This is a genomic window from Algibacter miyuki, assembly GCF_030409805.1.
Lineage (GTDB): Bacteria > Bacteroidota > Bacteroidia > Flavobacteriales > Flavobacteriaceae > Algibacter > Algibacter miyuki.
In genome coordinates, this window is record NZ_JAUFQP010000001.1 from 519,042 (window position 1) to 576,712 (window position 57,671).

Genomic DNA, 57,671 nt, shown 5'->3' on the forward strand with positions numbered 1-57,671 from the left:
TACAAAAAAAAGCCAATCTCTTTATTTGAGATTGGCTTTTTTTATTCAAATTACTTTAAAACAATAGAATCAATTTCTAGTTTAAAATCTTCAGCAGTTTTGTTGCCTATTAAAAATGCGACTTCTTCAATGCTATTTGCGTCGAAGTTTGGAGTATCGAGTTTACGACCTCTAAACGCCGGATACATATCCGCTAGTGATATTTCGATCACTTCCCATGTTTTTGAAGTGCTGAAAAGCGCGATATAAGAGTGTTTGTCTGTTAGTTTAGATTTTACTCTAAATTGGTAATTTTTACCATCACCTTTAATTTTCAATATCACTTTTGAAAAGCCTTCGGTGCTAATGTCATTAAATCTGTATCTTAAAGAGGAAAAACCGCCGTTGTTTTCTAAAGATACATGTCCGGTGTAAATACCATGTCCTGTTTCATTTAAAGTGAATGCTCCAGACGATTTCCCGCCCATAACAGCATCGTTAACCACGGTCCAATTAGTAATATTCGATGTTTTTTCAAATTTAAATATAGTGTCTGTTTGCATAGTAATGGCTATTAAAAGTATTAAAATTAAAGGCTTCATAGTGTCTTAGTTTTAGAATAGAAAGTACTTTAATAGTTTTCATTTATTTTTTCTGCAACGTGTGCTGCAATATTTAACATCGTTCCAATTTTTCTCCCATTTTTTACGCCATGTAAATGGTCTGTTGCAAACCATACATATTTTTTCTGGCAGATTTTCCTTTTTCATTCGTTTGGGGTTCGGATAGGTTTTACCAATAGTTACGTTGTAAAAGCTTTGTTTCGTGGCTCTTATTTTTTAAGTTCCGCGTGTGTGTAGATTTAGAAACTTGCTAAGTTCTAGAATCCATATTTTCACAAATTAAATTTTTACTATATGCGGAGAGCCGTTTTTACTAACGCTTACTTATTTTATTTCCAGAAATTGCTTTTTGTCTAGAGCATTTAAAGCGAGTAATATCTGGGTTTCGTTTTTTTAAATGCTTTTTACTCACTCCGCTATTTACGCGTTTACGCCAACGTTTGAAGCTAGATTCTTTAAGGTTGCCACGCATGACTTTAATAACCTCTTTTTCAGGTAACTCAAATTGAAATAGAATAGCTTCAAAAGGCGTGCGATCTTCCCAGGCCATTTCAATAATGCGGTCTAATTCTCTTTCTGTTAATATTTTTGTTTCTGTCATGGTAAAATTATATTTTTTCCCAGGTTTGGTCTGCATTCAAATAAAAACTACCTAACGGATTAAAATCGCATTGTTCAGGTGCTATTATAGACAAAAACGATTCACCATTAGCTCTTTTATATAAATGATATACTTCGCCAATTACTGGTTTAAAAGTGAACTTCGCATCGAATATAAGTTTGTTGTATTCAAATTCTTGAATCATTTTTTCATATTCTGCTTTTAGTTCTAAATATTTAGCCTCAACCTTATGATTAATTTTTGCTATGCTTCTGTTTTTCCAAGCAATACTATCGGTTGGCGTAATTATAGGAGCGCCTACAGAAGTGGCATATGGCTTAATAGATGCATCATATCTTTTGGTTTCTGCATTATAAACAACCTGATCTGGTTTTTTTTCTTCACTCATGTATTAATTCAGCTTTTCTAGTTTTTTCATGACTTCTTCTGCTTCAAATACTTTTTGATCGCTCATTCTTCTATTTGAAGTGGAAAGGGCGTGGGCTTCATTCATCAGTTTTTCATATTGTTTTTGTAATATATTTTTTTCTGATTTAGTTTTGAATAGTCCAAACATATCTTATCTCGTTTTTGTTTATTTATAAATATTAACTGTATTAATATTTTATAAAGATACAATAATGTTTAATGATTTTATAAAAAGGTTAAACAAAATGTTTTTATATATAATATATTCAAACCTTAATTTTGAATATTTAGAGTTCATTATCTATGTAATAAACTTCGATTTTAGAAAGTGAATTAGAAGAGTAAAGTAAAATAGATAGGAAGCGTTAATCTTGAAAACTGATGGTAAAAGTTGTGCCTTCGTTAACCTTGCTAGTTACACTAATATGGCCACCAAGGCTAGTTACGTGGTTGTACACCAGATATAAACCAACACCTTTACTATCTTGGTTACCATGGAAACCTTGATTCAATTTAAAAATAAGATGGCCAACTTTTTCCATATCAAAGCCAAGACCATTATCGGAATATTGAAAAATAGATTTCCCTTTTTCTTTGGTTGTAATTATGGAAATAGACAAAGGGACATCGGGACGTGCGTATTTTATGGAGTTTGTAATAAAATTCAGGAAAATACTTTCCATATAAGACCTATTAAAAAGTACACTTTCTAAATTAGAAAAATTTAAATGGAAATTAGCACCCGATTTTTGTACTAATGAGTTTATCGAGTTATTTATTTTTTGAAAAATAAGGTTGAAATTAACAATTTCTAATGTTTCGTTGACTAGATTTTTATGTTGAAAAGATTCCACATAGGTGTTTAGGGAGGTATTTAATCCTTCCGCAGAAATTTTTATATAATTAAGCATTTTTGCGGTGTCCTCATCTGTTATTTTGTTTAAATCAATTAAATCGATTAGAGAAATTAAATTATTTACAGGCGATCTTAAATCATGAGAGGTGGTGTAATTAAGTTGTTTAAGTTTCTCATTGGTTTTATTAAGTGTACTTAATAGCACATTACGTTCATGCTCTAGTTCTTTTTTATGGGTAATATTTTTAGCTATGGCATATACCAATTGGGTTTTTTCAATAGGCATCGATGTCCAATGAAGCCAAATAATATCGCCTGATTTAGAAACATATCTATTTTCAAAATTGATAAGTGGTTTGTTCTTTTTTAAGTTCTGTCTATATGAAGCTGTACGTACTTTATCTTCATCATAAATAAAATCGGAAATTAATTTCGAGTATAATTCGTCTTCAGGATATCCTAATAGCTCCTTAAAAGCAGGGTTGATTTTAACGAAATAGCCATCAAAATTAGCAATACATAGACAATCCATTGATATTTCAAAGAAAGGATCTAGCTGGGGGTTCATTTGGTTTATAGGTTAGGGCCGTTAAAGACTAGGGGGAGGTCTCATAATTGACGAATTTAAAATTTGTTTTTTACAATAAAAATTAAATAATGCTATTTTTTAGAGTTAGCATTTATAATTTCAATTTATCCGAAATATGGTATAGAAAAATACATATTTTACATATTAAAATAGGTAAAAGTGTGAAAAAAGAGAGAAAATAACCTTATTTTTTACTCTTCCTCGGGAAAAGTAGTGTGTTGGTAGGCTCCAATGTCAGAAGTTGTTGTTCTGTTTTCACCTAAGATATCTGTAGGCAATTGTGCTGAAAACGTTAAATTGGCTTTGTTTATGGCTGCGGAATCGTCTCCAATGTTTAATTCATTTAAATCAGGATTTTTGAAATCAGGATCTTTATTAAAGATGTTATTTTCAAAATGATTGGTGTCGGTTAAGTCGTAAACTGCTTCAGAAAAAAAGTTATTATTATCTTCAAAACGCAATAAGCAATTGGTGAATTTGAAATTGAAAACAACCGATTCATCTTCAATTTCTTCTAATAGAAATTCAGGATTATCATTACCATAAATAATACAGTTGTTGAAGTTGGCTTCACCTAAATCGGCTACTGTAGCTGTGTTATCTTCATCTATAATAAAATTATTTAATAAAACAGATGGTAATTGTCGGAATCCATTATCCCAATAATTTACAATAGTAGAGTGGGTGAAGTTATATCTACCGCCAATGGTACCCGCGAAAGAAGATTGACCTGCATTATTAATTACAACATTTTCTCCAGTAATAGCGGTATTTCTACCCATAATACCAAAACTTCCCGAATTGTAAATTTGTGTGTTTGAAATGTTTAGTTTGTTGTTTGTATCATTTGGATTACCATCGCATAAAATACCAACATTAGCATTTTTAATGGTGGTGTAATTAATACTGTTATTAATACTGCCATCAAAAAGCCAAATGGCTGCCCATTGTCCTGGAGTTTCAGAAAAGCCTGGTTCTAGGCGGTCGCCTTCAAAAATAACTTCGTTTTCTAAAGCCTCACGATCATTACTATATGCGCCATTAATTTGTAGCGAAGCGCCTTCGGAAACTAAAAGTCCCGATTCTGAATGGAAATATACGCGAGCTCCGGCATCAATAGTTAATGTTTCGTTGTTTGGAACGGCTGCAAAGCCATAAATAACATAGGGTTTTGTGTTTGTAAAATGAAGTTCATCAAGCAATAATTCACGCCCTTGTAACTCGGTTTCTAAAATTTCGCCATCTACATTTAAACTGAGAGTTTCTACTATTTTTGTGGTATTATCGCGGTTTGGGTAAATAAATATAGCGTCTTGAATAAGTGTAACTAATTCTACCTTTTGAGCGTTGGTGCCAGTATCAAACTCAATAGCATCGGTGTATAGAAATTTGTTTTCTAAAGCGGCTTCGTTTTCAATATTTACGGTAGTTTCAATAAATATATATAGACTGTCTTTTGCTAAGAGTTCTACGTTTTCAAAAGATTTTCCAGAAATACCATCAACACTAAGACGATAATTTGAGGTTTCGCCAGCGGCCAATTTCACCGAAGGGATAAATATATCGTCATTACTTTTATTGTAAACTTTTAAGTTGTATGTGCTTGAGCCAATGTTACTAAAAACGGTATCTAGGTAGATGGTATCTCTAGAGAATTCTAAGCTTCCGGTGCTTGGTGAAAATTCAAAATCCTTACGGCATGAACTCCAAAGCATCAAAAAACCTAAAGTAAAAATGAAATAAAAGTAACGTGTCATTATGCTTGTTTATAAGAACGTTAAATATATAACATTCAGTTAAAATCTATCGTATTCAGTAATTATATTATGATGTTACTTCAAAATAAGACCGGTTTGAAAATGAAATGCTATTTGTTTTTTTGGTAAAGCGGTATGCGATAAGATAGGGAATAGCCAAAGCCTGCACCAAATTTACTGCTGTCGTTGGTTTTGTTGTAACCAGGAACATATATGCTTTGGAAATTATCAGGTTCAGTTTCTGAAACCAATATTTTAAGCTGAACGTTTAAACCGAGATACAGGTTGTTTAAAATTTGAGCTTTCATACCGAGGATGCCTTCTATCCAAACGGCGCTTAAATCGTTAAATTCTTGTAAAGTATCACTGCTGTATTGTGGCGCCCAATATTGATTGGTGTTGTACACTGTAAAGCTGTTTAACTCGTGGCTAAATGAGCTTACTCCTAATCGAAAACCGCCATATATCATGTTATCCATGTCTAACCAGTTGTCGTATAGGTTGTAATCTATACCGGCTTTTAGGTAGCTACCTTGTGTTGTAATATCTAAATAATCGGTTGTGGATGTTTTATTATCGAAACCTATTTCGGCAGCAAGATATAACCGTTTTTTCAACCTATAATCGGCTTCTATTTGAAAACCAGTGTAGTCATCTTCCGCAAAAGAACGCACCAATTTACTCAGGTCGCCGCCAATACGTAAACCGTATTTCTCTTTAATAATAATAGAATCGGAAGCCTTAGTTGCAATGCTATCGTTTTGTGCTTGTATGGTTACGCAAAACAAGAACAGTACTAAGCTATTAGTGAAATAAGTTAAAGTGTGTTTCTGTTTCATCTTCTACAGATTGATTTGCGTTTAAGGGGATTATAGATTTTATCCAATTGTCTTCGTCTGTTTCCAGTTGCACGGTAACATTTTTGAATACGGTTTTGTAACCACATGCGCGCGATACAAAAACTTCTTCGCGGCTGTAATTTATGGTAATAATGTCTTGGTTTCCTTCGGCAAAATCATCGGTATCATCATCAGGCGTGTCGTTGTCATTAATAGAATAATCTTGAATTATTCTATATTGCGTTGTGTTATCGGTGGTTTTTAATGGGAGTACTAAACTGCTACTTGATACAATAGAGTAGCCAGGTAGCACTTCTTCGTTATCCACACCAATTACTACAAGGCTAAAAATATTTTTGCTACTATCTTCGTTAGAATTGTCGAAAGCATCAATAAGTAAATTTGGCGTTGTAGATGTGCTTGCCGGACAAATATCATCCTTTTCACAACTTATAGTTATCCCCACAATTAATACCATTACGGGGATAAAAAGAATTTTTAAATATTTCATATTCAATTAAAATACAGACCTCTTTAAAGGAAAACTATTTATAACAATTACATGCCTAATATAGGCACTAGCGTCTCTCCAAAAGTACAACATTTTCCACGTGAAAAGTTTGTGGAAACATATCTACAGCTTGGGTTTTTACAACTTTATATTGTTCATCCATTAAAGCTAAATCTCTAGCTTGTGTGGCGCTATTACAGCTTACGTAAACTATTTTTTTAGGTGCAATGTTCAATATTTGTTGTACCACATCTTTATGCATACCATCACGTGGAGGATCGGTAATTATAATATCTGGCGTACCGTGGGCTTCAATAAATTGTGCATTAAAAACATGCTTCATATCACCTACAAAGAACTCAACGTTATTAATGTTATTAAATTGTGCATTTTCTTTAGCAGCAGTAATGGCATCGGGAACGGCTTCTACACCAATCACCTTTTTAGCTTGTTTTGCAACAAACTGAGCAATGGTTCCAGTACCTGTGTATAAATCGTATACCAATTCGGTACCTGATAATCCAGCAAAGTCTCTCGTTATTTTGTATAATTCGTAAGCTTGTTCCGAGTTGGTTTGATAAAATGATTTGGCATTGATTTTGAATTTCAAACCTTCCATTTCCTCAAAAATGTGATCGTCTCCTTTGTAGCAAATGACTTCTTGATCGTAAATAGTATCGTTTGCTTTTCCGTTAATAACGTATTGTAACGATGTGATTTCAGGAAACGTTTCACCTAAATAATCTAGAATTAATTCACGTTTTTCTTTGTCTTCTTTAAAGAATTGAATCATCACCATAATGTCTCCCGTGCTTGATGTTCTAATCATCATGGTACGTAATAATCCGGTTTGATTTCTTGTATTGAAAAACTCTAAATCGTTTTCGAGAGCGAAAGCTTTAACGGCATTTCTAATAGCATTAGAAGGATCGGCTTGTAAATGACATTTTTTAACATCTAGAATTTTGTCCCACATGCCTGGAATATGAAATCCTAGCGCATTTCTATCTCCTAAATCTTCATCCGATTGTACTTCTTCTAGCGTCAACCAACGGCTATCACTAAATGAAAATTCCATTTTATTTCTGTAGAAATACTGATTTTTAGCACCAAAAATAGGTGTAACTTCCGGTAATTCTATATGGCCAATACGGGTTAGGTTATTGGTAACTTCTTTCTGTTTATAAAATAATTGATGCTCGTAAGCCATGTCTTGCCATTTGCAACCACCACAAGTACCAAAATGATCGCAAGCGGGTGTGGTTCTTTTATCGGACAATTTATGAAATACGGTGGCCTTACCTTCATAATATGCTTTACGCTTTTTAAAGGTTTGCACATCTACCACATCACCAGGCACGGCGTTTGGTAAAAATATTACTTTTCCGTCGGGTGCTTTAGCTATAGTTTTTCCTTTAGCTCCGGCATCGATAACTTCGACGTTTTCAAAAACTTGTTTTCTTGATTTTCTTCTAGACATGTTGCAAAAATACTAATAGCCAGAAATAAAATTCGTATAAATTTCAATTTGTTTATTGGAATTTTAATTTGAATAAAAAAAAGCTGCTTAGTATAACACCAAGCAGCTTAAAATGAAGTAAAATTTGAGGTATTATTTTTTGTTGAATTTAGTAAGAATTTTATCCATTTGTTTGCCCGCAGCCTCACGACCACCAAGTCCGAAAGAAAGAATTATAGTTAAAGCTACCGTACCAAGTGATATACCGAAAGCTAGGTTTATAATTTCGTCGGCAAGTCCCATCGTTCTTAAACCAATGGCCAAGAATATCGCGATAATTGCAATTCTAATAATAGACGCCACAAAGGCGTTGTCGTCGTTTTTCGCGAAGTTATTTGCAGCGATATTGGCAATCCAGTTTCCGATAGCTAAAATGATTAATCCGAAAATTATTTTACCAGAATATGTGGTAATAGTAGATAGAACATCAGATAAATAATGGAATTCTAATTTATCTACCGCTGTGGTTAATCCGAATAAAATAATAAAGTAATATACTAAGTTTCCTATAATTTTTACCAAGTTGGTATTTCCTGTAATCGATCCTAGTCCGGCTTTGTTAAAGAAGTTGTTTAGATTCATACTGTTTAATAAGTCCTTAATAAGTTCGCTTAAAAAACGGCCTCCAACTACAAATAAGATAAGAATTAACGATGCTGAAATAACCTTCGGAATAGCGTTAAAAAAGTCGTTAAGCATAGCTGTTGCTGGTTGAGAAATCGCATCCATATTCAGAATATTAAAAGCCGATATTAATAACGGAATAAATATAAAGATGAAAACGATTTTTTTAATCACATTAACAATGTCGATGTTTTCTGGTAGTTTTAATTTTGGTACAAATTTTTGAATAGAACCGCCCGAAACTTCAACAAGTTCTGAAACAATGGTTGCTAGCATATAGCCAATATAACATACTAAACCTGCGCCAATAATGTTTGGTACAAAGCCAGCAAAATCGTTAAGCATATTTTTTAATGGGTCCAGAACATTGGTCATACCTAGTTTTTCTAGAGCTAGAGTGAAGACAAAAATCATGACTAAAAAATAAACCAGTTTACTGATGAATTTTGAAAGACTAATTTTTGAGTTTTTAAGTTTGTCGTCTACACCTGTTTTTTTGAAGATTTTTAAAATAATACGTTTTAGTAATCCCGCAATAAACCAACCGATGATTATAATAATTAATGCCGATAAAGCATTTGATAAATTACCTCCAATAGATTTAGTGAGAGTGTCTAATACATTTGATAAATAGTCCATAAATTGTTATTTTTTGATTAGGTTGTTACTCATTAGACACAAAATTTAACGAAAAGACACATTTTCTACTTTAATTGTATAAATTTGAAGTTCTTAGGGATGATTTCTCTCCCACGCTGAATTTTCGAAACCTCGAAAGGATAAAGGTAGAGAAGGAATGGTTATTTTAGATATCCATTTTTTTGGATACGAACGTTTAAATTTTATTTTAAAATGGCTGTTTTAGACCAATTAACTTCGCAACAAGCGATAGATTTAGAAAACAAGTATGGTGCACACAACTACCATCCACTACCCGTAGTATTGAGTAGAGGAGAAGGTGTGTATGTTTGGGATGTAGAGGGTAAGAAATATTACGATTTCTTGTCGGCTTACTCTGCGGTAAACCAAGGGCATTGTCACCCAAAAATTGTTGATGCCATGACAAAACAAGCGCAAACTTTAAGCTTAACGTCTCGAGCATTTTATAATGATGTGCTAGGTAAGTTTGAAAAATATGCGACTGAAACCTTTAATTACGATAAGTTATTACCCATGAATACTGGGGCTGAAGCTGTAGAAACGGCTTTAAAACTATGTAGAAAATGGGCTTATGAAGTAAAAGGTATTGATGAGAATGAAGCCGAAATTGTGGTTTGTGAAAATAATTTTCATGGACGTACCACAACTATTATTTCTTTTAGTAATGATCCTGTAGCTAGAAAAAACTTTGGTCCTTATACCAAAGGATTCATTAAAATTGAATACGATAATTTAAAAGCACTAGAAGATGTTTTAGTAAATAATAAAAATGTTGCTGGCTTTTTAGTAGAACCTATTCAGGGTGAAGCAGGTGTTTATGTGCCAAGCGAAGGATACTTGAGTTCTGCAAAAGCGCTTTGTGAAAAACATAATGTATTGTTTATTGCAGATGAAGTACAAACCGGTATTGCAAGAACGGGACGCATGTTGGCAATTGACCACGAAGATGTAAAAGCCGATATATTAATATTAGGTAAAGCTTTGTCTGGTGGTGCTTATCCGGTTTCTGCGGTATTAGCGAATGATGCGATAATGAATGTTATCCAACCCGGAAACCACGGGAGTACTTATGGCGGAAATCCTATAGCCGCCGCTGTTGGAATTGCAGCTTTAGAAGTGGTTAAGGATGAGAACTTAGCGCAAAATGCACAAGCCTTAGGTGAAGTATTTAGAGCTGAACTATCAAAATTTATCGAAACCAGTTCTATAGTAAACGACGTTAGAGGTAAAGGTTTGCTAAATGCCATTTTAATTAATGATACAGAAGATAGCGATACCGCCTGGAACATTTGTATTGCTTTACGCGATAATGGTTTGTTAGCCAAACCAACGCATGGTAATATTATTCGTTTTGCACCGCCATTGGTGATGACGAAAGCACAATTATTAGACTGTGTTTCCATAATAACAAAAACACTTACTCAATTTGAAAAGTAATAGTTTTAGTAATTAATGAAATAAAAAAAAGCGACCCACGGGTCGCTTTTTTTATGTCTAATAAATCAATAATTATTGTTGACTTTGATATTGTTCCATAATCTCTTGAGATTGTATCATAACTTGATCCCAACCAATTGTAGCAATTTGGTAAATAGAATATATTAAGTAAAGTATATTTATTATAAGTATAACCAATGCTACTGTTTTTGCAGTATTCATCGCTTTTACGCTTGCAGGGTCGTACTGTTCTGGGTTTGCTTTTGCTGCGTTTATTTTACTATTTGCTATAAAAAAGGCAATACCAGCTAATATAAATCCAGAACCGGCAATACAGCAGCATAAAAGACCTATAATTGATAATACGTAAACTAACGTTGCATTGAGTTTTTCTTGTTCCATGTGTTTGTTTTTTAATTGATTATTTTGATTAGATAACTAGTTATAATAGTAATTACGGTCATTATAGCGACTACAGTAATTACTTTATTAGATTGTTTAAATTTAAAGAAAGCATTAATTCCAATGTAAATAACAAGAATAAGCAACGGGTAAATAGCGGGGTACATTTTAAATGCAGCAACAAAATCGCCGTGTAATAATAACGAAAATGCTCTTTGAATACCACAGCCCATACATTCTACCCCAAAGAGTTTTTTGTTAAGGCAAGGCAGCATGTATTTTTCTAAAGATTGCATGGTGTTGTATTCTGAATGTGCTAAAATAACAAAAGCCAACTGACAAAAAAATCCTTTATCGAATTTTTATTAGTTGGCTTTCAGGTTTAATTGGTAGTAAAAGATTTACTCGGTAATCATAATTTTTTTGTTAAACACAATATTATTATCAAGTACAGCATTTAAAATATATACTCCAGTACTTAATTGTTTGGTAGATATACTGTGAGATAACTTTGTAGAACTAGGTTTATCTGTTAACACTTGTTTTCCGGTAACATCGTAAACCAAAATAGATTTGATGTTTAAAAGCGATGGGTTTGTTAGGGTCAAAGTGCTTGTTTTGTTATTCTGAAAGGCGTTGATTGTGTTTACATCTAGGAGCTCTGTACTTAATGTAGCTGCCTTAAATGTTACTTCAAATCGATCGGTATATTTTCCAGCATCTAGATTTACATTAAAACTTTGAGACTTTAAATTCACATATAAATTAGTTGTTTTATCATGAATGAAAATAGGTAAATCAGTATCGAAGTTTTGAACATCCGCAATTCTAATTCTTACAGGCATGTCATTATTTACTTCAATAGTTAAAGGTATTTTTAAATCTTCATCATAAACTAAAGCTTCAGCTAAATAACTTAAATCTCCAATAGGAAAATAAGCATCTGCCGATAAAATATCCCTTTCATGTAATCGAGATTCTAATCCGCGATCAAAACCTTCCGTAGCATTATTATTAAAAGTTTCTACTAACTGCCTGGTGTAAGTGTTGTTGAAATCAACATTTAATCTAAAACGTTTATATTCAGAATTCACGGTGGTAAATATACTATTAACTACTGGTTCCGTATTTTTGGAATTAGCCGATTTGAAAAAGACACTAGTAGTCATATTTTCTTTTTCATAAATGCGATGACTATTTTCTGCATTTACAGTGCTATTACTTGGAATTCCAGAAGCACCTTGAACCATGAAGCCTTGACCAATTGGAATATGTCTTCCTGGTTTTATTAATTTAGCGGTTGTTCCTGTACTTCCGTTTTCTGATCCATCATTATTAAAAGTTGTAAAAGTAGCTGATGTTATTGTTTCAGTAGTTCCATCTTCAGTAATTAAATAAGTAGTATAACCACCATCATAAGCATTTAAATTATGCGAATTTACATTAGGGTTTTGTTCCCAATAGTATAAAGTTCCAGTAATGCTTGTTTTATTATTCGTGTCCCAAATATAAGCATGAGCATCCATAGCAGAAGGGTAAGGGTTTCCTACTAAACTATAGGCGCCATTGGTAACAGAAACTTCAATGTGCCCGTTATTTGGTTTGCCTCTAAAATCATAATTTTGGTTACTGCCTGAACCTTGTGTACCTTTCATTGTAAAACCTTGACCTGGCTCAATAGTAGTTGCATTTCCAACATGAACCCAGCCAGTATAGTCTGTTTCTCCTATATATTTCCAAATCCAGTAAGGGTCTATTTTAAGATCTGTAGCCGAGCCGTTGCGGTTAGGTTGTGGGGTTACATCTGCCGGGGTAGAATTTATTACAGTATTAATATCATTAAGCAATGTAACCCCAAACGGGTTGTTTACTAAGGTGTCATCATGGTTTCCGGTAGGAGAACACCAAAAGTTATATTCATAAGCATCAACATTTCCGTCTTGGTAAACGCTTAATTCACCTTCTCCTGAATTTCCTGTAGTACCTGTGCCTTGAATTATTTGAGCTTCGTCTCTTAAATAAATGGTGCTTGCTGTTTCTTCAAGGTTTATATCGTCTTCAACAAAAACGATTTCATCTTTAATAAATATGGCTGCATTATTTCTAACGGAAAGCTGTGCTGTAGCTAATTGAGAGGAAACTAACCATACTAATAAGCCTAGATTCAATGGCATTAAAAGAGGTTTTTTGGGCAAAAAGGTGACGTTTTTCATAAAATGAAGTAATCAGTTATTCTTGTAAATGTACGAAAAATAAGAGTGAAACGTTTTAAATTAAAGTGTTTTTACAGATAAACTTTATTTTACGCATTTTAACCGATGTAAAATATCGTTTTTATGTTACAGTTTTGTGTAAATTTGCAAGATGAAGTACTTAAATTATATTTTAATCCTGATGGGCGCTGCCGTGGCTATGTATGCCAAGGTTGGGGCAAATCAAAATCAATATTTATTAACTATAGGGATTGTATTTTTGATGATGGGAGTTTATAGAGTTTCCCGAACTATACCAAGTAAGGTGGATGAAGACGCGGATATTAATGAGGATATTTAAACCTGTTTGAAATGGATTTTAAGGTAAATGATTCGGTTTTAGTTTTAGATGAAAACTTGGCTGGACGCATAAAAAAGATTGAAGGCAAACAAATTTTTATTGAAACTACTGATGGGTTTTTGCTAGATTTTGAAAGTTACGAGTTGGTAAAAGACACTTCTAAAAGTGATTTTAGAACGGGAATTTTTTCTCATAAAAGCTTGCATGCTGTTTTAGATGAAAAAGAAAAACCAGTACGACGAAAATCGGTTAGAGTGAAATCGAAAGAGCGTTTTGAGCCTACTATGGAAGTTGATTTGCATATTAATCAGTTAGTGAAATCGGCTAGAGGTATGGCCAATCACGATATGTTAAGTCTGCAATTAGATACGGCAAAACATAAATTAGAATGGGCGATATCTAAACGCGTTCAAAAAGTGGTGTTTATTCACGGCGTAGGCGAAGGCGTACTAAAAATGGAATTAGAATATTTATTCGGTCGCTATAATGTAAAATACTACGATGCTAATTACCAAAAATATGGTTTAGGCGCTACCGAAGTTTATATTTTTCAAAACAGTACTTCAGATTAATTGAAATCTGGAGTTATTTTTGTGGTCGATGTTAAACCGCTATCACTTAAAACTCCAAAATCGAAATCGTCTTGCGATAAAAAGCTTAAACTAATTCCTTGTAAGTTTACGGTTACTAAATACGTATTATATACCGTGTGTTCTCTATAAGCGGTTGCCGGAACAGTCGTTTTTATTTCTGGATTTAAGTAATCGGCTCCAATTAAACTATTGGTAGTATCGTTATTTGGGCGTTGATCTTGAGAGTCGTTTTCTTCATCTCGTGTTTTTACGCCATCGCCATCATCATCATCATCTAAATAATCAGGAATGCCATCGCCATCAGTATCTTGAGCATCATCTAAATTGCCATCACCATTAGGATCTGGGTTTTCATCGGCCGTTAAAATATTATCACCATCATCATCCATATCAATGTAATTCGGTAAGCCATCGCCATCGGTATCATCATCTGTTAAATCGCCATTGCCGTTTACATCTTCTAAAATAGCCAAAATTCCATCATTATCATCTTTGGATAAAACGGTTAAAATTTCAGCAATACAATCGTCATCTTCACTCGATGTAATATTAACTTCTTCAGGAATATCGCTACAAAATAGGGCCGATGGTAAACTAGCATCACTATAAGTTCTGTAGTAAAACGTCGCGCTTTTTTCAACACTTAATGTGTCGTTTGTACCTGTTTCAAGAATTTCATCTAAAGTATAGTTTGAAATTAGTACCGATAAAGATTCCGAAGGATCCTCTTTTGTTTTGTATAATACCAAATCTGATACACCTTCGCAGGCGCTAAAAGTGTCTTCAAAATCTAATTCTACGGTAATGATGTCGCCATCATCACAAGCTTGAATGGATATTAAACTAAGACCTATAAAAAGATAAAATAATTTACGCATGGGGGATCTATTTTGCCACAAAAATAGTGGAATTGTTATTGATAACAAATAAACTTTAAAATTACCGGTTAAATAAACTTAATAAGGTTTATTTGCGTGATTTTAACAACTCTATTTTTAATAATTTGAGCTAGTTATTTAAAATTGATTTACTATAATAACGAACAGTATTAGAAATAATTTTATTTAAAGTATTTTTACCGCTCAAAACCGTACTATGAAACCCGTTTATTTTGATAATGCCGCTACAACACCACTAAGACCGGAGGTTGTAAATATAATGACCGAAGTGTTAAATACCAGTTTTGGTAATGCGTCTTCTTCGCATAGTTTTGGGCGATCGTCTAAAACGTTAATTGAAAAAGCTAGGAAAACAGTAGCAAACAGCCTAAATGTATCTGCTGGTGAAATTATTTTTACGTCTGGAGGTACCGAAGCCGATAATTTAGTACTGAATAGTGCCGTTCGAGATTTAGGTGTAACCCATATTATTACGACTAAAATTGAACATCATGCGGTTTTACATACGGTGGAAGCTTTAGAAAAAGCATTTGATATTTCGGTAAGTTATTTAGATGTTGATGGTAAGGGCGATATCGATTTTACACAATTGGAAAGGTTATTACAAACCGATAAAAAAACATTGGTAAGCTTAATGCATGTTAATAATGAAATTGGAAATATCACCGATATTAAACGTGTTGGTTCTCTCTGTAAAGCTAATAACGCCCTGTTTCATAGTGATGCCGTGCAGTCGGTAGGACATTATAAACTAGATTTACAAACTATAGATGTTGATTTTATAGCGGCATCGGCACATAAATTTCACGGCCCAAAAGGCGTAGGTTTTGCTTTCATTAGAAAAAACACAGGATTACTAAAACCTTTAATTTTTGGAGGCGAACAAGAACGTGGTTTACGGGCAGGTACCGAAAGTGTACATAATATTGTAGGTTTAGAGTTGGCTCTAACATTAATGCAAGAACAAGCAGAAACAGAGCATAACCATATTTTGGATCTTAAAAAATATTTCATTGATGAAATTTTAAAAGTAATGCCTAAAGCCACTTTTAATGGGCAATCGGGAGATTTTGAAAAAAGCACTTATACTTTAGTTAATGTTTGTTTACCAATTCCGGCAAATAAGGCATCGATGATATTGTTTCAATTAGATTTAAAAGGTGTGGCGTGTTCTCGAGGTTCAGCTTGCCAAAGTGGAAGTAATAAAAAATCGCATGTACTATCGGAAATTTTATCTTCGGAAGATTTGGAGAAACCATCATTACGATTTTCGTTCAGTAAATTTAACACGAAAGCTGATATTGATTATGTAGTTGATGTTTTTCGGGTTTACCGATAAACGGTTGATTTTCAGAAGTAAAACTGGTTTTTTGAACGAATCACTCGACTTTGTAAGTTTTATTCCGTAATTTGTGTAGGTTATTCTTACTAAGAAGAATTTCTTTAAACTTTTTCATATTATGAAAACCTACCGTATAGTCTTCGTATTACTCTTTCTTTTTCAATTTAATACTTATAGTCAAGTTGGGATAGGTACAATAGATCCACATGTTTCTTCTATTTTAGAAATGGAATCTACAACACAAGGGGTTTTAACACCAAGGATGACTACGTTGCAAAAAAATGCAATAGCCACCGCTGTTGAAGGGTTGTTAGTTTTTGATACTGATGAGGATGCTTTTTACTATTTTGATAGTTCTGCGTGGGTTAAACTAGAAGGTTCTGTAACTAGAGATAATTACAAGCTTGTTAAAAGTATCGCAGATTTATCGGACGAATTAGTAGGTGGTAAATATGTATTGAATGAAGATTATGTCTATGAAATAAATGGAACAATAACATTTGATTATCCTATCGATTTAAATGGAGCGAATATGATTGGTGAAGATACAGGTGAAGATATTCTTATAAATGGCACAGGAGGCGCATTGTTTAGTGGAGCTACAGGAGGCAGGCTTAAAGATTTGTTGATTAGAGGAAATGGACAACAAGTTTTTGATATTACAGGAACAGGCTCAGAGAATGTTATAGGCTATAGTATTGTTATAACAGGAGCTTCTTCTATTGGAACTTTAAGTGATTTAGGAGTGGTATTCTTTTCTGTTTTGCAAATGGTAGGAAGTGATGATGGTTTGTCTGTTTCAAATATTAATTCTTTTTTCGTTCAAAGTATTTTTTGGACAAGCAATACAGGAACTTGTTTAACCCTTTCTGGTTCTTTTGGTAATCTTCAAATCGCTAATGGAAGAATTGTTGTAGAGAGTGGTGATACGGGAATTGATGTAAGTGCAGATCCTACTATAACAATATCGGCTTCATTAACAGGGGTAAATATATCTGGTGCAGGAGATCGGGTTAATGGCTATGTCGGAAACACCTATCCGGGTTATAATTTTACAAACGATTGGGATGTAGATTGTCCTGGTATTCCTGTAGAAACGGATAGTAATGCTGTAGGAGATGCTAATTTAAATTTTAGTAGTGGTACAGGTCAGAATACAACATTTTCAGGAAATAGCGTTGCTAATAAAATACAAGGTACTACAGTGAGTAATAATTTGTTTAGATTTTCTAGGGATGGGAATAATAGACTGGTTTATGAGGGAAAACAAAAACGTTATTTTACAGTAACATCAAGTGTCTCTTTTCAAGGGGTAGCGCCTCAGAGTGATGGTGATACTTATGTTTTTTATGTTGCAAAAGGCGATAGTGGGGACACAGTGGCAACTCCGGTATTGGAGACAGGTACTGCGAGACAGTTGGGATCTAACACGGATATTGGTGCCGTTGCTGTTGTTGGTACTGTTGAGCTTTCTCCAGGTGACTTTATAGAAATATGGGTAGAAAATTATTTTCAAGATGATACCCTTTATATAGCTTCAATTAACACTGTAATTAGGTAATTTAGAGTTTTTCGATGTATAAATAAATTAGTGACATATTTTTTAATTCATTTTTGAATAAAAAACTAACTTGTCTAAAACCTCATACTCGTTCTCACATTAAAAACGCGAGGTGTTAAATAGTTAGGAATGGCATATTGGCGTTTACTATATACATCGCGCACCCAAGTATTTGTAATCGAATTTTGTGTATCAAACATATTGTAAATTTCAAACCCAAAAGACAGGGCTTTAAAAGGTTTCTTCCAACCGCGATCAAATTGTTTTTTATCATCCACAATAACAAACTGTAAACCTAAATCGGCACGTTTGTAATCGGGTAATCTATTTTGATAATCGTAAGGGTCGGCATAACTAGGCGATCCGCCAGGTAAACCTGTATTGTAAACTAAGTTTAAATACATTTTTAGGTTGGGCACATTAGGTACATAATCCTGAAATAACGCAGCAAACTTTAAACGTTGATCGGTTGGTCTGGCAATATAAACACGATCATCAATATTTTCTTCATTTTTAAGATATCCAAAACTAAACCAAGATTCGGTTCCGGGTACAAACTCACCGTTTAAACGCATATCTAAGCCATAAGCATAAGCTTCGGCGTTATTGTCGGCAGCATACCTAATACGTACGTTTTCTAAGGTGTATGGGTTTACATCGGTAATACCTTTGTAATATAGTTCGGTCGTTAATTTAAAAGGGCGATCCCACATTTTGAAACTATAATCATTTCCTAATACAACATGAAGCGATTTTTGCGCTTTTACATCAGGTTGAACCGTTCCTGCAGCATCACGTAATTCGCGATAGAAAGGCGGTTGGTAATACAATCCTGTAGCCACCCTAAATAGCATATCTTTTTCCCATTCTGGTTTTATGGTGAATTGTGCACGCGGACTAAACACCACTTGATTTGTGTTAGAAATACCATCGCCAGAAACTGACCAGCTATGCATACGTACGCCTGCATTATACCAAACATCACTATTGCCAATTGTAGAACGTTTGCTCCATTGCGCATAAGCTTGCAAACGGTTAATTTGCGTATTGTTCGTCGCTCTAATGTTTTGGTAAGGCTCTAAAGGTCCGCTAAAAGGTGCGTAAGGTTGCTCGTTTGCAACTGTTTTTGGCGGACGAATGGAAAATCCTGCAGAGTCAATTGTTTCCCATTCTATTAAACGGTCTCTAATATCTTCGTGCGTGTATTTTACAGACCATTCTATATGGTGGTCTTCAATATTTAAATGTCCTTTATGCTCTAGGTTTGTAATTAAAGCATCAAGGTCGTTTCTACCGTGGTTTAATTGGCTTCCAACACCTTCGCTAAATTCAACTTCACCTAAATTTTCATCACCAATATTGCTGTTCACTTCACCTAAACGGTATTGAGCTAAAATATCAAAATATTCTTCTTCCGTAGTATGGTATGTGGAGGCAATTAACTTCAGTGTTAAATCATCGTTAGCAAAATAAGTGCCTTTAAAAGCTCCAAAATAGGTTTGATATTGATCTTTTTCTTGCCCTTCATAAAAAACTAAAAGTGCAATAGGATCAGATAGTGTTCCGAAGTTTGTTTGACGCGTTTGTGGTTCAAAATTATATTTATTGATAGATGCGTTTCCTAAAAAACTCAATTGAAATTTATCGGTAAATTGATACGTTAAAAACGCTTGAGCATCGGCAAAGGTTGGGTTTACATTGGTTTCTGTTTCTTTAGCATCTACGAGTAAACTATTGTCGCGATAACGCAAACCTACCATGCTTGTAAATTTAGAATCTTTACTCATATTTTCTACGGAAAGACTTCCGCCGAGCAAACTTAAATCGGCATTAACAGCAAATTGATAGGGAGTTTTATAAGTAATATCTAAAACTGACGATAATTTATCGCCATATTTAGCTTGAAAACCACCTGCGGAGAAATCGACATTTTGAACCAAATCAGAATTGACAAAACTTAAACCTTCTTGCTGCCCTGAGCGAATTAAAAATGGACGATAAACTTCAATGTCATTTACATACACTAAATTTTCATCATAATTACCTCCTCTAACCGAGTATTGTGTGCTTAACTCATTGTTGTTACTTACACCAGGTAAAGTCATTAAAAGATTTTCTACTCCAGCATTGGCGCCAGGAATTTTTCGGATGGCTTCGGGATCTAAAGTGATGATGCCTTCAATTTCTTTGCGGCGGTTACTGGTAACAACAACGGCTGCTATTTGTTCTATTGAAGCACTCATAACGGGGTTAAACTCGTAAGTTTCGCCATTTTTTAAGTTGAATGTACTCGTCATTTGTTTAAACGACAAATGGGAAAACGTTAAGGTAACCGTTTCATTTGAAGGAATAGTTAAACTGTAAAACCCGTTGGAATTACTAACTGTACCACGCGTACCAGACTTGATATTAACTTGTTCTATAGGTAAATTATGTTCATCTAAAATAACACCTTTAATAGTTGCCGTTTGTGTGTACCCAAAGTAAAGGTTGAATAAAAATAAACTGAAAAATATAAGTTTTGTTTTCAAGCGGTTAGCGCGTTAGTTAGCATTATTTTCTATGAAATAACGCTTCAAAAGTAGTGTTATTTCCAACATTATCCGTTACAATTACCTTTAACTTGTTGTTTGTATCGGTTAAGTCGTTGTCGTTAAAATCGTAAGTTAGCGTATTATTTTTGTACTCATATTCCATTAAAATCCATTTTCCATTAATGGTACCTCTAAAATTTGAAATACCAGAACCTACGTCGGTAATTTTTACTTTCAGATATCTAAAGTTACTAAGCCATTGATTGTCTTTAAAATTCGAGGCTTTAATGGTTGGCGGAATAGTATCAGTAGCCAATGCATATTTGCCTAACGTTTTAGTGCTTGTACTTAAAAAATCGCCATCTCTTCTTGTAGTAGAATAGACAGGATAGTTTTTATAGCCTATTAAACGCGCGATGTAAAGTTTGTTTTTATCTGCATCATTATAATGGCTAACATCGAAAGTAATGTTGAAGTTTTTCTGAGTTGGCGTTACATCTTCATCTAAAAACAAGGTGTCGTTTTTTACTTCAAAATCTAAATATAAATCGCTATAAAACGTATCTCTATAAAAATCTACAGATACTTTACCTTCTTTTAGATTAGTGGTTTCATTAGCCTTAATAAAATAAGGTGTTATTTTTGCGGGAACAGGCTCGGCAGCTGTACTTTGAGTGCCTTTTATATTAACAGTAATCCATGAGGAGTTGCTTTTAAAATCGGATACGCGAATTTTATAAACTGAATTTGTGCTGTCCTTTATAGTGAGTACGCCATCATTGCTAACCGATTTTAATAGACTTAACGGATTGTCTTTTCTGAACAATAATTGAACACGTTCTTTTTTCGTTTTATAATGTTCATAATCAATTAAAGTGTTAATGTGCCTTGTTTCGTCGAACGAAAACTTCCGAAAATCGATTTCAAAATTTCGGTTACCATTTTCAATCGTTTGAATATTGTAAACACCATTAGAGTTCCCTGCTAAATCTTGACGGTCTATGGTTTTTATTCCGAAGCCAATATTACCGATAGCTTCAATTTTTTCGGTTACAAAATCACCGTTTTTTAAAGGTACCAAACGTATTTTTTGCTTGGTATTCTTTTTATTGATAAAAGAATTTTCGTCTAAAGGATAGGCGTAAAGCGCTTGAATAACTGGGGCTTTAGTATCTAAAACATCAAGGCCAAAAAGCATAGGGTTAATAGGATGCTCTTCTTTGTTTCTAATTTCAAAATGTAAATGTGGCCCGCCAGAGCTACCAGTATTACCACTATAAGCAACTAATTCGCCTTTTGTAACCAATAATTCTTCAGGTGTAGGAAATAGCTCGATTTCATAAGACTCTTCCTCATATTGTTTCGCTTTAATATAAGCTTCAATCTCGGGCGACAGTTTAGATAAATGCGCATATACCGTAGTATAACCGTTGGGATGCGTAATGTACAGGGCTTTTCCGTAACCAAAGTTTGAAATTTTTATACGACTTACAAAACCACTTGCCGAAGCGAGTACTTTTAAGCCAATGCGTTGTTTTGTTTTTATATCCAATCCAGAATGGAAATGATTAGAGCGTAATTCGGCAAATGTACCAGCTAAAACTAGCGTAACATCTAGCGGATTGCCAAAATAATCTTGTGGATAATTGTTCTGTGAGTTCGAAAAAAGTGAACAAAGTAAAAGAAGGGAAAGTATAAATCTCATAAAATAGTTGTAACCGCTAAAGTATTAATTTGATATGAAAACTCAAAGAAAAAACAGAAAGTAACAAGCCTAAATAGCGTGGTTACTTTAACCTTAATTTAAACGATGCATTTTAAATTTCAGTATCAAAAGTGGATAGGTTGTTTCTAAAATTGATAAATTGTTAATGAAAAAGGATGAATCCATTAATTTAGAGTAGTGGCGATTATTATAAAGGAATTCATTTTTGTAAAGAGCTATTTGGTCCTGCGGAATAGAAGCCATTGTGCCAAAATAGAGCCAGACGTATTAATCTGAAAATTTATTGAAAAACAATTGTAAATTATAAACAGGTTGGTTAACTTTGTGAGATAAGTATTGATTTTTGTAAATGAGTAATATTGAAGATATTGTAGATTCGTTAGAAAACAAAATTAGCAAGGTATTACGTAAACTAGAGCTTTTAAAGCAATCTAATTTGAAATTACATGAAGAATTAGAAGCTTCAAAGAAAGAAATTCAGACCCAAAAAACGATTAATGAAAGTTGGGAAGAAAAGTACGAAGCTCTAAAAATGGCAAATTCAATGCTTGGTGGTGACGATAATAAAAGAGAAACTAAGCTTAAAATAAATGCATTAATTAGAGAAATTGACCATTGTATCGGTCAAATATCTGGTTAAAGCCAATTAAATTCAATGTCTGAAAAGCTTAAAATAAAGCTATCTATAGCAAACCGAGTGTATCCTTTAACTATTGACGCAAGTCAGGAAGAAGGACTTCGTAAGGCTGCGAAAAACATTGAAGTAATGATTAAAAAATTTGAGCAAAGTTATTCTGTTCGAGATAAACAAGATGTTTTGGCCATGTGTGCTTTACAATTTGCATCTCAAGTAGAGCAGAAATCTATAGACAATACAAATGTAAATGAGCATGTTGAGGAAAAACTCAATGCGTTAAATAATTTATTACATTCCTATATATAGTTTCTTAATTCGTTCTTTAAAATAAACTAAAAAGTTACTGCCTACATTGGTTATTTTTTTTGATAAACTCAACGTTAATTCTTTAAAAAGGGTGAGTTTAAGTTGTAAAAGCAGGCTGCATTTACTGAATTTATTCAGCATCTAGCAGATCCTTGATCAGCTTGTTAGCCCTAAACTTGTTTTTAAGGAGTTTATACAAAACTTTATGCTGGTGTAGGCTTTTTTATATATAATAATGAACTAAATTAAACGATGGATAACTCAATTATATTTGCAGTAGGTGGTGTTATTTTAGGGCTTGCAATAGGCTTTATCATAGCAAAAACATTAGAAAAGAATAACGCTTCAAAACTTATAAAAGGCGCTAAGAAACATGCGGCTTCTTTGCTTAAACAAGCAAATTTAGAAGGCGAAAGCATTAAAAAAGATAAAATACTTCAGGCTAAAGAAAAGTTTTTAGAACTTAAAGCCGAACATGAAAAGGTAATTCTTTCGCGTGACAAGAAAATGGCTGAAGCCGAAAAACGCACACGTGATAAGGAGTCTCAAATTTCAAACGAACTTTCAAAAAGTAAAAAAGGAAACGAAAGTTTAGACCGTAAAGTAAAAGATTACAACCACAGATTGGATGTTTTAGAAGCAAAACAAGAAGAGGTTGAAAGATTACATAGAAGCCAAGTGCAACAACTAGAAGTGATTTCTAGCCTTTCGGCAGAAGAAGCTAAAGAGCAATTGGTTGAATCTTTAAAAGGGGAAGCTAAAAATGATGCTATGGCATTTATTCAGAGCTCTTTAGAAGAAGCAAAACTTACCGCAGAACAGGATGCTAAGAAAATTATAATTAACACCATACAACGTATAGGAACAGAGGAAGCGGTTGATAACTGTGTATCTGTTTTTAATATTGAATCGGATGATGTTAAAGGACGTATTATTGGACGTGAAGGTCGAAATATTCGTGCTATTGAAGCTGCAACAGGGGTTGAGATTATTGTTGATGATACACCGGAAGCTATTATCTTATCTTGTTTTGATTCTGTAAGACGTGAAATTGCACGTTTATCATTACACAAATTAGTAACCGATGGGAGAATTCACCCAGCGCGTATTGAGGAAATTGTAAAGAAAACTCAAAAACAAATTGAGCAAGAAATTATTGAAGTTGGTAAACGTACAGTAATCGACTTAGGAATTCATAACCTACATCCAGAACTTATTAAAATGGTAGGTAGAATGAAATATCGTTCGTCTTACGGACAAAATTTACTGCAGCACTCACGTGAAGTAGCTAAGCTTTGTGGTGTTATGGCAGCAGAATTAGGTTTAAATCCTAAATTAGCAAAACGTGCAGGATTATTACACGATATTGGAAAGGTGCCAGATGCAGAAACAGATATGGAAACGCCACACGCGATTTTAGGAATGCAATGGGCTGAGAAATATGGAGAGAAAGATGATGTAATAAACGCTATTGGAGCGCACCACGACGAAATAGAAATGAAATCGTTATTAGCACCTATTGTTCAGGTTTGTGATGCTATTTCGGGAGCAAGACCAGGCGCACGTCGTCAAGTTTTAGACAGTTATATTCAACGTTTAAAAGATTTAGAAGAAATTGCATTTGGATTTAGCGGTGTTAAGAAAGCTTATGCTATTCAAGCTGGTAGAGAACTGCGTGTTATTGTTGAAAGTGAAAAAGTAAACGATCAAAATGCAGCTGATTTATCATTCAGTATTTCACAAAAAATACAAACGGATATGACTTATCCTGGGCAGGTGAAAGTAACGGTAATTAGAGAAACACGTGCTGTTAATATAGCCAAGTAATTTATAAAGTAATTATATAAAAAAAGCTTTCCTTAAATTAAGGAAAGCTTTTTTTTATGTCTAATATATAAATATATCGGGCATTTTAATTCTTGATAAATGCTTTGTCTTTTGGAAACGATAATTTAAATTCCGTGCCTTCATTTATTGTACTTTCAACAGTAATTTCGCCTCCTAAATCTTCAACTTGTAATTTTGTTAGATAAAGGCCGATACCTTTCGAGTCTTTACGTTGGCTTTTATGGAATGTTTTGTACATCCCGAAAATTTCACCTTCATATTTATCTAAATCAATGCCAATACCATTATCTGCTATAGTTATATCTAAGCCGTTTTTGGTTTTAATAGCTTTAATGTTAATTTCAGAAGGCTTAGTGGCATCTCTATATTTTATAGCATTTGATATGAGGTTATGGAAAATACTCTCTAAATACGCGGAATTTCCTTTTATAAATAAATCACTAGGGATACTTGTGTAAATATTGGCCTGGCTACTATCAATATCTATTTTAAGATGGCGTAAAATGTTGTTTATAATGTGGTTTAAGTTAATGTCATCATTTATATTACCTTGTTCACTGTTTATATTAATAACTTCAGTTAAGTCCGTCATAGAATCGGTTAGTGTTGAAGAAATGTTTCTTAAATATTCAAACATTTGTTCCTTTTCATTTTCAGATTCTGCCGCGTCATAAAACTCTAAAATGTTTTCGAAATTATCAATATGCGTTTTTAAATTATGAGAGATAATATGTGTAAAATTGTAAAATCTTTTATTTTGCTTCGTAATAACTTTAAAATTTTCACTTAAAAGTATTTCATCTCTTTTTCGTTGGGTAATATCGACATGAGTGCCAATAACGCGTAAAGGTTTTCCGTTTTTGTCTTTACTAACGACTTTACCAGAATCTAAAATCCACTTATAAGTACCGTCTTTACAAAGCACACGGTGTTCGTTTTCGTAGCTGTCTTTTTCGCCAGCAAGGTGCTTTTGGAAATCGCTATAATAGGTGTCTCTATCTTCAGGATGTACACGTTTATTCCATTCTTCCGCATGATCTTTTATTTCATGGCTTTCATAACCTAGAATTTCTTTTGATTCATCGGAATAGAAGACGTTATTGGTTTTTGCATCCCAATCCCAAACGCCTATTTTACTGTTTTTTACAGCGAATTGCCATTTTAGTGCATCTAAATTTTTTACATCTTTCTTTGATACAAACAATTGTTGTATCTGTGAGAATATACTCATGATAATTGGTCATTAGGGAGGGATTAGGTTAAAATAAATTTGAGGGATACTGTTTTGACACTAAATATAATAAGAAGTCACATTTCATTTTCTAGGATGAAATTGTTCTACAATTTTGGTTAAATGACTTTTATCTAAATGCACATATATTTCTGTTGTAGTAATGCTTTCATGACCAAGCATGAGCTGAATCGATCTTAAATCTGCATTGTTTTTTAACAAATGTGTGGCAAACGAATGCCGAAATGTATGTGGTGATATACTTTTTTTTAGATCAATTTTAACGGCCAATTGTTTTATAATAGTAAAAATCATGGCACGTGTTAATTGTTTTCCCCGTCGGTTTAAAAACAAAGTATCATCAAACCCCGCCTGAATATTCATGTGGTTTCTAATTTGTGTTCTATATATGTTGATGTATTTTTTGGTGAGGTCTATAATAGGTACAAAGCGTTGTTTGTCGCCTTTACCAGTTACTTTAATAAAACCTTCCTCAAAAAACAAATCCGATAGTTTTAAGTTTATCAATTCGCTAACGCGTAAACCGCAACCATATAACGTTTCTAGCATGGCTCTATTGCGTTCTCCTTCAGGTTTGCTTAAGTCGATAGCTTGTATCAGTAGGTCTATTTCTTCTTCCGATAAGGTGTCAGGAAGTTTTTGGCCTATTTTGGGAGCTTCAATAAGTTCTAAAGGATTGTCTTCTCTGTAATCTTCAAAAACTAAATAGTTGAAAAAACTTCTGAGTCCAGATATTAATCGTGATTGAGAACGTGGATTAATTTGTTTGGCTGCAGTATAAATAAATTGCTGAACCGTTTCAGCAGTAATCGTAATAGGGGATATGGTAATTGAAGCGTCTTCTAAAAAGCGCATTAACTTTTTCACATCTAAGGCGTAATTATCTATAGAATTTTTAGATAAACCGCGTTCTATTTTTAAATAGAGTTGATAGTCTTTAAGTGCATTTTCCCATTTCATTAAGGTAAAAATACATAATTGATGGTAGAAATTTGATGGTTTTTTATTATTGCAAAAACTTTAACAATTTTAGACGTTCGAGTCTTTGGGATTAAGGTTATTTAGCGGTTTATTTTTAAATATTTATAACCTAAGTTTAATGGCTTTGGTTTTTTATACCTAAAATTTAAATATATTTACAGTATGAAAAAACTAATCATCATAAACGGCCCGAACCTTAATTTATTAGGAAGAAGAGAACCATCAATCTACGGAAGTTTAACCTTTACGGAGTATTTTGAGTCTGTAAAAGCAAAATATCCAGGTATTGTTTTAGAGTATTTTCAATCTAACATAGAAGGAGAACTTATTGATAAATTGCACGAGGTTGGTTTTAGTTTTGATGGTGTAATTTTAAACGCAGGTGCATATACACATACTTCTATTGGTATTGGCGATGCTATTAAAGGCATTGAAACCCCTGTTGTAGAAGTGCATATTTCGAATACATTTGGGCGTGAGGAGTTTCGTCATCAATCTTATCTTTCAGCGCATGCAAAAGGTGTTATTCTTGGTTTTGGCATGCAGAGCTATGAGTTGGCTATTCAGAGTTTTTTATAGTTTAAGAGATTTATTTGAAATCCGTCATCCTAATTATTTTAAGATGATATTATAAAATCTTTGGGAAACATTAACGAGAGCTGTGATTAAGTTTGTTTGTATAATTTTTGAAATCTATTAATTATGAAGCAAATATTACTTTTTTTATGCATTATTCAACAAGGTTTATGCGCTTTACATGCTCAAGACGATCAGAAAACCAAAACTTTTGGTACTGGTGATAATGTCAATATTACGGGTGAAGTCCTACCATTCGGAAACTATTATTCAGAATATTATATTAATACAGATTGGGCTTTTAGAGTTGAAAACAACATTAGAAACGTCGGAGGTTTTGGAACTACGTATACTATAAGAAATATTCCATTTTTGGCTAAATATAAATTGGATCAAAATTTTAGTGTGTTGTTAGGGCCAAAAGTCAAAATGTTTTCTATTGATGGAAGAATTGAAGATGTATCGTTATTTGGGACTTTCGGTGTGCAGTACGATGTGAATGAATCGTTTTTAATGGAAGCTCGGTTTGATTATAATGTCGGCGAAGGAAACTCATTTAAGACCAACGCACCTTTACGAAATGATGCTTTATTTAAGCTAGGAGCTAAATATAAATTCTAAACTCTATTAGTCTAGAGTAAGCTTTTTACTTTACGTTTAAAAAATATTTTTTCAATGTAAGTGTAAGTATAGTATGAGTAAATGCAAAGTGATACCAAAGTAAAAACTTCAAAAAATAAAAACCATTGCCCTTCTATTTTGAACACTTTTTCTAAGAAAAGGGAGTAAATTCTAATTATTAAAATATGGTTTAAATAAATGGAATACGACCATAAACCTATTTTCTGAAAAAGACTTAGTTTTAAAAATGTTGAGATAAAACCTATTTCAAAAGAAAATAATAGAATTAAAAGACAAAAGGATAGATGTAAAAAGTAATATTGGTTTGGGTTAAAATTAATTATAAATAGTACTGTAAGGAATATGGCGAGTAATTCTAATACATGTTTAACCGTTGTAGATACGTTTTTTAATGCTTTAAGAAAATATGGTCTTGATAAATAGGTTAAGACTCCTATGAAAAAACCGCTAAAACCTCTAATAAAACTATAATTAAAATCGATTGTTAAATCAAACGTATCAAAATTGAAATTAAAAAAAAGATAGCCAAAAACAACGAGTAAGGAAGAAATTAGAATAATATTTTTTTTGTTTTTAAGCCAAAAATAGGACGAAAAGGCAAATAGCATATATGAAATAATTTCAGCACTTATAGACCAGTTTTGTCCATTCCATTGGAACCCTGTAAAAAAAGGGGTAGCATTTAATAAAAATAGTTGCGGTAAAAATGTAGCTAAATTATTTTGTGAAAATGCTATATCATTAAAAGGTAAATAAGGCTGCGCAAATAGTTTTAAAGTTTCAAGAAGAACCAGTATTAAAAGGGTATAAATATGAAGCGGTAATAATCTATTAAACCGTCTTTTAATAAAATTTCTAATATGGAAGTTTTTATCATGATAGTTATGATAAATAACAAAACCGCTTAGGACAAAAAATAAATCTACAAAATATCCTGAATTAGCAATAAACGAATTATTGGTTAGAAAACTATGGCGAGGCATATGGTATAAGAAAACAAATATAGCAGATAAACCTCTAAAAGCATCTAAAACATAAAAGCGTTGTTTAGCTAACATAATTCAATTAAATATAAAGTACCGATCAAGATAAAAAAAATGCGATTCAGTAGATTTTGAATCGCATTTTTTACTTTCTAACGTTTTAAGTTATATATGTATTACTTCGTCATAAGCAGCTGCAACAGCTTCCATAACGGCTTCACTCATTGTAGGGTGTGGGTGGATAGTTTTTAAAACTTCATGACCTGTAGTTTCAAGTTTTCTACCTAAAACAGCTTCGGCAATCATATCAGTAACACCGGCTCCAACCATATGGCAACCTAACCATTCGCCATATTTAGCATCGAAAATTACCTTTACAAAACCTTCTGTGTTTCCTCCAGCACTAGCTTTTCCAGAAGCAGAGAAAGGAAATTTACCAATCTTTACATCTAAACCTTGTTCTTTAGCTTGCTTTTCAGTGATACCAACCGATGCAATCTCAGGAGTACAATAAGTACAACCAGGAATGTTTCCGTAGTCTAAAGCTTCAACATGTTGTCCAGCTAATTTTTCTACACAAAGGATACCTTCAGCAGAAGCAACGTGCGCTAAAGCAGGTCCAGGAGTAATATCTCCAATGGCGAAATATCCAGGAATATTAGTTTGGTAAAAATCGTTAACGATTACTTTATCTCTATCAACAACAATTCCAACATCTTCTAATCCAATGTTTTCAATGTTTGTTTTAATACCAACGGCACTTAAAATAATATCAGCTTCAAGAATTTCTTCGCCTTTACTTGTTTTAACTGTGGCTTTTACACCTTCTCCAGATGTATCAACTGTAGTTACTTCAGCAGAAGTCATTACTTTAATACCTGATTTTGTAAAAGAACGCTCTACTAATTTAGATACGTCTTCATCCTCAACAGGTACAATTTTTGGTAAATATTCTACAATAGTTACATCAGTTCCCATAGAGTTGTAAAAGTATGCGAACTCAACACCAATAGCTCCAGAACCAACCACAATCATTTTCTTAGGTTGTTTCTTTAGCGTTAAGGCTTGTCTGTATCCAATTACTTTTTCACCATCTTGTGGCAAGTTTGGTAACTCACGAGAGCGAGCACCAGTAGCTATAATAATATTGTCGGCGCTATATTCAGTGCCATCAACATCTATTTTTTTACCTGGTTTAAGTTTTCCAAAACCATTAATTACATCTACTTTATTTTTCTTTAGTAAAAACTGAACACCTTTACTCATACCATCTGCAACGTTACGGCTACGTTTTACAACCGCATCAAAATCGTGTTCTGCATCGGTTACTTTTAAACCGTAATCTTCAGCATGTTTTAGATATTCAAAAACTTGAGCGGATTTCAGTAAGGCTTTGGTAGGGATACAACCCCAGTTTAAACAAACTCCACCAAGACTCTCTTTTTCAACAATAGCAGTTTTAAAACCTAATTGCGATGCTCTAATAGCTGTAACATAACCACCTGGGCCACTTCCAAGAACAATAATATCGTATTTACTCATTTGTTAAATTTTAGGATACGAATTTACAAAATCGATTTGTAATAATGAATTAACAAGCCCTTAAATCGTAAAAAAATACGACGTTTTTTTTAGAATAGTTTTAATTAATTTCAAATTTCAACCCAGACGAAAATTAATCATTGTTTTACTACCTTTGTTCACCAAGTTATTATTTATGAACATACCTAAAATAAGTTACCCGCGCATTGTAATCATTGGAGGCGGTTTTGCAGGCGTTGCCTTAGCTAAAAAACTATCGAAACAAGAGGTGCAAGTGGTGCTTTTAGATAAACATAACTACCACACTTTTCAACCTTTATTGTATCAAGTTTCAACAGGTGGCCTGGAACCAGACTCGATTGCATATCCTATTCGGAAGATTTTAAAAGATTTCCCAAACTTCCATTTTAGGTTGGCAGAAGTTAACGAAATAGATACAACTTGCAACACTATAAAAACCAATATTGGCGAGTTAAAATTCGATTACTTGGTTGTCGCATCAGGTTCTAAAACCAACTACTTCGGGAACTCTGAGATCGAAAAACACAGTATGGCCATGAAAACCATACCGCAATCCTTAGATTTACGAAGCTTAATTCTTGAAAATTTCGAAGAAGCCTTATTAACCTCAGATTTAAACGAGCGCATTGCATTAATGAATTTCGTTATCGTTGGTGGTGGGCCAACAGGTGTGGAGCTTGCCGGTGCTTTAGCTGAAATAAAAAAAGGTATTCTACCTAAAGATTATCCAGATCTAGATACACGTTTGGCACAAATAAACATCATTCAGTCTGGCGATTGTATTTTAAAGGGGATGAGCGAAAACGCATCAGCCAAAGCCGAAGAATTTCTTGAAAAACTAGGTGTTCATGTCTGGAAAAATGTGCGCGTTACCAATTACGATGGAAAAACGGTAACCACAAACTCCGATTTAACCTTCCAAACCGCGACCGTAGTTTGGGCAGCAGGTGTGCAAGGAGCTTCTATAAAAGGACTTCAAGCCGAAGAATATATAACCCGTGGCAATCGTCTTTTAGTAAATAACCATAACCAAATAAAAGGATTCGAGCATATTTTTGCCATTGGCGATATTGCCTGTATGGCGACTGAAGACTTTCCAAATGGACTACCCATGATGGCGCAACCAGCCATACAACAGGGGCAGCAATTGGGCGATAATATTCTAAAACTTATTGAAAACAAACCCATGAAACCCTTTGTTTATAAAGACAAAGGCGCCATGGCAACCGTAGGAAGAAACAAGGCTGTAGTCGATTTAAAAAACATTAAATTTCAAGGCGTTTTCGCTTGGTACGTTTGGATGTTTATCCATCTATTTTTTCTAATTGGTTTCCGAAATCGTATGGTTGTTTTCGTAAATTGGGTGTACAATTATATTCGTTTCGATCGTGAAGCGAGATTAATAATTCGTCCGTTTAAAAAGAAGTTTAAATCTTAAAAGAAGTTTGTTTTGGGCGAGTTGCCAAAAAAAATGGCAAACAGGCTTTCCGCTATATCTTTTTATGTGTCCAAAAATGAGCCATTAAATAAGGATTAATCTAATAGTAAAAGTAGTAAACATCAATAAAAATAGGGAACACAAAAAAAGGATGCCGCATCAATCCTTCTCGCAGGCCGAAACCGCATAGCCAATTTCTCAGAAATAAGTTTAGTCTAAGTTTATGTTTTAAGTGGTTTTTGTCATGTCGACATAAGAAGATATTACATATGAGTAAACCTTTTTCAACTTAAAAAGTATAATGTAATTACTGTTCAAGTCGAAATGATATTTCAGAATTTTATTTTTATAACCAATAACCAATAACCAACAACCAACAGCCAACAGCCAACAGCAAATCGTTCGCAAAATGTTGGCTAATTTTTTTCTTCACTAAACTTTTCAGCATTATATTTTTTAGAAGCACCTCTAGCAATAGACAATGTTTGCCAATCGTTTCCTTTAAAAACTTTACCTAAAAACACCATTTGTCCAACATGATAAGCATAATGCGCCAACTGACGGTTAATGGCTTCGACCACCGTGTGTCTTTCGTTTCTAATATAAATAATGCGTTCTAAATCTTCCGAAGTTAAATTGTTTAAGGCATCGAATAAGCAAGTCCAACCCGCATTCCAGTGGGCTAAAATTTGTTCTCGTGTTTCATAAGTGTCATCAAACTCACGATCTCGATTGCGCGACGGTTTTTCGCCGTCCTCATCTAAAAAGTTAGTCCAACGGCTTAACATATTTCCGTATAAATGTTTTACCATAATAGCGATAGAGTTGGAGTCTTTCGCTATTTCATTTTGTAAATCATCAAACGTTAGTTGTTCAAGAGTTTTATCTCCTAAACTTTTATAACGTTCAAATTGTTTAATAACACTTGTTAAATAACTTTCCATGCTTTAAAAGTAAAGTATCAAAATTAAATCACCAAACCGATGTTTATTTTCAACTTAATTTTTTTTAAAATTAGCTTTTCGGAACAAATTTTAAAGAGACACCGTTAATACAATGGCGTTCTCCGGTGGTGCTCTTGGGGCCATCATTAAATACATGGCCTAAATGCCCACCGCAAGTTGCACAGTGTTCTTCAGTTCTGGCATATCCTAAATCGTAATCTGTAGAAAGTTCTACATTTCCTTTTATAAATTTATCGAAACTTGGCCATCCTGTTCCGGAGTCAAATTTATCCTCACTTTTAAATAAAGGCGTATCGCAACCTTTACAAACATAAACACCTGCGCTATTATTTTTGTTTAAATCACTAGAAAAAGCATGTTCAGTACCGGCTTGACGCAGCACATAAAATTCTTTATCTGTGAGTTGGTCTTTCCATTCTGCTGTTGTTTTAGTGACTTCAAAAGTCTTTTTTGCTTTGGTTTTTTTGTTCTGCGCAATAGAATTGCAGCTAAAAGCTATAAATACGGTAAGGACTACTATAAATTTCTTCATTTAAAACATTTTTTTTATTGGTCGTACAACGGCTTCAAAAATAACATAAAATACGCTTAAATAAATGTTATAAAGGATTTGATGTGTTACAGCTTCATCTTTCTAATATTACTACTTTTTAAATAGAACTAATTAAGGCTAGTTCAAGGTTTTTTGTGGTAATGACCTAACACACCGATATCAAACATTAGTGATAACTTTATTGAAAAAGCTATTTTATTCTATCTAAAGTTTATTAAATTTGGATGTGACAAAATGAAATAAATAGTGTCATATTAATATAGATGCGTTTTTGATGTATCTAAAATCAACCTAAACCCTAAAAAAATGAAATTAAAAAATACATTAATAACCTTAGGAATTTGCGCCGTGGTCTTTTCATGTGCAACAAACCCTTTTACAGGAAAAAAAACAATGGCGTTTGTATCTAACGCGCAGTTATTCCCAACAGCTTTTGCTCAATACGATGAGTTTTTAACAGAAAATAATGTGGTTACCGGGACAAAAGATGCCGAAATGATAACTAGAGTTGGGCAACGCATTGCTGTTGCTGCCGAACGTTGGTTAACAGCTAATGGAAACGCTGGGTATTTAAACGATTATAAATGGGAATACAATTTAGTTAATGATGAAACAGTAAATGCTTGGTGTATGCCAGGTGGTAAAATTGTGTTTTACACAGGTATTTTACCAATTGCAGCCAACGAAACTGGTGTTGCTGCTATTATGGGACACGAAGTAGCGCATGCCTTAGCAAACCACGGACAGCAACGTATGAGTGCTGGTTATTTGCAGCAAGGTTTAGCGGTTGCAGGAAATGTAGCAATAAAAGATGAACAATCTAGAAATGCTTTTAACCAGTATTATGGAGTAGGTTCAAACGTATTAGGGATGTTACCTTTTAGTAGAAGCCACGAAACTGAAGCTGATAAAATTGGGTTATATTTAATGGCTGTTGCAGGATATAATCCTGATGAAGCTGCCGAATTATGGAAACGTATGAAAGCTAATAGTGGCGGTAGTGCACCTGCAGAATTTATGAGTACACACCCATCTAACGATACCCGTATCAGTAATTTAACGCAATGGGCTCCTGATGCAAAAAAGGAAGCTCTTAAATTTGGTATTACATCGTTTAGAGCATTATAACATCAATTGATAATATTTGTTTACTTTAGAAGCTGCTTATAAAAGGCAGCTTTTATTATTTCAGCCAAATTAAAAATATGAATCAACTTGAAAAAGGAAGTAAAAAACTTCTAAATGCTTGGGCGTTTTACGACTGGGCAAATTCGGTTTACACCCTAACTATTGCCTCTTCTATTTTTCCTATATTTTATTCTGCACTGTTTCTTTCAGAAATTAAAACAGTGGAAGCTTTTGGTACGGTTTTTAAAAGCACGGCTTTAATTACCTATGTTACGGCTTTTACTTTTTTGGTGGTCGCTTTTATATCTCCAGTGTTATCAGGAATAGCTGATTATGTGGGGAATAAAAAGAATTTTTTAAAGTTTTTCTGCTACGTTGGTAGCGTAGGTTGCGTGGGTTTGTATTGGTTTAGTTTAGAGCATATACACCTTAGTTTGTTATTCTATTTTATGGGTTTAATTGGCTATTGGGGGAGTTTGGTTTTTTACAACTCCTACTTGCCAGATATTGCTTTTCCTGAACAACAAGACAGCATTAGTGCTAAAGGGTTTTCAATGGGGTATTTTGGATCGGTGCTGTTGTTGATTTTTAATTTATTGATGGTGATGTTTCCACAGTTTTTCGGATTTGATTTGAGTATTTCTGAAACCATATTAAATACAGGTACTGAAGCTGAAATTCAATTAGCGATGGATACAGCAAAAGACGCGGCCTCGTTTGAAGCCATGAAAATATCGTTTATTACCGTTGGAATTTGGTGGGCATTGTTTAGTCAGTATTCCTTTTATTATTTGCCTAACGGAACAAAAACAGGAGAGAAGGTAACGCGAGCAATTGTTTTTAACGGTTTAAAAGAATTACGATTAGTTTGGAAACAATTGAAGCAAGATTTAAGGTTAAAACGTTACTTACAAGCCTTTTTTGTATTTAGTATGGCGGTACAAACTATTATGTTGGTGGCTGTTTATTTTGGTGAAGAAGAAATTTCTTGGGGCACTGATAGCGAAAAAACATTAGGATTAATAGTAAGTATTTTAGTGATACAAATTGTGGCTATTTTGGGGGCTTATTTAACATCTAAAGCATCTGCTAAATACGGAAATATAAAAACATTAATAGCTGTTAATTTTATATGGAGCTTGCTTTGTTTTTATGCTTACACCATGCATACACCTATACAGTTTTATATTGCAGCGGGTTTTGTGGGCTTAGTTATGGGCGGTGTGCAGGCGCTAGGCCGTTCTACCTATTCTAAGTTTTTACCAGAAACCGAAGACACCACATCGTATTTCAGTTTTTATGATGTTGCAGAAAAAATAGGGATTGTAATTGGGATGGTTATTTTTGCAACTATCGACCAAATAACAGGTGGTATGCGTAATGCTATTTTAGTACTTGTTGCCTTTTTTATTGGAGGTATTATCTTATTATTTAGAGTGCCAAACGAAAAAGAAAAGACTGCTTAGAATATTAAAGAATAATCTAAGCAGCCTTAATTTAGACTTGAGGCGTGTCTTGTTTTAAACCAATTCCACTTCTTGTGCTCTAAGTTTTTTAGCTGCTTTTACTAAGTTTTTTAAAGCTTCTTTAGTTTCTGGCCAGTCTCGGGTTTTTAAACCACAATCCGGATTTACCCAAATGTGGTCTTTTGGTAATACATTTTTTGCTTTTACCAATAAATGCTCAATTTCTTCTAAGGAAGGCACACGTGGCGAATGAATATCATAAACACCTGGTCCAATTTCATTAGGGTATTTAAAATTAACAAAAGCGTCCAATAGTTCCATTTCAGAACGCGAGGTTTCAATCGTAATCACATCGGCATCCATGGCAGCGATACTAGCAATAATATCGTTAAATTCAGAATAGCACATATGGGTATGGATTTGCGTTTCATCTTGAACACCGCTAGCTGAAATTCTAAAAGCTTTAACAGCCCAATTCAGGTAGTTTGCCCATGCTTCTTCTCGTAATGGTAAACCTTCGCGAATAGCTGGTTCATCAATTTGAATAATTTTTAATCCGCTGTTTTCTAAATCAACAACTTCGTCACGAATGGCCAATGCAATTTGATTGCAGGTGGTTTCTCTGGGCTGATCGTTTCGGACAAAGGACCATTGTAGAATGGTTACCGGTCCTGTTAACATGCCTTTTACAGGAATATCGGTTAAAGATTGTGCGTATTCCGACCATTTTACTGTCATCGGTTGGGGGCGAGACACATCTCCAAATAAAATCGGAGGTTTCACACAACGGCTACCATAACTTTGCACCCATCCATAATTACTAAAAGCAAAGCCATTTAGTTTTTCTCCAAAATATTCTACCATATCGTTGCGTTCAAATTCGCCATGGACTAAAACATCTAATCCAATGTTTTCTTGAAAACGGATAGAGTCTTCTATTTCATTAGCAATTAAAACATCGTATTCTTGTTGAGATAAAAGTCCTTTTTTGAATTTTAAACGCCAACCTCGAACAGTTTTAGTTTGCGGAAAAGAGCCGATAGTGGTTGTTGGATAGTAGGGAAGTTGAAGGGCTTCCTTTTGTTTGCCTTGACGGATTGGGAATTGGTGTTTGCGTTGACTATCCGATGGTTTCAAATTTGAAATTCTTGATTTTACCGCATCGTTGTGTATTAATTTAGAATTACGTCTTCTAATATTGGCTAATTTATTCTCTTCATATAAATGTAAATACCCGTCGTTTTCATCTGAAAGTAAATTTTTTAACGCGATAATTTCTTCAATTTTTTGATGCGCAAAAGCAAGCCATTGTTTTATTTCGGGATTTAAAGTGGTTTCGAGATTTAAATCGTATGGGGTGTGCAGTAGGGAGCAGGATGGGGCAATCCATAAATTTTCCGAAGCTATTTTTGTATGTGCTTTTTCTATAATTTTTAAAGACTTCTCGAAATCGTTTTTCCAAATATTTCGGCCATCCACAATACCTAAAGATAATTTTGTTTTCGGGTTGTAGTGTTTAGATTCTAGAATATCGGTTAATTGAGATGGGCATCTTACTAAATCCAAATGCAAAGTATCTACTGGTAATTGTAATGCCAGATCTAAATTATCACCGTAACAATCGAAGTAATTTGCTAGAAATACTTTTAACTTCGGAAATTTGTTAGCAATAGCGTGGTACGTTTTTGTAATTGCTAGTTGTTCTTTTTCCGAAAGGTTAAGTGCTAGGCATGGTTCGTCAAATTGGATGTATTCAACATCTAAACGTGTTAAAGCTTCAATGATTTCAAAATAAACGGGCAGTAAATTATCCAGTAAATCAAGCCTGTGAAAACCATCTTCTTTTTCTTTTCCTTGTAATAAAAATGTTACTGGACCAATTAAAACGGGCTTTGTTTTTATCCCTAAGTTTAGCGCTTCCTGGTATTCTTTAATAATTTTTTTAGAGAAGAAGCTAAAGGTTTGTCCTTTTTCAAATTCAGGAACAATATAATGGTAGTTTGTATCAAACCATTTGGTCATTTCCATGGCGGTAACATCGATATTATCTTTTTGAAGTCCGCGTGCCATAGCAAAATACAACTCTAAATAGTTGCTCTTTTCTATGGATTGGTAACGTTTTGGGATGCAACCAAAAGTTAAGCAGGCGTCTAAAACTTGATCGTAAAACGAAAAATCATTAGACGGAATAACGTCGACACCTAAGTCTTTTTGAAGTAACCAATTTTGTTTTTTTAATTCAGTAGCTGTGTTTGTTAAAGCGGCCTCGTCTATTTTACCAGACCAAAATGCCTCACAGGCTTTTTTAAGTTCGCGATGTTTTCCAATTCTGGGAAGTCCTAAAAGCGTTGTTTTCATAATCTTGTTCAGTGTTTAATGCTGTTCAAAATTACAATTGTAGAATGTTTGTGTATAATTTATCTATATATTTAGATGAATTACCTATTTTTGATTAAAATAAAAGAATAATATTATTTAATTACTGAAAATAATGAGCTTATCAGAAAATAATTCTGCCATAACTTTAGATACTATTGATTTTCGTTTGTTAAGAATGTTGCAAGCTAATTCAAATTTAACAACAAAGGAATTGGCGGCAAAAGTAAACCTATCGACCACGCCAGTTTTTGAACGGGTTAAAAAGCTTGAAAAGGCTGGATATATAAAAAACTATGTAGCTGTTTTAGATGCTGAAAAACTAAATAAAGGCTTAATGGTATTTTGTAATATTACGTTGAAAGAGCATACACGCGCTATTGGTAATCAATTTGTGAAGGATATTGTGTCGTTGAATGAAGTGGTGGAGTGTTATAATATTTCCGGAGATTACGACTTTTTGTTGAAAATTTTGGTGCAAGACATGAAGGAATATCAAAACTTTGTACTCAATAATTTAGGAAGTTTGGAGAATATTGGTAGTGCGCAAAGCACATTTGTAATGGGAGAAATTAAGAATTCGTATTGTGTGCCTATTTAAAACAAACAGGTTTAATAAAGGGTAAACGGTTAGACATCCAGGATGTCTAAGTTGGAGTTATTTTGACTTACAATTAGGTTAGACCAATTTACAGCATCTTCCATTGTTGTGAATGATTCAAAAGGTCTGCTGAAAAAAAGTTTTTCAATTTTAGCATTACTCAAAGCAACGAGGTTTTCTGAAACTACAGCAAAGCCTATAAGATTATTAATTAATGATGTTTTTTTGTAAACTCGCGGATCAACTGCATATGAATTTATTCTGTTGGCTATGTAAATAAAAGGCCTCGATTTGAAATAAGTATTAGCTATTTCGGCTAGAGCATCATTGGATTTTACGGTTACCGTTTCGCCTTCATTAATAATAGAAACCACATAGTTTTCATAAATATGTATTACTCCAATAGGTATTTTTACTAGGTGTTTCATGCGGGCAAGGTATGGTATTTTAGAGCAAAAAAAAGCTCGAAAATTTAATTTCGAGCTTTTTATTATATTGTGACTTATATGTTAAGATTCCGTAGGTTTTTCAGCTTTTACAATTGAAATGTTCAATTCTTCTGTCTTTTCATCCAAATCAATCGAAATATTATCACCTTCTTGTAGATGCGAGGCAACAATTTCTTCAGCTAAAGCGTCTTCAACATACTTTTGAATAGCTCTTTTTAAAGGACGTGCACCGTATTGTTTATCGAAACCTTTATCGGCAATGTAGTCTTTTGCTTTTTCAGAAATAGTTAAGTTATAGCCTAACATTTGAATTCTGCTTAATAGTTTTTCTAATTCGATATCGATAATTTTGTTGATATCTTCCTTTTCCAAAGCGTTGAAAACAACAACATCGTCAATTCTATTTAAAAACTCGGGGGCGAACGATTTTTTCAAAGCGTTTTCAATCACACTTTTGGCATTAGCATCTTCTTGCGCTTTTTGCGATGATGTACCGAAACCAATTCCCGTTCCAAAATCTTTTAATTTACGTGCTCCAATATTAGAAGTCATGATGATAATGGTGTTTCTAAAGTCAATTTTTCGACCTAAACTATCTGTTAAATAACCATCATCTAATACTTGAAGTAGCATATTAAATACATCTGGATGCGCTTTTTCAATTTCATCTAAAAGAATAACCGCGTAAGGTTTGCGACGTACTTTTTCGGTAAGTTGACCACCTTCTTCGTAACCTACGTATCCCGGAGGCGCTCCAATTAATCTCGAAATGGCAAATTTCTCCATGTATTCACTCATGTCTATTCTAATCAACGATTCTTCCGAGTCGAACAGTTCTCGCGATAATACTTTGGCTAACTGTGTTTTACCAACACCTGTTTGCCCTAAAAATATAAACGACCCAATTGGCTTGTTGGGATCTTTAAGTCCGGCACGGTTACGTTGAATGGCTTTTACCACCTTAGACACCGCGTTATCTTGACCGATTACTTTACCTTTAATAAGGGTTGGCAATTCGGCAAGTTTATTAATTTCGGTTTGCGCAATACGATTTACGGGCACACCTGTCATCATTGAAACCACATCGGCCACATTGTCTTCTGTAACAACTTCTCGGTTTTGTTTGGTGTCTTCTTCCCATTTTTCTTGAGCAATAGCTAATTCTTTTTCAAGACGCTTTTCATCATCACGAAGTTTAGCTGCTTCCTCATATTTTTGTTTTTTAACAACCTTGTTTTTAGTGTCTCTAACTTCTTCAAGTTTCTTTTCGAGTTCTAAAATTTGCTTCGGAACATCAATGTTGGTAATGTGTACACGAGATCCAGCTTCATCTAAAGCATCGATAGCTTTGTCTGGTAAAAAACGCTCGGTCATGTATCTGTTTGTTAATTTCACACAAGCAGCAATGGCTTCCGGAGTGTAATCAACGTTATGATGTTCTTCGTATTTTCCTTTAATATTGTTTAATATTTCAATAGTTTGTTCTACTGTGGTTGGTTCCACGATCACCTTTTGAAAACGACGTTCTAAAGCGCCATCTTTCTCGATGTACTGTCTGTACTCGTCTAAAGTTGTTGCACCAATACATTGAATTTCACCTCTAGCTAAAGCGGGTTTAAACATATTAGAAGCATCTAAACTTCCGGTAGCTCCACCTGCACCAACAATGGTATGAATTTCATCTATGAATAAAATAACATCATCATTTTTTTCAAGCTCATTCATTACAGCTTTCATACGCTCTTCAAACTGTCCACGATACTTTGTGCCAGCCACCAAACTTGCTAAATCTAAAGTTACCACACGTTTGTTGAATAAAATACGTGAGACTTTTCGTTTTACAATTCTAAGCGCTAAACCTTCAGCAATGGCAGATTTACCAACACCAGGTTCACCAATTAATAGCGGATTGTTTTTCTTTCTTCGGCTTAAAACTTGAGAAACACGTTGTATTTCTTCTTCACGGCCAACAACAGGATCTAATTTTCCTTCTTCGGCCATGGCAGTTAAATCGCGACCAAAATTATCTAAAACAGGAGTTTTTGATTTTTTGTTCGTCTTAGCGCCAGTTGGAGCATTAAAAATATTTTCTTTTGAAGATTCTTCTTCTAAACCTGAATCATCGTCTTGAAATTCAGATGTAGGTTCTATATAGTTATCATCTTTCTTATTCATAGTCTTGAATTGTTCTTTAACATTGTCGTAGTCTACTTTTAGCTTATTTAAAAGCTTGGTAGTTGGGTCATTTTCATTTCTTAAAATACACAGTAGTAAATGGGCTGTATTTATTGAGGTGCTCTGAAATAATTTAGCTTCTAAAAACGTTGTTTTTAAAGCACGTTCTGCTTGCCTAGTAAGGTGCAGGTTCTTTTTTTGGTTAGATGCAATTGTTATATTAGGATTTGCAGGGCTTAATATTTCAACTTTGCGCCTTAAATGATTTAAATCTAAATCTAACGTATTTAAAATATTAATAGCCTTGCCATTGCCATCTCTTAACAAACCAAGCATTAAGTGTTCGGTACCGATAAAATCGTGACCTAAACGCAATGCTTCTTCTTTGCTATAAGCAATAACATCTTTTACTCTTGGGGAAAAATTATCGTCCATATCTCGTGTCCTTGTCTGCATTAAAAATAGTAAAACATTTGTCTAACGACAAAAACTATACCTTTTTTTATGTGTAAATTGCTAATTGACGAAAAAAACGATAGAAAAGCAAAATTTAACAGGTCATATTTGTGAACTAAAAACACATCTAAAATTGTTAATAAAAAACATGAAAAAATGATTTTAAATAGTTTAGTATAATTATAGGAATCCTTATATTAGCATGTTTTGAAAATTACATAAAACTTAATTAAAATATATATGGCAGAAGGAGAAAAGCTTATTCCAATTAATATTGAAGATGAGATGAAATCGGCTTACATTGATTATTCAATGTCAGTGATTGTATCACGTGCCTTACCAGATGTAAGAGATGGTTTAAAGCCCGTTCATAGACGTGTACTTTATGGTATGCACGAACTGGGAATTAGAGCCAATACAGCACATAAAAAGTCGGCAAGAATTGTTGGGGAAGTTTTAGGTAAGTATCACCCACACGGTGATACATCGGTTTATGATGCAATGGTGCGTATGGCTCAAGAGTGGAGTTTGCGTTATATGCTAGTAGATGGACAAGGGAATTTTGGTTCGATTGATGGTGATAGTCCGGCAGCAATGCGTTATACAGAAGCACGTATGCGTAAAATTGCAGAAGACATGTTGGCAGATATCGATAAGGAAACTGTAGATCATAAGTTGAATTTTGATGATACTTTGCAAGAACCAACGGTTTTACCAACGCGTATTCCAGGATTATTAGTAAACGGAGCATCAGGTATTGCAGTGGGTATGGCAACCAATATGCCGCCTCACAATTTAACAGAAGTTGTTAATGGTACAATTGCATATATCGAAAATAACGATATTGAAATTGATGAGTTAATTCAACTTATAAAAGCGCCAGATTTTCCAACAGGAGGTACTATTTATGGTTACGACGGTGTAAAGGAAGCTTTCCATACCGGTCGTGGACGTATTGTTATGCGTGCAAAAACTAATATTGAGGAGGTAAACGGTCGTGAATGTATTATTGTTGACGAAATTCCATACCAAGTCAATAAGGCAGACATGATTAAAAAGACTGCCGATTTAGTTAACGATAAAAAACTAGAAGGTATTTCGCTTATTCGTGATGAATCGGATAGAAACGGTATGCGTATCGTTTACGTTTTAAAACGTGATGCCATTCCTAATATCGTTTTAAATAAACTTTTTAAATATACTGCGTTACAGTCTTCTTTTAGTGTAAATAATATTGCATTAGTAAATGGACGTCCGCAGTTATTAAACTTAAAGGAGTTAATTCATTATTTCGTTGAGCATAGACATGAAGTTGTTGTTAGACGTACTACGTATGAATTACGTAAAGCAGAAGAACGTGCACACATATTAGAAGGATTAATTATTGCTTCGGATAATATCGATGAAGTAATAAAAATTATTCGTGCTTCTAATAATGCCGATGAAGCTAGAAATAACTTAATAGAACGTTTCAAACTTTCAGAAATTCAAGCGAAAGCTATTGTTGAGATGCGTTTGCGTCAGTTAACAGGCTTAGAGCAAGATAAATTGCGTGCTGAATATGATGATATTATGAAAACTATTATCGACCTTAAAGATATCTTAGAGCGCAAAGAGCGTAGAATGGATATTATTAAGGAAGAATTAGTGGTTGTTCGTGATAAATATGGTGATGAACGTCGTTCTGTAATAGAATATGCTGGTGGTGATTTAAGCATCGAAGATATGATCCCTAACGAGAGTGTAGTTATTACAATTTCTCATGCAGGTTATATTAAACGTACATCTTTAACAGAATACAAAACACAGCATAGAGGTGGAGTAGGACAAAAAGCATCTACAACAAGAAATGAAGATTTCTTAGAGCACTTATTTGTGGGTACAAACCACCAATATATGTTGTTTTTCACTCAAAAAGGAAAATGTTTCTGGATGCGTGTTTACGAAATTCCAGAAGGATCTAAAACATCTAAAGGACGTGCTATTCAAAACCTTGTAAATATTGAGCAAGATGATAAAGTTATGGCTTTCATCTGTACTCAAGATTTAAAAGATGAAGAGTACATTAATAGTCATTATGTTATTATGGCTACTAAAAAAGGGCAGGTTAAAAAGACTTCTTTAGAGCAATATTCTCGTCCAAGAACAAACGGAATTAATGCCATTACTATTAAGGACGATGATGTTTTATTAGAAGCTAAACTTACAACTGGTGAAAGCCAAGTGATGTTAGCCTTAAAATCTGGTAAAGCTATTCGTTTCGAAGAAGCTAAAACGCGTCCAATGGGCCGTGGAGCATCTGGGGTTCGTGGTATTCGTTTACAAGATGAAGAAACGGATGAAGTTATCGGAATGATTGCTGTTGATGATATGGAAAGCAACGTGCTTGTAGTCTCAGAAAACGGTTATGGAAAACGTTCTAGTTTAGAAGATTATAGAATTACTAACCGTGGAGGAAAAGGTGTTAAAACTATTTCCATTACAGAAAAAACAGGTAATCTAGTGTCTATTAAAAACGTAACGGATGAAGATGATTTAATGATTATCAACAAATCTGGTGTAGCAATTAGATTGGCAGTAGCTGATTTAAGAGTTATGGGGCGTGCAACTCAGGGAGTTAAATTAATTAACCTTAAAGGAAAAGATTCTATCGCTGCCGTTGCTAAAGTAATGCATGAAGATGACGAGGTTGTCCTTGAAGAAGGTGAAGCACTAGAAGGAGTAGAAGGCGTTGAAAGTATTGAAAACACTGAAGGTACAGAAGATGGCACAACTCTTGATGCTGAAATAGACGATAATAACACTGAAAATTAAAACTAAATATTATTTAAAATGAAAAAACAATTAATCATAGCTTTAGCCATTTCAATGGGTGCATTTTCATTTGCACAGAAAAAAGAATTGAAGGCTGTAGAAAAAGCTATTAAATCGAATGATTTTCCAGCAGCAAAAGCGGCAGCAAAACAAGCTGAAAGCTTATTAGGTGTCATGGATGATAAATCTAAAACCAAATATTATTACTTATTAGCGCAATCATTATACGCTAACGGAAAAGGTTCGGATGCCGATTTGTCTACAGCACTAGAGACGTTTAGAAAAGTTGAGTCCGATTATGGCTCAGAAGTAAAAGAAATTGAGCAAAATATTTCTAACGAATTCTTAAAGAAAGCTAACGCAGCTTACGAAACGAATGACTTCTCTAATGCTTCTAAATATTTCGAAAAATCTTACCGTGTAAAAGGAAAAGACAGTCTTTATCTTTATTACGCTGCTGCAACGGCAGTAAATGTAAAAGAATACGAAAGAGCTTTAGGTTTATATGAAGAACTTAAAGATATGGGGTATACTGGTATTCAAAAGCAATATTTTGCAACCAATAAAGAAACAGGAAAAGAGGAACTTTTGGATAAAGGAACTCGTGATCTTTATGTAAAGGCAAAAAGTCATATCAATCCAGGAGAACGTATGACGGAGTCTAAAAAACCAGAGATTGTTAAAAATATTGCATTAATCTATGTTGGTGAAGGCGATAATGACAAAGCTATAGAAGCGATGAAAGAGGCTAGAGCTGAAAACCCAGAAGATGTTAATTTAATTCTTTCTGAAGCTAACATTCATTTTAAAACAGGAAACACAGAAGAGTTTAAATCACTTTTAAAATTAGCTACAGAATTAGAGCCTGAAAATCCTGAATTACAATACAACTTAGGTGTTATTGCGTCACAATCGGACCAATTAGCAGAAGCTAAAGCGTATTACGAAAGAGCAATTGAATTAGACCCTGAGTATGTGAATGCTTACATTAATATTTCAGCACTTGTATTACAAAGAGAAGAGCCACTTATTAAGGAAATGAATGGTTTAGGAAGTTCTAAAGCAGACGACAAACGTTATGATGAATTAAGAGAAGAGCGCCAAAACTTATACAGAGAAGCAGTTCCTTATTTAGCTAAAGCGTTAGAGATTGATACAAAAAATGTGAGTGCAGCTAAAACGTTATTGAATATCTATAACATTCTTGGCGAAACTGATAAAGCAAAAGAAATTAAGGCAATGGTTGAAACTCTAGAATCTGAGTAATTAACAAAAGCCAATTTAATTAATAAAAAATGCCGCAATTTGCGGCATTTTTTTGTCTCTATTTTAAAGGTATTTCTTTAATATTATTCTAATATGAAAAAGGCTAAACCACCTTAAATTATTTTCTTAATAACGCGTAATTTGTGCGTATGTGTTTTTCTGTCTACATTATAAATTCCAGAGTGGTCCAATCGGTCTATTCGTACTTTTCCGTGGGCATGAATAACGTAATTATCTTCCATAATGATACCAACATGGGTAATAGCGCCTTCGCTGTTGTCAAAAAAAGCTAAATCCCCAGGTTCACTTTCTTCAATAAAGCTTAAAGCTTCACCTTGTGTGGCTTGTTGTGAGGCGTCACGGAGTAGTTTATAGCCATTGAGCTTGTAAACCATTTGCGTAAAACCAGAACAATCAATCCCAAAAGGCGTTTTTCCGCCCCATAAATAAGGCGCGTTTAAATAGGTGAATGCCGTTTGTAGGATATGAGATTTTGGCTTTTTACCCGATATAATACTACCGTCGTAATCATGATTTAAAAGCGGTAAACCATTTAAAGTAGAACCAAAAACAATAGGGTGTAATTGATCATTTGTATCTTGAATGAATTCCACCAAATCTCCAGAGAGTTGTAAAGGTTGTTTTTCTAAAGTTTGGTATTGGTCTTCAGAAATTTCAATATATTGTTTGTTATCAATCCAACCTTCGTAAGTATCGAAGGCAATTCTAATTTTACTCCAATTTTTGCGTTGTTCTATTACTTTAAATAGGTCGCCATAAATTACTTGCGAAACTAACTCGCTAGCATCCGAAGGTTCAATTCTAAGAGGCACAATGCTTAAATTACAAATTCCGTATTGCATTAATAAATTATCGTTGTTTAATATCTAAATCGTGTTTTAATCTACCTGAATTCATTATTAAATGTGGCGTTCAATAATTACAGCAGAAGCGCCACCACCACCATTACAAATGGCTGCAGCACCAATTTTGGCATTGTTTTGTTCTAAAACATTTAGTAATGTAATTAAAATTCTAACTCCAGAACAACCTAAAGGATGCCCCAGTGAAACCGCTCCGCCATTTACGTTTACGTTGCTGTCATTAAGACCTAGAATTTTCATATTAGCTAAACCTACAACTGAAAACGCTTCGTTAAATTCAAAATAATCCACATCACTAAGTGTCATACCTGCTTTGTTTAATGCTTTCGGTAATGCTTTTGATGGAGCTGTTGTAAACCATTCTGGTTCATGTGCTGCATCGGCATAACTTTTAATGGTTGCTAAAGGTTTTAAGCCCAAAGCCTCAGCCTTTTCTTTACTCATTAAAACCATAGCTCCGGCACCATCATTAATGGTTGAAGCGTTGGCAGCAGTTACAGTGCCATCCTTACTAAAAGCGGGGCGTAGCTGCGGTATTTTATCCATTCTAACATTAGAAAACTCTTCATCTTTGGAAAAAATTAAAGGCTCTCCACGACGTTGTGGAACTTCAACAGGAATAACTTCATTATCATATTTTCCAGCTGCCCAAGCGTCTGCAGAACGTTTATAAGATTGTATAGCGTAAGCATCTTGATTTTCACGAGTAAATTCATATTTACTAGCGCAAGCATCGGCGCAAACACCCATAGCATTTTCATCGTAAGCATCAACTAAACCATCTTTTTGCAAACCATCAATTAATGTTGTCGAACCAAATTTAGTGCCCGTTCGTGCATGTAAATAATGCGGAATTAAGCTCATGTTTTCCATACCACCGGCAACCACAATTTCGGCATCGCCAAGAGCAATACTTTGTGCGGCTTGCATTACGGCTTTCATACCCGACGCACAAACCTTGTTTATGGTTGTACATGGCACTGTATTTGGAATACCTGCATAAATTGCTGCTTGCCTTGCTGGCGCTTGTCCGGTTCCGGCTTGTACCACATTTCCCATTAAAACTTCATCAACCAAATCGGGGTTCAAATTAATTTTATTTAACGCGCCTTTTATAGCAATGGCTCCAAGTTTTGGTGCTGGAACGGTCGATAAACTCCCTAAAAAACTACCAATAGGCGTTCTTACGGCAGAAACAATTACCACTTCTTTGTTCATAATGATCTGTTTTGGTTTAGTTTTCGAATTTATTTTAGTTTTTAATGAAATTAAGAACTAGAGTAAATGTATTGCGAAAATAATGATTTTTTTAATAGTATGTGGCGATGTGTTCATTATAAAAAATGGTAGAAGCCTAATATTTTATTACATTTGAAAATACAATCTGGAACTAAAACAGATTGAAAACTTTAGTTATAAAAAAAGCACGTGAAAGACTTTATAAATACATTATACCGAAATCATTCATTAATTTACAAGGTGCTGCTGTTTGTTTGTACCACGTTTTTAATTGTTTATTTATTTCCGAAAAGCGGCAAGTTTAAATATAGTTTTGAAAAGGGGAAGCCTTGGCAATCAGAAAACCTATATGCTCCTTTTGATTTCGCTATCAAGAAATCAGACGCCGAAATTAACCAAGAAAAGGAAGAGATTTTAAATAACGGAACGCTTTATTTTAACATTGATAATAATGTTGAAAGCAAGGTGAGAACGGCCTTTAAAAAAGAGTTTGCCAAAGCATTTGCCGATTCTATTTCGATTTCTGCATCCAATACGTTGTACAAAGTAGGTTTAGAAATAATTACAGAACTTTATGTTTATGGTGTTTTAAATGAGAGTTATAATTTTTCAGATGAAAAAAGAATTATCATTCTTGATGAACGCGTTAAAAAACAAGACGGCATTTATTTCGATTTAATAAAGCAAGACGGGGTTGCTAAAATTATAGAAAAAGTTTTAAAGAAGCATGATCTTTCTGCTAATAAAATAGAGTTTGTAGCTTTGTTTTATGATTTAATTGAGCCGAATTTAACCTTTGATAAATCGTTTACAGATAAAGCGTTACAAGAGGATTTAGGTAAAATAGTTTATGCTCGCGGAAGTATAGAAAAAGAAACTTTAATTGTAGCCAAAGGCGAAGTAGTGCAAGGCGATAAATATCAAATTTTAACCTCTTTACAGTTAGAATATGAATCTCAGGTTTGGAGTAAATCGAGTTATTTGTGGATTTTGTTTGCTTATACACTTTTAGTGGCCTTAGCATTATTGATGCTATTGCTGTTTTTATTAAAATACAGAAAGGACGTATTTGAAAATAATACAAAAGTGACTTTTATTTTCTTCAATATATTTCTTCTTATATTTTTAACCACTTTGGTTGTAAATTATAATTCGAAGTTTATTTATGTGGTACCTATTTGTATTTTACCATTGGTTTTTAAGGCCTTTTTCGATGCCAGATTAGGATTGTTTTCTCACGTAATTACAGTTTTATTACTGGGGTTTGTAGTGCCAAATAGTTACGAGTATATGTTTTTACAAATTATAGCTGGTATCGTAACCATTTTAACCGTAAAAGAACTTTATAAGCGGGCGAACTTGTTTATTTCCGTAGGGCAAATTACACTCATTTATTTTATTGCCTATTTTGCGTTTTTTGTAATTCATGAAGGTACTGTGGAAACTTTAGAGTGGCAAACTTTTGGATATTTTGTGCTTTGTGGATTAGCAACGCTTTTTGTGCAGCCATTAATTTATGTTTATGAAAAACTTTTCGGATTAGTGTCTGATGTGTCCTTATTAGAGCTTTCAGACACCAATTCTAAGCTGTTGAAGGAATTGTCTAATAAAGCCCCCGGAACGTTTCATCATTCGTTAAATGTCGCCAATTTGGCCGAAGCATCGGCAAACGAAATTGGAGCAAACGCCATGTTGATTAGGGTAGGAGCTTTGTATCATGATATTGGTAAAATGAAAAGCCCAACATACTTTACAGAAAACCAATCTACAGGTATAAATCCGCACGACGAATTATCTTCCAAAGAAAGTGCACGCATTATTACCGACCATGTTATAGACGGTATTGAAATAGCGAAAAAGAATAACTTGCCCGACCGTGTTATCGATTTTATACGCACACACCACGGCACGAGTGTTGTTTATTATTTTTATATGCAGGAAAAGAAGAATCATGAAAATGTGGATCGATTAGACTTTAGTTACCCCGGGCCTAAACCTTTTAGTAAGGAAACGGCTATTTTGATGATGTGTGATAGTATAGAGGCTGCTTCTAAAAGTTTAAAGGAACCAACGTCGACAAAAATTGATGCTTTTGTCGAAAACATCATCAATAAGCAGATTGAAGAGGGGCAATTCTTGAATGCGAACATTACTTTTAAAGAAATTCAATCCATAAAAAAAGTGTTAAAACACAAGCTTGCAAACATTTACCATTTGAGAATTGAATATCCTGAATAATTTTTAAAAATAAATGAAAAAATGTTTGTCAGATTTAAGATGAAATCCTAAATTTGCACCCGCATTACAATATTAGTGCGGTGTTCATTCACAAATAACTGGAGAGGTGCCTGAGTGGCCGAAAGGAGCGGTTTGCTAAATCGTCGTTGGTGGAAACACTGACCCAGGGTTCGAATCCCTGTCTCTCCGCAACGTATTTCAATAGAAATATAGATAGCCAATCGGGGTGTAGCGTAGCCCGGTTATCGCGCCTCGTTTGGGACGAGGAGGTCGCAGGTTCGAATCCTGCCACCCCGACACTGTTTTCGTAGAAACATAAAAACTACGGGCTCTTAGCTCAGCTGGATAGAGCACCTCCCTTCTAAGGAGGCGGTCGCAGGTTCGAATCCTGCAGGGCTCACTTAAAGCTTCACAGAAATGTGAGGCTTTTTTGTTTTATAAAATGTAGCAAATATTAATGCTCTTCAATGTTATTAATAACTCATGCTAATAAATAATTAACACTTCTTTTTTTATACGCATAGCTGAATCTTATAGATTAAAATTTACTGTTAGAGTAATAAAATATATCAGGAGCCCTAGGGAGGATAATAGCGATGTTTTATTTATTTCAGAATACAATTACAGTTATTTATAAAACTTAATATAGCTATCTCCTTGTTGTAATTAGAAGTATCAGTGGTGTTGGCGCTAAGTATTCAAATATCATTTTAATCATGTTGTTCATGTTTTTCTTTTGAATAATTTAAATTCATTTTGAATAAAAAAGAATATATGTATTTTTGTAGGAAAAAACTCTTTCAGCCCTGTTTATAATTAATAGGATTTTAGTTTGAACGGCTGATTTGTGAAAAATAAGGCATCCTTTTTTAGATGCTTAATTTTTATTATTTATATTGAATCTAACCTAACTTAATAAACAATATTATGATTCGAAGTTATCCATTAGAAAAATGGAAGCCTGTGGTTTTTGATGAAAAAATTGCTGAGTTTGAAAATTATAAAATTTCCAACTATGGAAGATTGATTAATTGTAAATACGATCCGGAGCGCTTGGTTAATTCGTCTTACACTAATGGGTATGAAAGTATTTCCTTAAAGCAACGGGTTAATGGAAAAAGTACAGGGCGGTATGTGCATAAATTAGTAGCGCAACATTTTTTAGAAAAAAAGGAAGATGAAGTTTTTGTAATCCATATCGATTATGATAAGAAAAATAATCATGTAGATAATTTAAAATGGGCAACAAAACGCGAAAAAGAAGTGCATCAATATTCGGGAGAAAACTATAAGAATAGAAAAATAAATAGGTCTTATGCGAAACTAACCGAAAGTCGCGTGCGTTTAATTAGAAGAAAAGTAAACGATCCTAACCGTCGTACACGAATAAAAATGATAGCAAAGCAATTTGGTATTTCAGAAATGCAAGTATATCGAGTAGTTTCAGGAGAAAACTGGAAACATGTTGTCGATAAATAGGGAATAAAAAAGGCGATTTATTAATTATAAATCGCCTTTTTTATTACTTTTTATTACTTCTTATTACGCTTATTGTAGTTTTTATCACCACGCGTTTTTGGTTTTTTATATTTCGCGGCAATTTTAAATTTGTACGAACCACCTAAGTTTTCTTTAGAATTCTTTTCCGATTTGTCGTGAAAAGCAGGGCCTGCAATATCCTCATCTTTTCGTTTTAAAGGGTTATTACGTTCCTTTATTTGCGGACGTTCTTCTTCAATAAGTTCTGTTGAAATTTCTACAACTTCAGGAATTTCCATAACAGGAATCTCCATTACCATTAAATTTTCAATATTCTCTACCAGTTCTTGTTCTTTCACTGTTGAAAATAATAACGATTCACCTTGGCGTTCTGCACGACCTGTTCTACCAATACGATGCATGTAGTTTTCAGGGAAATCTGGGGTGTCAAAATTAATAACATGCGATATGTTATCAATATCTAAACCACGAGCCATAACGTCGGTCGCAATTAAAATCCGGTTCATACCTTCTCTAAATTGTTCAATACTACGCAACCTGTAATTTTGTGTTTTATTAGAGTGAATCACGCATAATTCATCATGAAAAATTTCATCTAAACTCTCAAACAATCTATCAGCCATACGTTTATAAGCCACAAAAATTAAGACTTTATTATAACGTTCGGTATCATTTAATAAATGTGTTAGTAAATTGACCTTGGTGTAAAAATTGGGTACGTTATAACGCTGTTGCGAAATATTATCTAACGGTGTTCCGGAAACGGCTATAGAAACACGTTCTGGTGTTTTAAAGAAATCATTCAATAATAAATCCACATCCTGTGTCATCGTTGCCGAAAACATAATGTTTTGTCTTTTCGGAGGTAGAATATCAAAAATATTAATTAGCTGATGTCTAAAACCTAAATCAAGCATCACATCAACTTCATCAATCACTAATTTCTGAATAGATTTTAGTTGCAATACACGACTCAGTGCTAAATCATACATGCGGCCAGGCGTAGCAACTAGAATATCAATACCTTCAGCAATAGCTTTCTTTTGCGTGTTAATATTGGTGCCACCATAAACACCTAAAACGCGATTGTTTATGTATTTTGATAGTTTTTCAATTTCATCTACCACTTGTACAACAAGCTCACGCGTTGGTACTAAAACCAAAACACGTGGGTTTTCCTGAGTAGAAAACTTCAAGCTTTTTAAAATAGGTAGCATGTAGGCAAAGGTTTTTCCTGTTCCTGTTTGTGCAATACCAACCACATCTTTTCCTGAGCTTACAACATTAAAAGCTTCGGCCTGTATAGGCGTTGGCGTTGTAAATCCTAAGTCGCCTAAGGCATTATAAAGTGGGGTATTTAAATTTAAATCTTGAAAAGTCACAATGGTATATTTAGGCTACAAAGTTACGCTATTTTTTGTAACCTATGTAGCATTGAATGCTGTTGTTTTTACATCAGAAAGCGATAGGGTTTTTAAGGCCATATCGCTTAATTATTCTACTATTTTTAAATTGAAAATTAATTCAAATGTGCTTTATTTATAGCCACACTATATTGCGCCGAAAATACATTTTTAGTCTCTAATTTTAAAATACCTTCTTTGGTTTTAAAATCTTGATTGGTATCTTCATTATCAGCAATACCAAGCCATGGTTCAATACAAACATAATCGCCTTCAGGTTTCGCCCAAATCCCTAAATACGGGAAGTCTTTATAATTAAAACCTAATATTTCGCCATTGATTTTACTTTTTAAAGTTACTTTTTTCGATTTTAAATCCTTGAAAATAAGAGCATCTTCGTTAAATAAATCATGCTTTAGGGGTAATATCTTGGTGTTTTTCAACACGGGTTTTTCTTCGGGAGCAATCAAACCGTTTGCCATGTTAATACAATGCGTATTAGAGGTTTCTGTGTGTTCAAATTCTAAAGAATAATCGCTATAAGTTTCATTTTCAAACACGGGACATTTAAAAGCAGGATGTCCACCTAATGAAAAATACATCGGCTTATCATCAACATTTTTAACCGTATGGTTAATGTTAATTGTATTTTCGGTTAGAGTATAAGTTATTAGGAATTCAAATTTAAACGGATACATTTTTAGTAAATCGTCATTAGAAACCAACTTAAAAGTAATACTATTTTGGGTTTGTTCCTCAATAGTAAAACCTGTATTATGTCTTAAGAAGCCATGTTTTGGGAGGTTGTATTGTTCTCCATCAAGTACATAAGTATCATCTTTTAAAGCACCAATAATAGGGAAGAGGTTAGGTGCAAAGCCTGCCCAAACATCAGGGTTGGCATCCCACATAAAATCAGTTTTATACTTAGTAGATGTTATTTTACAAAGCTCGGCGCCAGTTTGTTTAATGGCTATTTTTAATAGATCGTTTTCTAGTATGTGCATCTTAATTTTTAAATTAAATGGGTATTATCCACAAAATTTACATTTTTTTATGGATTCTCATTAACTTTACCGAATAATATTTACTGTTTTTCTTTTTATCAGAATTTTATAGAGATAGATTTTCGTTGTAATAAACAAGAGAATTCATATTTTAAAATATAAAGTAATCAGATTAATACATCATTTTTTCTATTGAGAACAAAGCAAATTTACAATCTTCCGAACGTCACCGATTTTAAAAATCAATTACTGATTTGGAGTCAGCAATTCGACGAAGTTATTTGGTTAGATTCCAATAATTATGAACAGAAATATTCTAGTTTCGATGCTGTTTTGGCCGTCGAAGCTTTTACGAGTATTCAAACCGATTATCATCAAGGTTTCGAAAAGCTTAAAGAATATCAAACTTTAGTAAACGACTGGATTTTTGGTTATCTCACTTACGATTTAAAAAATGATGTAGAACCATTAGAATCTCATAATTCTGACGGATTAGATTTTGCTGATTTATGTTTTTTTCAACCCAAAAAAATATTTATTTTTAAAGACAATCAGCTCGAAATTCAATATCTAAATTGTGTTGACGACGAACTTGAAAGTGATTTTCAGGCTATTGAAACTACAGATAAAGCGCCAAGTAAAACGCCAAATCAAGACCTGAAAATTAAACTTAAAATTCATAAAGACGAGTATTTTAATAACGTGAATAAAATACTTAACCACATCCATCGTGGAGATATTTACGAAGTTAATTTCTGTCAAGAATTTTATGCAGAAAATACAGATATAAACCCATTAGAAACCTATCAAAAACTAAATAAAATATCGAAACCACCTTTTGCGTCATTCGTAAAAATGTATGATAAATTTGCGCTTTGTGCCTCACCAGAACGTTACATAAAAAAGGAAGGTACCCAAATTATTTCGCAACCAATAAAAGGCACCGCGAAACGTTCCAAAAATAAAAAGGAAGACAATGAGCTAAAAACAAGTCTTGTAAATAATGAGAAAGAACGTAGCGAAAACATCATGATTGTCGACTTAGTTAGAAACGACTTATCCAAAACCGCTATAAAAGGTAGTGTGAAAGTTGACGAACTTTGCAAAATTTATACCTTCGATCAAGTGCATCAAATGATCTCGACTATTACTTCACAGGTTGAACCAGAAACGCACCCTGTAGACATTTTAAACAGCACTTTCCCTATGGGGAGCATGACGGGTGCACCCAAAATTTCGGCCATGAAAATTATCGAATCACTTGAAGCCTCAAAACGCGGATTATACTCCGGTGCCATCGGATATTTCACGCCCGAAAACGACTTCGATTTCAACGTCGTTATCCGCAGCATCCTATATAACGCATCAAAAAAATACGTGTCCTACTCCGTTGGCGGCGCCATTACGGCTAAAAGCGAACCCTTAAAAGAGTACGAAGAATGCCTTATAAAAGCCAAAGCCATGCGTACTGTTTTAGAGCATTAATTTAAGTGGTAGTTTTAATTTGGGCGCAACCCAAAAGGGTCGGGCTTTCGGCAGTCGCTTTTTTGTGTTGCATATAAGCAACAACACAAAAATAGCTCCAACAATGCCTCAATCCCTTGCGCACATATCCGCCATCGAAGTTTATTTTCAAAAAGTCAACATAACTAGCAGTGTTTTAGTTTTTATATAATCGATTGAGGTTTTTATAGAAAAATAAATGAATTCATGGCGAAAAAAAAAGAGAATCTAAAAGGCAAACCATCAAGAGTGGCGGTGTAATAATAAAATAAACACTAAATTTGAAACATGCTAAATAGCCTTCAAAATCATATCAATAAAAATCTTGCATTTCTAAAGGAAAGCAAAATCCTAATTGCTATTTCCGGAGGAATCGACAGTGTTGTTTTAACACATTTATGCCATAAACTAAAACTAAATATAGCCTTAGCACATTGTAATTTCAATCTAAGAGGAAACGAAAGTGATGGAGACGAACAATTTGTACTTCAATTTGCCGAAGGTTTAGATTTAGAAGTTTTTATCCAAAACTTCGATACCGAAAACTACGCGAAAACGAATAAACAAAATATTCAAATTGCAGCTCGTGAATTGCGATACAACTGGTTTTCCGATTTGGCAAAACAACTCAATTTCGATTATATTTTAACCGCCCATCATGCTGATGATAACTTGGAAACGTTCTTAATTAATTTTATACGGGGTACAGGTTTAGAAGGTTTAAAAGGAATTCCAGAAGTTAACGGACAATTAGTGCGCCCGTTGTTACCTTTTTCAAATGAAACTATTGCAGCTTATGCCAAAACCAATAATATTACTTGGCGTGACGATAGTAGTAATGCGACAACCAAATATGTTCGTAATAAATTACGCCATCAAGTGGTGCCGCTTTTAAAAGAAATAAATCCGAGTTTATTGCAAAGTTTTCAAAACACATTAAGTAACTTAAGTGATACTACAGATATTGTTGAAGATAGTAAAAATGCTTTTTTAGAACGTGCCATAGAACGTGCGGATGCGATTCAAACCATATTTAAGATTTCAGAATTTAAGACATTAAAAAATCCAAAAGCATATTTGTTTGAAGTATTTAACAGCTACGGGTTTACCGAATGGAATGATGTTTTAAGCTTACTTGATGCAGAAACAGGAAAGCAGTTATTTTCAAAAACCCATCGTTTAATAAAAAATAGAGAGCAGCTTTTATTAACAGAAATCACTTCTGAGATTGAAGAAAGTATTTCCATTTCAAAAACTGATAAAATTGTAGAAACAACATTCGGAACCTTATTTTTTGAAGAAGCAGATGCTATTTTAAAAAAGCAAAAAAACTGTATTTATGTAGATGTTAATACGCTTGATTTTCCTTTAACTTTACGGAAATGGCA

At 33.8% G+C, this 57,671-nt stretch carries 50 protein-coding genes, 3 tRNA genes and 1 other RNA gene (1 of these 54 only partly in view); 24 read left to right on the forward strand and 30 right to left on the reverse strand.

What is annotated here, in order from left to right; all coding sequences use genetic code 11:
- Positions 1-50 precede the first annotated feature (50 nt).
- The 11 genes from QWY92_RS01645 to QWY92_RS01695 form a co-directional block, all read right to left on the reverse strand.
- Complete coding sequence (locus QWY92_RS01645) at positions 51-581, reverse strand: CIA30 family protein (RefSeq protein ID WP_290268123.1); 531 nt, start codon at positions 579-581, stop codon at positions 51-53.
- A gap of 39 nt (positions 582-620) precedes the next feature.
- The gene (locus QWY92_RS01650; protein ID WP_290268124.1) at positions 621-749 is read right to left on the reverse strand and encodes a DUF2256 domain-containing protein; all 129 of its coding nucleotides are present in this window, start codon (positions 747-749) and stop codon (positions 621-623) included.
- Between the two features lie 166 nt (positions 750-915).
- Positions 916-1,203: a TIGR03643 family protein gene (locus QWY92_RS01655; protein ID WP_290268125.1), complete on the reverse strand. Its 288-nt coding sequence runs from the start codon at positions 1,201-1,203 to the stop codon at positions 916-918.
- A 7-nt stretch (positions 1,204-1,210) separates the two neighbouring features.
- Positions 1,211-1,612, reverse strand: a complete 402-nt coding sequence (locus QWY92_RS01660) for a DUF2452 domain-containing protein (RefSeq protein WP_290268126.1) — start codon at positions 1,610-1,612, stop codon at positions 1,211-1,213.
- A gap of 3 nt (positions 1,613-1,615) precedes the next feature.
- On the reverse strand, positions 1,616-1,780 hold the full coding sequence (locus QWY92_RS01665; RefSeq protein WP_290268127.1) for a Lacal_2735 family protein: 165 nt from the start codon (positions 1,778-1,780) through the stop codon (positions 1,616-1,618).
- A 217-nt stretch (positions 1,781-1,997) separates the two neighbouring features.
- Complete coding sequence (locus QWY92_RS01670; RefSeq protein WP_290268128.1) at positions 1,998-3,056, reverse strand: PAS domain-containing sensor histidine kinase; 1,059 nt, start codon at positions 3,054-3,056, stop codon at positions 1,998-2,000.
- Positions 3,057-3,268: 212 nt separating this feature from the next.
- Positions 3,269-4,834 (reverse strand): hypothetical protein, encoded by a 1,566-nt coding sequence (locus QWY92_RS01675; protein WP_290268130.1) that lies wholly within the window; start codon positions 4,832-4,834, stop codon positions 3,269-3,271.
- A gap of 110 nt (positions 4,835-4,944) precedes the next feature.
- A complete protein-coding gene (locus QWY92_RS01680) occupies positions 4,945-5,673 on the reverse strand; it encodes a DUF6048 family protein (protein WP_290268131.1) in 729 nt (242 codons plus the stop codon).
- Positions 5,639-6,184 carry a DUF6452 family protein gene (locus tag QWY92_RS01685; RefSeq protein WP_290268132.1) on the reverse strand — a complete coding sequence of 182 codons (546 nt, stop codon included), beginning with the start codon at positions 6,182-6,184 and terminating at the stop codon, positions 5,639-5,641. The genes QWY92_RS01680 and QWY92_RS01685 overlap by 35 nt, the downstream gene beginning before the upstream one ends.
- 67 nt (positions 6,185-6,251) lie before the next feature.
- The gene (gene rlmD, locus QWY92_RS01690; protein WP_290268133.1) at positions 6,252-7,664 is read right to left on the reverse strand and encodes a 23S rRNA (uracil(1939)-C(5))-methyltransferase RlmD; all 1,413 of its coding nucleotides are present in this window, start codon (positions 7,662-7,664) and stop codon (positions 6,252-6,254) included.
- 132 nt (positions 7,665-7,796) lie between these two features.
- Positions 7,797-8,966 carry a mechanosensitive ion channel gene (locus tag QWY92_RS01695; protein WP_290268135.1) on the reverse strand — a complete coding sequence of 390 codons (1,170 nt, stop codon included), beginning with the start codon at positions 8,964-8,966 and terminating at the stop codon, positions 7,797-7,799.
- Positions 8,967-9,179: 213 nt separating this feature from the next.
- Here QWY92_RS01695 and rocD point away from each other — a divergent pair, with 213 nt between their 5' ends.
- Positions 9,180-10,424: an ornithine--oxo-acid transaminase gene (rocD, locus tag QWY92_RS01700; protein WP_290268137.1), complete on the forward strand. Its 1,245-nt coding sequence runs from the start codon at positions 9,180-9,182 to the stop codon at positions 10,422-10,424.
- A gap of 72 nt (positions 10,425-10,496) precedes the next feature.
- Here rocD and QWY92_RS01705 read toward each other — a convergent pair whose 3' ends face one another.
- The 3 genes from QWY92_RS01705 to QWY92_RS01715 all read right to left on the reverse strand — a co-directional run bounded on the left by QWY92_RS01705 (position 10,497) and on the right by QWY92_RS01715 (position 13,000).
- A complete protein-coding gene (locus QWY92_RS01705; protein WP_290268139.1) occupies positions 10,497-10,826 on the reverse strand; it encodes a CCC motif membrane protein in 330 nt (109 codons plus the stop codon).
- A gap of 11 nt (positions 10,827-10,837) precedes the next feature.
- Positions 10,838-11,161: a DUF2752 domain-containing protein gene (locus QWY92_RS01710; RefSeq protein WP_336622082.1), complete on the reverse strand. Its 324-nt coding sequence runs from the start codon at positions 11,159-11,161 to the stop codon at positions 10,838-10,840.
- A gap of 66 nt (positions 11,162-11,227) precedes the next feature.
- Positions 11,228-13,000, reverse strand: a complete 1,773-nt coding sequence (locus QWY92_RS01715) for a DUF8693 domain-containing protein (protein ID WP_290268140.1) — start codon at positions 12,998-13,000, stop codon at positions 11,228-11,230.
- Between the two features lie 190 nt (positions 13,001-13,190).
- Here QWY92_RS01715 and QWY92_RS01720 point away from each other — a divergent pair, with 190 nt between their 5' ends.
- A complete protein-coding gene (locus tag QWY92_RS01720; RefSeq protein WP_290268142.1) occupies positions 13,191-13,379 on the forward strand; it encodes a hypothetical protein in 189 nt (62 codons plus the stop codon).
- A gap of 11 nt (positions 13,380-13,390) precedes the next feature.
- The gene (locus QWY92_RS01725) at positions 13,391-13,951 is read left to right on the forward strand and encodes a DUF8465 domain-containing protein (protein ID WP_290268144.1); all 561 of its coding nucleotides are present in this window, start codon (positions 13,391-13,393) and stop codon (positions 13,949-13,951) included.
- Here QWY92_RS01725 and QWY92_RS01730 read toward each other — a convergent pair.
- On the reverse strand, positions 13,948-14,850 hold the full coding sequence (locus tag QWY92_RS01730) for a hypothetical protein (protein WP_290268145.1): 903 nt from the start codon (positions 14,848-14,850) through the stop codon (positions 13,948-13,950). The genes QWY92_RS01725 and QWY92_RS01730 overlap by 4 nt on opposite strands.
- Before the next feature lie 217 nt (positions 14,851-15,067).
- On the opposite strand from QWY92_RS01730, the gene QWY92_RS01735 reads away from it, so the two are divergent.
- The gene (locus QWY92_RS01735; protein WP_290268146.1) at positions 15,068-16,210 is read left to right on the forward strand and encodes a cysteine desulfurase family protein; all 1,143 of its coding nucleotides are present in this window, start codon (positions 15,068-15,070) and stop codon (positions 16,208-16,210) included.
- A 121-nt stretch (positions 16,211-16,331) separates the two neighbouring features.
- Positions 16,332-17,774 (forward strand): phage tail-like protein, encoded by a 1,443-nt coding sequence (locus QWY92_RS01740; protein WP_290268147.1) that lies wholly within the window; start codon positions 16,332-16,334, stop codon positions 17,772-17,774.
- Positions 17,775-17,848: 74 nt separating this feature from the next.
- Here QWY92_RS01740 and QWY92_RS01745 read toward each other — a convergent pair whose 3' ends face one another.
- Complete coding sequence (locus QWY92_RS01745; protein ID WP_290268148.1) at positions 17,849-20,305, reverse strand: TonB-dependent receptor; 2,457 nt, start codon at positions 20,303-20,305, stop codon at positions 17,849-17,851.
- A 22-nt stretch (positions 20,306-20,327) separates the two neighbouring features.
- Positions 20,328-22,013 carry a M23 family metallopeptidase gene (locus QWY92_RS01750; protein ID WP_290268149.1) on the reverse strand — a complete coding sequence of 562 codons (1,686 nt, stop codon included), beginning with the start codon at positions 22,011-22,013 and terminating at the stop codon, positions 20,328-20,330.
- 370 nt (positions 22,014-22,383) lie between these two features.
- On the opposite strand from QWY92_RS01750, the gene QWY92_RS01755 reads away from it, so the two are divergent.
- From QWY92_RS01755 to rny, 4 genes are all read left to right on the forward strand, one after another.
- Positions 22,384-22,674, forward strand: coding sequence for a coiled-coil domain-containing protein (locus QWY92_RS01755; protein WP_290268151.1), 291 nt, complete (start codon positions 22,384-22,386; stop codon positions 22,672-22,674).
- Between the two features lie 15 nt (positions 22,675-22,689).
- A complete protein-coding gene (locus QWY92_RS01760) occupies positions 22,690-22,977 on the forward strand; it encodes a cell division protein ZapA (protein WP_290268153.1) in 288 nt (95 codons plus the stop codon).
- A gap of 66 nt (positions 22,978-23,043) precedes the next feature.
- Positions 23,044-23,170, forward strand: a non-coding RNA gene (ssrS, locus tag QWY92_RS01765) — 6S RNA.
- Between the two features lie 59 nt (positions 23,171-23,229).
- The gene (rny, locus tag QWY92_RS01770) at positions 23,230-24,804 is read left to right on the forward strand and encodes a ribonuclease Y (RefSeq protein WP_290268155.1); all 1,575 of its coding nucleotides are present in this window, start codon (positions 23,230-23,232) and stop codon (positions 24,802-24,804) included.
- A gap of 85 nt (positions 24,805-24,889) precedes the next feature.
- On the opposite strand, the gene QWY92_RS01775 is transcribed toward rny, so the two are convergent.
- Positions 24,890-26,056 carry a sensor histidine kinase gene (locus QWY92_RS01775; protein WP_290268156.1) on the reverse strand — a complete coding sequence of 389 codons (1,167 nt, stop codon included), beginning with the start codon at positions 26,054-26,056 and terminating at the stop codon, positions 24,890-24,892.
- Between the two features lie 84 nt (positions 26,057-26,140).
- Complete coding sequence (gene xerD / locus QWY92_RS01780) at positions 26,141-27,037, reverse strand: site-specific tyrosine recombinase XerD (RefSeq protein WP_290268158.1); 897 nt, start codon at positions 27,035-27,037, stop codon at positions 26,141-26,143.
- Between the two features lie 183 nt (positions 27,038-27,220).
- Between xerD and aroQ the strand changes: the two genes are divergently transcribed.
- Together aroQ and QWY92_RS01790 are read left to right on the forward strand one after the other, a co-directional pair.
- Complete coding sequence (gene aroQ / locus QWY92_RS01785; RefSeq protein ID WP_290268160.1) at positions 27,221-27,637, forward strand: type II 3-dehydroquinate dehydratase; 417 nt, start codon at positions 27,221-27,223, stop codon at positions 27,635-27,637.
- Positions 27,638-27,760: 123 nt separating this feature from the next.
- On the forward strand, positions 27,761-28,255 hold the full coding sequence (locus QWY92_RS01790) for a hypothetical protein (RefSeq protein ID WP_290268162.1): 495 nt from the start codon (positions 27,761-27,763) through the stop codon (positions 28,253-28,255).
- A gap of 11 nt (positions 28,256-28,266) precedes the next feature.
- On the opposite strand, the gene QWY92_RS01795 is transcribed toward QWY92_RS01790, so the two are convergent.
- Together QWY92_RS01795 and lpdA are read right to left on the reverse strand one after the other, a co-directional pair.
- The gene (locus QWY92_RS01795; protein ID WP_290268163.1) at positions 28,267-29,334 is read right to left on the reverse strand and encodes an acyltransferase family protein; all 1,068 of its coding nucleotides are present in this window, start codon (positions 29,332-29,334) and stop codon (positions 28,267-28,269) included.
- Positions 29,335-29,424: 90 nt separating this feature from the next.
- The gene (gene lpdA, locus QWY92_RS01800; protein ID WP_290268164.1) at positions 29,425-30,801 is read right to left on the reverse strand and encodes a dihydrolipoyl dehydrogenase; all 1,377 of its coding nucleotides are present in this window, start codon (positions 30,799-30,801) and stop codon (positions 29,425-29,427) included.
- Positions 30,802-30,976: 175 nt separating this feature from the next.
- Here lpdA and QWY92_RS01805 point away from each other — a divergent pair, with 175 nt between their 5' ends.
- Positions 30,977-32,260: an NAD(P)/FAD-dependent oxidoreductase gene (locus QWY92_RS01805; protein WP_290268165.1), complete on the forward strand. Its 1,284-nt coding sequence runs from the start codon at positions 30,977-30,979 to the stop codon at positions 32,258-32,260.
- A 416-nt stretch (positions 32,261-32,676) separates the two neighbouring features.
- Here the strand turns inward: QWY92_RS01805 and QWY92_RS01810 are convergent, their stop codons facing one another.
- On the reverse strand, positions 32,677-33,204 hold the full coding sequence (locus QWY92_RS01810) for a DUF1572 family protein (protein ID WP_290268167.1): 528 nt from the start codon (positions 33,202-33,204) through the stop codon (positions 32,677-32,679).
- A 70-nt stretch (positions 33,205-33,274) separates the two neighbouring features.
- A complete protein-coding gene (gene msrB / locus QWY92_RS01815; protein ID WP_290268169.1) occupies positions 33,275-33,757 on the reverse strand; it encodes a peptide-methionine (R)-S-oxide reductase MsrB in 483 nt (160 codons plus the stop codon).
- Positions 33,758-34,084: 327 nt separating this feature from the next.
- Between msrB and QWY92_RS01820 the strand changes: the two genes are divergently transcribed.
- Both QWY92_RS01820 and QWY92_RS01825 read left to right on the forward strand, forming a co-directional pair.
- The gene (locus QWY92_RS01820; RefSeq protein WP_290268171.1) at positions 34,085-34,906 is read left to right on the forward strand and encodes a M48 family metallopeptidase; all 822 of its coding nucleotides are present in this window, start codon (positions 34,085-34,087) and stop codon (positions 34,904-34,906) included.
- 77 nt (positions 34,907-34,983) lie between these two features.
- Positions 34,984-36,372 carry an MFS transporter gene (locus QWY92_RS01825; protein ID WP_290268173.1) on the forward strand — a complete coding sequence of 463 codons (1,389 nt, stop codon included), beginning with the start codon at positions 34,984-34,986 and terminating at the stop codon, positions 36,370-36,372.
- Positions 36,373-36,426: 54 nt separating this feature from the next.
- Here the strand turns inward: QWY92_RS01825 and metE are convergent, their stop codons facing one another.
- Positions 36,427-38,730 carry a 5-methyltetrahydropteroyltriglutamate--homocysteine S-methyltransferase gene (metE, locus tag QWY92_RS01830; RefSeq protein ID WP_290268175.1) on the reverse strand — a complete coding sequence of 768 codons (2,304 nt, stop codon included), beginning with the start codon at positions 38,728-38,730 and terminating at the stop codon, positions 36,427-36,429.
- A 133-nt stretch (positions 38,731-38,863) separates the two neighbouring features.
- Here metE and QWY92_RS01835 point away from each other — a divergent pair, with 133 nt between their 5' ends.
- Complete coding sequence (locus QWY92_RS01835) at positions 38,864-39,349, forward strand: Lrp/AsnC family transcriptional regulator (RefSeq protein ID WP_290268177.1); 486 nt, start codon at positions 38,864-38,866, stop codon at positions 39,347-39,349.
- Positions 39,350-39,378: 29 nt separating this feature from the next.
- Here QWY92_RS01835 and QWY92_RS01840 read toward each other — a convergent pair whose 3' ends face one another.
- Together QWY92_RS01840 and QWY92_RS01845 are read right to left on the reverse strand one after the other, a co-directional pair.
- On the reverse strand, positions 39,379-39,777 hold the full coding sequence (locus QWY92_RS01840) for a hypothetical protein (protein WP_290268179.1): 399 nt from the start codon (positions 39,775-39,777) through the stop codon (positions 39,379-39,381).
- Positions 39,778-39,858: 81 nt separating this feature from the next.
- Positions 39,859-42,408, reverse strand: a complete 2,550-nt coding sequence (locus tag QWY92_RS01845; RefSeq protein WP_290268236.1) for an ATP-dependent Clp protease ATP-binding subunit — start codon at positions 42,406-42,408, stop codon at positions 39,859-39,861.
- Between the two features lie 261 nt (positions 42,409-42,669).
- Here QWY92_RS01845 and gyrA point away from each other — a divergent pair, with 261 nt between their 5' ends.
- Both gyrA and QWY92_RS01855 read left to right on the forward strand, forming a co-directional pair.
- A complete protein-coding gene (gene gyrA / locus QWY92_RS01850; protein ID WP_290268181.1) occupies positions 42,670-45,243 on the forward strand; it encodes a DNA gyrase subunit A in 2,574 nt (857 codons plus the stop codon).
- An 18-nt stretch (positions 45,244-45,261) separates the two neighbouring features.
- Positions 45,262-46,509: a tetratricopeptide repeat protein gene (locus QWY92_RS01855; RefSeq protein ID WP_290268183.1), complete on the forward strand. Its 1,248-nt coding sequence runs from the start codon at positions 45,262-45,264 to the stop codon at positions 46,507-46,509.
- Between the two features lie 113 nt (positions 46,510-46,622).
- On the opposite strand, the gene QWY92_RS01860 is transcribed toward QWY92_RS01855, so the two are convergent.
- Both QWY92_RS01860 and QWY92_RS01865 read right to left on the reverse strand, forming a co-directional pair.
- Positions 46,623-47,372, reverse strand: a complete 750-nt coding sequence (locus QWY92_RS01860) for a C40 family peptidase (RefSeq protein WP_290268185.1) — start codon at positions 47,370-47,372, stop codon at positions 46,623-46,625.
- A gap of 57 nt (positions 47,373-47,429) precedes the next feature.
- The gene (locus tag QWY92_RS01865; protein ID WP_290268188.1) at positions 47,430-48,611 is read right to left on the reverse strand and encodes an acetyl-CoA C-acyltransferase; all 1,182 of its coding nucleotides are present in this window, start codon (positions 48,609-48,611) and stop codon (positions 47,430-47,432) included.
- 210 nt (positions 48,612-48,821) lie between these two features.
- On the opposite strand from QWY92_RS01865, the gene QWY92_RS01870 reads away from it, so the two are divergent.
- The 5 genes from QWY92_RS01870 (at position 48,822) to QWY92_RS01890 (ending at position 52,349) form a co-directional block, all read left to right on the forward strand.
- The gene (locus tag QWY92_RS01870) at positions 48,822-50,870 is read left to right on the forward strand and encodes an HD family phosphohydrolase (RefSeq protein ID WP_290268190.1); all 2,049 of its coding nucleotides are present in this window, start codon (positions 48,822-48,824) and stop codon (positions 50,868-50,870) included.
- A 100-nt stretch (positions 50,871-50,970) separates the two neighbouring features.
- Positions 50,971-51,059: transfer RNA gene (locus QWY92_RS01875), tRNA-Ser, on the forward strand.
- A 33-nt stretch (positions 51,060-51,092) separates the two neighbouring features.
- Positions 51,093-51,167: transfer RNA gene (locus QWY92_RS01880), tRNA-Pro, on the forward strand.
- 29 nt (positions 51,168-51,196) lie between these two features.
- Positions 51,197-51,270, forward strand: a tRNA-Arg gene (locus QWY92_RS01885).
- A 527-nt stretch (positions 51,271-51,797) separates the two neighbouring features.
- The gene (locus tag QWY92_RS01890; protein WP_290268192.1) at positions 51,798-52,349 is read left to right on the forward strand and encodes an HNH endonuclease; all 552 of its coding nucleotides are present in this window, start codon (positions 51,798-51,800) and stop codon (positions 52,347-52,349) included.
- 53 nt (positions 52,350-52,402) lie between these two features.
- Here QWY92_RS01890 and QWY92_RS01895 read toward each other — a convergent pair whose 3' ends face one another.
- Positions 52,403-53,752 (reverse strand): DEAD/DEAH box helicase, encoded by a 1,350-nt coding sequence (locus QWY92_RS01895; protein ID WP_290268194.1) that lies wholly within the window; start codon positions 53,750-53,752, stop codon positions 52,403-52,405.
- A gap of 137 nt (positions 53,753-53,889) precedes the next feature.
- Complete coding sequence (locus QWY92_RS01900) at positions 53,890-54,780, reverse strand: aldose 1-epimerase family protein (protein WP_290268195.1); 891 nt, start codon at positions 54,778-54,780, stop codon at positions 53,890-53,892.
- Positions 54,781-54,972: 192 nt separating this feature from the next.
- On the opposite strand from QWY92_RS01900, the gene pabB reads away from it, so the two are divergent.
- On the forward strand, positions 54,973-56,265 hold the full coding sequence (gene pabB, locus QWY92_RS01905; RefSeq protein ID WP_290268197.1) for an aminodeoxychorismate synthase component I: 1,293 nt from the start codon (positions 54,973-54,975) through the stop codon (positions 56,263-56,265).
- A gap of 306 nt (positions 56,266-56,571) precedes the next feature.
- Positions 56,572-57,671: the 5' portion of a tRNA lysidine(34) synthetase TilS gene (gene tilS, locus QWY92_RS01910; protein WP_290268199.1), read on the forward strand. The gene runs 211 nt beyond the window's last position; 1,100 of the gene's 1,311 nt are visible here — the first part of the coding sequence; it begins with the start codon at positions 56,572-56,574; the stop codon falls past the right edge of the window.

Excerpts from the sequence above, each read along its gene's own strand:
- QWY92_RS01645 (WP_290268123.1), bottom strand. The coding sequence starts at position 581 with ATGAAGCCTTTAATTTTAATACTTTTAATAGCCATTACTATGCAAACA.
- QWY92_RS01650 (WP_290268124.1), bottom strand. The coding sequence starts at position 749 with ATGAAAAAGGAAAATCTGCCAGAAAAAATATGTATGGTTTGCAACAGA.
- QWY92_RS01655 (WP_290268125.1), bottom strand. The coding sequence starts at position 1,203 with ATGACAGAAACAAAAATATTAACAGAAAGAGAATTAGACCGCATTATT.
- QWY92_RS01660 (WP_290268126.1), bottom strand. The coding sequence starts at position 1,612 with ATGAGTGAAGAAAAAAAACCAGATCAGGTTGTTTATAATGCAGAAACC.
- QWY92_RS01665 (WP_290268127.1), bottom strand. The coding sequence starts at position 1,780 with ATGTTTGGACTATTCAAAACTAAATCAGAAAAAAATATATTACAAAAA.
- QWY92_RS01670 (WP_290268128.1), bottom strand. The coding sequence starts at position 3,056 with ATGAACCCCCAGCTAGATCCTTTCTTTGAAATATCAATGGATTGTCTA.
- QWY92_RS01675 (WP_290268130.1), bottom strand. The coding sequence starts at position 4,834 with ATGACACGTTACTTTTATTTCATTTTTACTTTAGGTTTTTTGATGCTT.
- QWY92_RS01680 (WP_290268131.1), bottom strand. The coding sequence starts at position 5,673 with ATGAAACAGAAACACACTTTAACTTATTTCACTAATAGCTTAGTACTG.
- QWY92_RS01685 (WP_290268132.1), bottom strand. The coding sequence starts at position 6,184 with ATGAAATATTTAAAAATTCTTTTTATCCCCGTAATGGTATTAATTGTG.
- rlmD (WP_290268133.1), bottom strand. The coding sequence starts at position 7,664 with ATGTCTAGAAGAAAATCAAGAAAACAAGTTTTTGAAAACGTCGAAGTT.
- QWY92_RS01695 (WP_290268135.1), bottom strand. The coding sequence starts at position 8,966 with ATGGACTATTTATCAAATGTATTAGACACTCTCACTAAATCTATTGGA.
- rocD (WP_290268137.1), top strand. The coding sequence starts at position 9,180 with ATGGCTGTTTTAGACCAATTAACTTCGCAACAAGCGATAGATTTAGAA.
- QWY92_RS01705 (WP_290268139.1), bottom strand. The coding sequence starts at position 10,826 with ATGGAACAAGAAAAACTCAATGCAACGTTAGTTTACGTATTATCAATT.
- QWY92_RS01715 (WP_290268140.1), bottom strand. The coding sequence starts at position 13,000 with ATGCCATTGAATCTAGGCTTATTAGTATGGTTAGTTTCCTCTCAATTA.
- QWY92_RS01720 (WP_290268142.1), top strand. The coding sequence starts at position 13,191 with ATGAAGTACTTAAATTATATTTTAATCCTGATGGGCGCTGCCGTGGCT.
- QWY92_RS01725 (WP_290268144.1), top strand. The coding sequence starts at position 13,391 with ATGGATTTTAAGGTAAATGATTCGGTTTTAGTTTTAGATGAAAACTTG.
- QWY92_RS01730 (WP_290268145.1), bottom strand. The coding sequence starts at position 14,850 with ATGCGTAAATTATTTTATCTTTTTATAGGTCTTAGTTTAATATCCATT.
- QWY92_RS01735 (WP_290268146.1), top strand. The coding sequence starts at position 15,068 with ATGAAACCCGTTTATTTTGATAATGCCGCTACAACACCACTAAGACCG.
- QWY92_RS01740 (WP_290268147.1), top strand. The coding sequence starts at position 16,332 with ATGAAAACCTACCGTATAGTCTTCGTATTACTCTTTCTTTTTCAATTT.
- QWY92_RS01750 (WP_290268149.1), bottom strand. The coding sequence starts at position 22,013 with ATGAGATTTATACTTTCCCTTCTTTTACTTTGTTCACTTTTTTCGAAC.
- QWY92_RS01755 (WP_290268151.1), top strand. The coding sequence starts at position 22,384 with ATGAGTAATATTGAAGATATTGTAGATTCGTTAGAAAACAAAATTAGC.
- QWY92_RS01760 (WP_290268153.1), top strand. The coding sequence starts at position 22,690 with ATGTCTGAAAAGCTTAAAATAAAGCTATCTATAGCAAACCGAGTGTAT.
- rny (WP_290268155.1), top strand. The coding sequence starts at position 23,230 with ATGGATAACTCAATTATATTTGCAGTAGGTGGTGTTATTTTAGGGCTT.
- QWY92_RS01775 (WP_290268156.1), bottom strand. The coding sequence starts at position 26,056 with ATGAGTATATTCTCACAGATACAACAATTGTTTGTATCAAAGAAAGAT.
- xerD (WP_290268158.1), bottom strand. The coding sequence starts at position 27,037 with ATGAAATGGGAAAATGCACTTAAAGACTATCAACTCTATTTAAAAATA.
- aroQ (WP_290268160.1), top strand. The coding sequence starts at position 27,221 with ATGAAAAAACTAATCATCATAAACGGCCCGAACCTTAATTTATTAGGA.
- QWY92_RS01790 (WP_290268162.1), top strand. The coding sequence starts at position 27,761 with ATGAAGCAAATATTACTTTTTTTATGCATTATTCAACAAGGTTTATGC.
- QWY92_RS01795 (WP_290268163.1), bottom strand. The coding sequence starts at position 29,334 with ATGTTAGCTAAACAACGCTTTTATGTTTTAGATGCTTTTAGAGGTTTA.
- lpdA (WP_290268164.1), bottom strand. The coding sequence starts at position 30,801 with ATGAGTAAATACGATATTATTGTTCTTGGAAGTGGCCCAGGTGGTTAT.
- QWY92_RS01805 (WP_290268165.1), top strand. The coding sequence starts at position 30,977 with ATGAACATACCTAAAATAAGTTACCCGCGCATTGTAATCATTGGAGGC.
- QWY92_RS01810 (WP_290268167.1), bottom strand. The coding sequence starts at position 33,204 with ATGGAAAGTTATTTAACAAGTGTTATTAAACAATTTGAACGTTATAAA.
- msrB (WP_290268169.1), bottom strand. The coding sequence starts at position 33,757 with ATGAAGAAATTTATAGTAGTCCTTACCGTATTTATAGCTTTTAGCTGC.
- QWY92_RS01820 (WP_290268171.1), top strand. The coding sequence starts at position 34,085 with ATGAAATTAAAAAATACATTAATAACCTTAGGAATTTGCGCCGTGGTC.
- QWY92_RS01825 (WP_290268173.1), top strand. The coding sequence starts at position 34,984 with ATGAATCAACTTGAAAAAGGAAGTAAAAAACTTCTAAATGCTTGGGCG.
- metE (WP_290268175.1), bottom strand. The coding sequence starts at position 38,730 with ATGAAAACAACGCTTTTAGGACTTCCCAGAATTGGAAAACATCGCGAA.
- QWY92_RS01835 (WP_290268177.1), top strand. The coding sequence starts at position 38,864 with ATGAGCTTATCAGAAAATAATTCTGCCATAACTTTAGATACTATTGAT.
- QWY92_RS01840 (WP_290268179.1), bottom strand. The coding sequence starts at position 39,777 with ATGAAACACCTAGTAAAAATACCTATTGGAGTAATACATATTTATGAA.
- QWY92_RS01845 (WP_290268236.1), bottom strand. The coding sequence starts at position 42,408 with ATGGACGATAATTTTTCCCCAAGAGTAAAAGATGTTATTGCTTATAGC.
- gyrA (WP_290268181.1), top strand. The coding sequence starts at position 42,670 with ATGGCAGAAGGAGAAAAGCTTATTCCAATTAATATTGAAGATGAGATG.
- QWY92_RS01855 (WP_290268183.1), top strand. The coding sequence starts at position 45,262 with ATGAAAAAACAATTAATCATAGCTTTAGCCATTTCAATGGGTGCATTT.
- QWY92_RS01860 (WP_290268185.1), bottom strand. The coding sequence starts at position 47,372 with ATGCAATACGGAATTTGTAATTTAAGCATTGTGCCTCTTAGAATTGAA.
- QWY92_RS01865 (WP_290268188.1), bottom strand. The coding sequence starts at position 48,611 with ATGAACAAAGAAGTGGTAATTGTTTCTGCCGTAAGAACGCCTATTGGT.
- QWY92_RS01890 (WP_290268192.1), top strand. The coding sequence starts at position 51,798 with ATGATTCGAAGTTATCCATTAGAAAAATGGAAGCCTGTGGTTTTTGAT.
- QWY92_RS01900 (WP_290268195.1), bottom strand. The coding sequence starts at position 54,780 with ATGCACATACTAGAAAACGATCTATTAAAAATAGCCATTAAACAAACT.